This window comes from Streptomyces sp. SCSIO 30461 (assembly GCF_037023745.1).
GTDB lineage: Bacteria > Actinomycetota > Actinomycetes > Streptomycetales > Streptomycetaceae > Streptomyces.
This window is the reverse complement of the sequence record NZ_CP146101.1, coordinates 576,715-631,149: the sequence shown is the minus strand read 5'-3', so window position 1 is coordinate 631,149 and position 54,435 is coordinate 576,715. Positions and strand designations below refer to the sequence as shown.

The 54,435-nt window shown below is 69.7% G+C and carries 61 protein-coding genes and 1 tRNA gene (2 of these 62 cut by a window edge); 21 read left to right on the top strand and 41 right to left on the bottom strand.

Annotated elements, in window-relative coordinates; translation table 11 throughout:
• From V1460_RS03030 to V1460_RS03015, 4 genes are all read right to left on the bottom strand, one after another.
• On the bottom strand, window positions 1-1,368 hold the 5' portion of the coding sequence (locus V1460_RS03030) for a M1 family metallopeptidase (protein WP_338671960.1). The gene continues 18 nt to the left of window position 1, outside the view; only the first 1,368 of its 1,386 coding nucleotides appear in the window; the start codon lies at window positions 1,366-1,368; the stop codon falls past the left edge of the window.
• Window positions 1,369-1,458: 90 nt separating this feature from the next.
• A complete protein-coding gene (locus tag V1460_RS03025; protein WP_338671959.1) occupies window positions 1,459-2,598 on the bottom strand; it encodes an FAD-binding oxidoreductase in 1,140 nt (379 codons plus the stop codon).
• The gene (locus V1460_RS03020) at window positions 2,595-4,115 is read right to left on the bottom strand and encodes an NAD(P)/FAD-dependent oxidoreductase (RefSeq protein WP_338671958.1); all 1,521 of its coding nucleotides are present in this window, start codon (window positions 4,113-4,115) and stop codon (window positions 2,595-2,597) included. The genes V1460_RS03025 and V1460_RS03020 overlap by 4 nt, the downstream gene beginning before the upstream one ends.
• Entirely contained in the window at window positions 4,112-4,543 is a 432-nt protein-coding gene (locus tag V1460_RS03015) for a nuclear transport factor 2 family protein (RefSeq protein WP_338671957.1), read from the bottom strand. Before V1460_RS03015 ends, V1460_RS03020 begins: the two co-directional genes overlap by 4 nt.
• A 125-nt stretch (window positions 4,544-4,668) precedes the next feature.
• Between V1460_RS03015 and V1460_RS03010 the strand changes: the two genes are divergently transcribed.
• Complete coding sequence (locus V1460_RS03010) at window positions 4,669-5,256, top strand: PadR family transcriptional regulator (RefSeq protein WP_338671956.1); 588 nt, start codon at window positions 4,669-4,671, stop codon at window positions 5,254-5,256.
• 165 nt (window positions 5,257-5,421) lie between these two features.
• On the opposite strand, the gene V1460_RS03005 is transcribed toward V1460_RS03010, so the two are convergent.
• Window positions 5,422-6,813 carry an FAD-binding oxidoreductase gene (locus tag V1460_RS03005; protein WP_338671955.1) on the bottom strand — a complete coding sequence of 464 codons (1,392 nt, stop codon included), beginning with the start codon at window positions 6,811-6,813 and terminating at the stop codon, window positions 5,422-5,424.
• Window positions 6,814-7,030: 217 nt separating this feature from the next.
• Here V1460_RS03005 and V1460_RS03000 point away from each other — a divergent pair, with 217 nt between their 5' ends.
• Window positions 7,031-7,294 (top strand): hypothetical protein, encoded by a 264-nt coding sequence (locus V1460_RS03000; protein ID WP_338671954.1) that lies wholly within the window; start codon window positions 7,031-7,033, stop codon window positions 7,292-7,294.
• A 51-nt stretch (window positions 7,295-7,345) separates the two neighbouring features.
• Complete coding sequence (locus tag V1460_RS02995) at window positions 7,346-8,017, top strand: pentapeptide repeat-containing protein (RefSeq protein WP_338671953.1); 672 nt, start codon at window positions 7,346-7,348, stop codon at window positions 8,015-8,017.
• A gap of 3 nt (window positions 8,018-8,020) precedes the next feature.
• Here V1460_RS02995 and V1460_RS02990 read toward each other — a convergent pair whose 3' ends face one another.
• The 3 genes from V1460_RS02990 to sigK all read right to left on the bottom strand — a co-directional run bounded on the left by V1460_RS02990 (window position 8,021) and on the right by sigK (window position 10,167).
• Window positions 8,021-8,539, bottom strand: a complete 519-nt coding sequence (locus tag V1460_RS02990; RefSeq protein ID WP_338671952.1) for a hypothetical protein — start codon at window positions 8,537-8,539, stop codon at window positions 8,021-8,023.
• A 282-nt stretch (window positions 8,540-8,821) separates the two neighbouring features.
• Window positions 8,822-9,571, bottom strand: a complete 750-nt coding sequence (locus tag V1460_RS02985; RefSeq protein WP_338671951.1) for an anti-sigma factor — start codon at window positions 9,569-9,571, stop codon at window positions 8,822-8,824.
• Entirely contained in the window at window positions 9,568-10,167 is a 600-nt protein-coding gene (sigK, locus tag V1460_RS02980) for an ECF RNA polymerase sigma factor SigK (protein ID WP_338671950.1), read from the bottom strand. Before sigK ends, V1460_RS02985 begins: the two co-directional genes overlap by 4 nt.
• Window positions 10,168-10,523: 356 nt before the next feature.
• Here sigK and V1460_RS02975 point away from each other — a divergent pair, with 356 nt between their 5' ends.
• Together V1460_RS02975 and V1460_RS02970 are read left to right on the top strand one after the other, a co-directional pair.
• Window positions 10,524-12,098, top strand: a complete 1,575-nt coding sequence (locus tag V1460_RS02975) for a molybdopterin-dependent oxidoreductase (protein WP_407077390.1) — start codon at window positions 10,524-10,526, stop codon at window positions 12,096-12,098.
• A 301-nt stretch (window positions 12,099-12,399) separates the two neighbouring features.
• A complete protein-coding gene (locus V1460_RS02970; RefSeq protein WP_338671948.1) occupies window positions 12,400-13,050 on the top strand; it encodes a fasciclin domain-containing protein in 651 nt (216 codons plus the stop codon).
• Window positions 13,051-13,260: 210 nt separating this feature from the next.
• Here V1460_RS02970 and V1460_RS02965 read toward each other — a convergent pair whose 3' ends face one another.
• Together V1460_RS02965 and V1460_RS02960 are read right to left on the bottom strand one after the other, a co-directional pair.
• A complete protein-coding gene (locus V1460_RS02965; RefSeq protein ID WP_338671947.1) occupies window positions 13,261-14,127 on the bottom strand; it encodes a DUF4394 domain-containing protein in 867 nt (288 codons plus the stop codon).
• Between the two features lie 397 nt (window positions 14,128-14,524).
• Entirely contained in the window at window positions 14,525-14,827 is a 303-nt protein-coding gene (locus V1460_RS02960; RefSeq protein ID WP_338671946.1) for a hypothetical protein, read from the bottom strand.
• A gap of 327 nt (window positions 14,828-15,154) precedes the next feature.
• On the opposite strand from V1460_RS02960, the gene V1460_RS36215 reads away from it, so the two are divergent.
• Window positions 15,155-15,307, top strand: coding sequence for a hypothetical protein (locus V1460_RS36215; protein ID WP_407077389.1), 153 nt, complete (start codon window positions 15,155-15,157; stop codon window positions 15,305-15,307).
• 56 nt (window positions 15,308-15,363) lie between these two features.
• Here the strand turns inward: V1460_RS36215 and V1460_RS02950 are convergent.
• Window positions 15,364-15,437, bottom strand: a tRNA-Thr gene (locus tag V1460_RS02950).
• 346 nt (window positions 15,438-15,783) lie between these two features.
• Here V1460_RS02950 and V1460_RS02945 point away from each other — a divergent pair.
• From V1460_RS02945 to V1460_RS02935, 3 genes are all read left to right on the top strand, one after another.
• Window positions 15,784-16,923: a sn-glycerol-3-phosphate ABC transporter ATP-binding protein UgpC gene (locus V1460_RS02945; protein WP_338677870.1), complete on the top strand. Its 1,140-nt coding sequence runs from the start codon at window positions 15,784-15,786 to the stop codon at window positions 16,921-16,923.
• Window positions 16,924-17,112: 189 nt separating this feature from the next.
• A complete protein-coding gene (locus tag V1460_RS02940) occupies window positions 17,113-17,535 on the top strand; it encodes a hypothetical protein (RefSeq protein ID WP_338671945.1) in 423 nt (140 codons plus the stop codon).
• 76 nt (window positions 17,536-17,611) lie between these two features.
• The gene (locus tag V1460_RS02935) at window positions 17,612-18,328 is read left to right on the top strand and encodes a nucleotidyltransferase family protein (protein ID WP_338671944.1); all 717 of its coding nucleotides are present in this window, start codon (window positions 17,612-17,614) and stop codon (window positions 18,326-18,328) included.
• 118 nt (window positions 18,329-18,446) lie between these two features.
• Here the strand turns inward: V1460_RS02935 and V1460_RS02930 are convergent, their stop codons facing one another.
• The 7 genes from V1460_RS02930 to V1460_RS02900 form a co-directional block, all read right to left on the bottom strand.
• Window positions 18,447-20,216: a DoxX family membrane protein gene (locus tag V1460_RS02930; protein ID WP_338671943.1), complete on the bottom strand. Its 1,770-nt coding sequence runs from the start codon at window positions 20,214-20,216 to the stop codon at window positions 18,447-18,449.
• 105 nt (window positions 20,217-20,321) lie between these two features.
• Window positions 20,322-21,272, bottom strand: a complete 951-nt coding sequence (gene rlmB, locus V1460_RS02925) for a 23S rRNA (guanosine(2251)-2'-O)-methyltransferase RlmB (RefSeq protein WP_338671942.1) — start codon at window positions 21,270-21,272, stop codon at window positions 20,322-20,324.
• Window positions 21,273-21,389: 117 nt separating this feature from the next.
• Window positions 21,390-22,790 (bottom strand): cysteine--tRNA ligase, encoded by a 1,401-nt coding sequence (gene cysS / locus V1460_RS02920; protein ID WP_338671941.1) that lies wholly within the window; start codon window positions 22,788-22,790, stop codon window positions 21,390-21,392.
• A gap of 188 nt (window positions 22,791-22,978) precedes the next feature.
• Window positions 22,979-23,386, bottom strand: a complete 408-nt coding sequence (locus V1460_RS02915) for a PPOX class F420-dependent oxidoreductase (protein ID WP_338671940.1) — start codon at window positions 23,384-23,386, stop codon at window positions 22,979-22,981.
• Window positions 23,387-23,468: 82 nt separating this feature from the next.
• The gene (gene ispF / locus V1460_RS02910; protein ID WP_338671939.1) at window positions 23,469-23,990 is read right to left on the bottom strand and encodes a 2-C-methyl-D-erythritol 2,4-cyclodiphosphate synthase; all 522 of its coding nucleotides are present in this window, start codon (window positions 23,988-23,990) and stop codon (window positions 23,469-23,471) included.
• The gene (gene ispD / locus V1460_RS02905) at window positions 23,980-24,729 is read right to left on the bottom strand and encodes a 2-C-methyl-D-erythritol 4-phosphate cytidylyltransferase (protein WP_338671937.1); all 750 of its coding nucleotides are present in this window, start codon (window positions 24,727-24,729) and stop codon (window positions 23,980-23,982) included. The genes ispF and ispD overlap by 11 nt, the downstream gene beginning before the upstream one ends.
• A gap of 563 nt (window positions 24,730-25,292) precedes the next feature.
• The gene (locus V1460_RS02900; protein WP_017945956.1) at window positions 25,293-25,775 is read right to left on the bottom strand and encodes a CarD family transcriptional regulator; all 483 of its coding nucleotides are present in this window, start codon (window positions 25,773-25,775) and stop codon (window positions 25,293-25,295) included.
• Window positions 25,776-26,700: 925 nt separating this feature from the next.
• Between V1460_RS02900 and V1460_RS02895 the strand changes: the two genes are divergently transcribed.
• Window positions 26,701-27,321, top strand: a complete 621-nt coding sequence (locus V1460_RS02895; protein WP_338677869.1) for a DUF461 domain-containing protein — start codon at window positions 26,701-26,703, stop codon at window positions 27,319-27,321.
• 93 nt (window positions 27,322-27,414) lie between these two features.
• Here V1460_RS02895 and V1460_RS02890 read toward each other — a convergent pair whose 3' ends face one another.
• Together V1460_RS02890 and V1460_RS02885 are read right to left on the bottom strand one after the other, a co-directional pair.
• Window positions 27,415-28,095: a response regulator transcription factor gene (locus tag V1460_RS02890; protein ID WP_338671935.1), complete on the bottom strand. Its 681-nt coding sequence runs from the start codon at window positions 28,093-28,095 to the stop codon at window positions 27,415-27,417.
• Window positions 28,092-29,429, bottom strand: coding sequence for an ATP-binding protein (locus V1460_RS02885; protein WP_338671934.1), 1,338 nt, complete (start codon window positions 29,427-29,429; stop codon window positions 28,092-28,094). The genes V1460_RS02890 and V1460_RS02885 overlap by 4 nt, the downstream gene beginning before the upstream one ends.
• A gap of 207 nt (window positions 29,430-29,636) precedes the next feature.
• Between V1460_RS02885 and phoU the strand changes: the two genes are divergently transcribed.
• Window positions 29,637-30,317 carry a phosphate signaling complex protein PhoU gene (gene phoU / locus V1460_RS02880; protein WP_338671933.1) on the top strand — a complete coding sequence of 227 codons (681 nt, stop codon included), beginning with the start codon at window positions 29,637-29,639 and terminating at the stop codon, window positions 30,315-30,317.
• 501 nt (window positions 30,318-30,818) lie between these two features.
• On the opposite strand, the gene V1460_RS02875 is transcribed toward phoU, so the two are convergent.
• The 3 genes from V1460_RS02875 to mshA form a co-directional block, all read right to left on the bottom strand.
• Window positions 30,819-31,580 carry a phosphoglyceromutase gene (locus tag V1460_RS02875; RefSeq protein ID WP_338671932.1) on the bottom strand — a complete coding sequence of 254 codons (762 nt, stop codon included), beginning with the start codon at window positions 31,578-31,580 and terminating at the stop codon, window positions 30,819-30,821.
• A 407-nt stretch (window positions 31,581-31,987) separates the two neighbouring features.
• The gene (locus V1460_RS02870; protein WP_338671930.1) at window positions 31,988-32,503 is read right to left on the bottom strand and encodes a YbjN domain-containing protein; all 516 of its coding nucleotides are present in this window, start codon (window positions 32,501-32,503) and stop codon (window positions 31,988-31,990) included.
• The gene (mshA, locus tag V1460_RS02865; RefSeq protein ID WP_338671929.1) at window positions 32,496-33,848 is read right to left on the bottom strand and encodes a D-inositol-3-phosphate glycosyltransferase; all 1,353 of its coding nucleotides are present in this window, start codon (window positions 33,846-33,848) and stop codon (window positions 32,496-32,498) included. The genes V1460_RS02870 and mshA overlap by 8 nt, the downstream gene beginning before the upstream one ends.
• Before the next feature lie 626 nt (window positions 33,849-34,474).
• On the opposite strand from mshA, the gene V1460_RS02860 reads away from it, so the two are divergent.
• From V1460_RS02860 to V1460_RS02850, 3 genes are all read left to right on the top strand, one after another.
• Window positions 34,475-35,296, top strand: coding sequence for a class I SAM-dependent methyltransferase (locus V1460_RS02860; RefSeq protein WP_338671928.1), 822 nt, complete (start codon window positions 34,475-34,477; stop codon window positions 35,294-35,296).
• A 207-nt stretch (window positions 35,297-35,503) separates the two neighbouring features.
• Window positions 35,504-36,601, top strand: coding sequence for an NlpC/P60 family protein (locus tag V1460_RS02855; protein ID WP_338671926.1), 1,098 nt, complete (start codon window positions 35,504-35,506; stop codon window positions 36,599-36,601).
• 254 nt (window positions 36,602-36,855) lie between these two features.
• Window positions 36,856-38,205, top strand: a complete 1,350-nt coding sequence (locus V1460_RS02850) for a fused response regulator/phosphatase (protein WP_338671924.1) — start codon at window positions 36,856-36,858, stop codon at window positions 38,203-38,205.
• A gap of 139 nt (window positions 38,206-38,344) precedes the next feature.
• On the opposite strand, the gene V1460_RS02845 is transcribed toward V1460_RS02850, so the two are convergent.
• From V1460_RS02845 to V1460_RS02835, 3 genes are all read right to left on the bottom strand, one after another.
• Entirely contained in the window at window positions 38,345-38,689 is a 345-nt protein-coding gene (locus V1460_RS02845; protein ID WP_338671923.1) for a DUF2516 family protein, read from the bottom strand.
• Window positions 38,690-38,844: 155 nt separating this feature from the next.
• The gene (locus V1460_RS02840; protein WP_338671922.1) at window positions 38,845-39,492 is read right to left on the bottom strand and encodes a hypothetical protein; all 648 of its coding nucleotides are present in this window, start codon (window positions 39,490-39,492) and stop codon (window positions 38,845-38,847) included.
• A gap of 31 nt (window positions 39,493-39,523) precedes the next feature.
• Window positions 39,524-39,961, bottom strand: coding sequence for a helix-turn-helix transcriptional regulator (locus tag V1460_RS02835; RefSeq protein WP_338671921.1), 438 nt, complete (start codon window positions 39,959-39,961; stop codon window positions 39,524-39,526).
• Window positions 39,962-40,142: 181 nt separating this feature from the next.
• Between V1460_RS02835 and V1460_RS02830 the strand changes: the two genes are divergently transcribed.
• Window positions 40,143-40,400 carry a DUF5958 family protein gene (locus V1460_RS02830; protein WP_338677868.1) on the top strand — a complete coding sequence of 86 codons (258 nt, stop codon included), beginning with the start codon at window positions 40,143-40,145 and terminating at the stop codon, window positions 40,398-40,400.
• An 18-nt stretch (window positions 40,401-40,418) separates the two neighbouring features.
• Here the strand turns inward: V1460_RS02830 and V1460_RS02825 are convergent, their stop codons facing one another.
• Window positions 40,419-40,844, bottom strand: coding sequence for a DUF4240 domain-containing protein (locus V1460_RS02825; protein WP_338671919.1), 426 nt, complete (start codon window positions 40,842-40,844; stop codon window positions 40,419-40,421).
• A 348-nt stretch (window positions 40,845-41,192) separates the two neighbouring features.
• Here V1460_RS02825 and V1460_RS02820 point away from each other — a divergent pair, with 348 nt between their 5' ends.
• Window positions 41,193-42,110, top strand: coding sequence for an aminoglycoside phosphotransferase family protein (locus tag V1460_RS02820; protein WP_338671917.1), 918 nt, complete (start codon window positions 41,193-41,195; stop codon window positions 42,108-42,110).
• On the opposite strand, the gene V1460_RS02815 is transcribed toward V1460_RS02820, so the two are convergent.
• Together V1460_RS02815 and V1460_RS02810 are read right to left on the bottom strand one after the other, a co-directional pair.
• Window positions 42,101-42,439 carry a DUF6817 domain-containing protein gene (locus tag V1460_RS02815; RefSeq protein WP_338671915.1) on the bottom strand — a complete coding sequence of 113 codons (339 nt, stop codon included), beginning with the start codon at window positions 42,437-42,439 and terminating at the stop codon, window positions 42,101-42,103. The genes V1460_RS02820 and V1460_RS02815 overlap by 10 nt on opposite strands.
• A 42-nt stretch (window positions 42,440-42,481) precedes the next feature.
• Window positions 42,482-42,658 (bottom strand): hypothetical protein, encoded by a 177-nt coding sequence (locus V1460_RS02810; protein WP_338671914.1) that lies wholly within the window; start codon window positions 42,656-42,658, stop codon window positions 42,482-42,484.
• Window positions 42,659-42,773: 115 nt separating this feature from the next.
• On the opposite strand from V1460_RS02810, the gene V1460_RS02805 reads away from it, so the two are divergent.
• The 3 genes from V1460_RS02805 (at window position 42,774) to V1460_RS02795 (ending at window position 45,065) form a co-directional block, all read left to right on the top strand.
• On the top strand, window positions 42,774-43,730 hold the full coding sequence (locus tag V1460_RS02805; protein ID WP_338671913.1) for a LysR family transcriptional regulator: 957 nt from the start codon (window positions 42,774-42,776) through the stop codon (window positions 43,728-43,730).
• Window positions 43,731-43,792: 62 nt separating this feature from the next.
• Window positions 43,793-44,305, top strand: coding sequence for a YfbM family protein (locus V1460_RS02800; protein WP_338671911.1), 513 nt, complete (start codon window positions 43,793-43,795; stop codon window positions 44,303-44,305).
• Window positions 44,306-44,429: 124 nt separating this feature from the next.
• Window positions 44,430-45,065 carry a histidine phosphatase family protein gene (locus tag V1460_RS02795; RefSeq protein ID WP_338671909.1) on the top strand — a complete coding sequence of 212 codons (636 nt, stop codon included), beginning with the start codon at window positions 44,430-44,432 and terminating at the stop codon, window positions 45,063-45,065.
• Between the two features lie 141 nt (window positions 45,066-45,206).
• Here V1460_RS02795 and V1460_RS02790 read toward each other — a convergent pair whose 3' ends face one another.
• Entirely contained in the window at window positions 45,207-45,878 is a 672-nt protein-coding gene (locus tag V1460_RS02790; protein ID WP_338671907.1) for an AmfC protein, read from the bottom strand.
• 175 nt (window positions 45,879-46,053) lie between these two features.
• On the opposite strand from V1460_RS02790, the gene dtd reads away from it, so the two are divergent.
• Entirely contained in the window at window positions 46,054-46,479 is a 426-nt protein-coding gene (dtd, locus tag V1460_RS02785; protein WP_338671906.1) for a D-aminoacyl-tRNA deacylase, read from the top strand.
• Window positions 46,480-46,515: 36 nt separating this feature from the next.
• Here dtd and V1460_RS02780 read toward each other — a convergent pair whose 3' ends face one another.
• From V1460_RS02780 to V1460_RS02755, 6 genes are all read right to left on the bottom strand, one after another.
• A complete protein-coding gene (locus tag V1460_RS02780) occupies window positions 46,516-47,481 on the bottom strand; it encodes a folate-binding protein (RefSeq protein ID WP_338677867.1) in 966 nt (321 codons plus the stop codon).
• Between the two features lie 135 nt (window positions 47,482-47,616).
• A complete protein-coding gene (locus V1460_RS02775) occupies window positions 47,617-48,054 on the bottom strand; it encodes a transcriptional repressor (protein WP_338671905.1) in 438 nt (145 codons plus the stop codon).
• 49 nt (window positions 48,055-48,103) lie between these two features.
• Entirely contained in the window at window positions 48,104-48,676 is a 573-nt protein-coding gene (locus V1460_RS02770) for an FABP family protein (RefSeq protein WP_338671904.1), read from the bottom strand.
• A 298-nt stretch (window positions 48,677-48,974) separates the two neighbouring features.
• Window positions 48,975-49,895 carry a hypothetical protein gene (locus tag V1460_RS02765; protein ID WP_338671903.1) on the bottom strand — a complete coding sequence of 307 codons (921 nt, stop codon included), beginning with the start codon at window positions 49,893-49,895 and terminating at the stop codon, window positions 48,975-48,977.
• On the bottom strand, window positions 49,892-50,845 hold the full coding sequence (locus tag V1460_RS02760; RefSeq protein WP_338671902.1) for a hypothetical protein: 954 nt from the start codon (window positions 50,843-50,845) through the stop codon (window positions 49,892-49,894). Before V1460_RS02760 ends, V1460_RS02765 begins: the two co-directional genes overlap by 4 nt.
• Window positions 50,842-51,723: a hypothetical protein gene (locus V1460_RS02755; RefSeq protein ID WP_338671901.1), complete on the bottom strand. Its 882-nt coding sequence runs from the start codon at window positions 51,721-51,723 to the stop codon at window positions 50,842-50,844. Before V1460_RS02755 ends, V1460_RS02760 begins: the two co-directional genes overlap by 4 nt.
• A 126-nt stretch (window positions 51,724-51,849) precedes the next feature.
• Between V1460_RS02755 and V1460_RS02750 the strand changes: the two genes are divergently transcribed.
• Complete coding sequence (locus V1460_RS02750; RefSeq protein ID WP_338671900.1) at window positions 51,850-52,212, top strand: DsrE family protein; 363 nt, start codon at window positions 51,850-51,852, stop codon at window positions 52,210-52,212.
• A 71-nt stretch (window positions 52,213-52,283) separates the two neighbouring features.
• On the opposite strand, the gene V1460_RS02745 is transcribed toward V1460_RS02750, so the two are convergent.
• The 5 genes from V1460_RS02745 to V1460_RS02730 all read right to left on the bottom strand — a co-directional run.
• Window positions 52,284-52,592: a DUF3099 domain-containing protein gene (locus V1460_RS02745; RefSeq protein WP_407077388.1), complete on the bottom strand. Its 309-nt coding sequence runs from the start codon at window positions 52,590-52,592 to the stop codon at window positions 52,284-52,286.
• 115 nt (window positions 52,593-52,707) lie between these two features.
• Window positions 52,708-52,995: a DUF1416 domain-containing protein gene (locus tag V1460_RS02740; protein WP_338671897.1), complete on the bottom strand. Its 288-nt coding sequence runs from the start codon at window positions 52,993-52,995 to the stop codon at window positions 52,708-52,710.
• Window positions 52,996-53,064: 69 nt separating this feature from the next.
• Window positions 53,065-53,910: a sulfurtransferase gene (locus V1460_RS02735; protein ID WP_338671896.1), complete on the bottom strand. Its 846-nt coding sequence runs from the start codon at window positions 53,908-53,910 to the stop codon at window positions 53,065-53,067.
• A 148-nt stretch (window positions 53,911-54,058) separates the two neighbouring features.
• Entirely contained in the window at window positions 54,059-54,166 is a 108-nt protein-coding gene (locus V1460_RS36210) for a putative leader peptide (RefSeq protein WP_407077387.1), read from the bottom strand.
• 237 nt (window positions 54,167-54,403) lie between these two features.
• Window positions 54,404-54,435: the 3' end of a DUF2993 domain-containing protein gene (locus V1460_RS02730; RefSeq protein ID WP_338671894.1), read on the bottom strand. It continues 715 nt past the right edge of the window; 32 of the gene's 747 nt are visible here — the last part of the coding sequence; the start codon falls outside the window, past its right edge; its stop codon occupies window positions 54,404-54,406.

Genomic DNA, 54,435 nt, shown 5'->3' with positions numbered 1-54,435 from the left:
GGCGTCCCCGTACAACCAGATGTCCCACAGCTCCGTCAGGTCCTTGCCCGACTCGCCCTCCACGTAGGCGGTGAAGTCGTCCGTCGACGCGTTCCCGTGGCGGTGCTTCTCCGCCCAGCCCCGCACGATCTCGTGGAACGCGTCGTCCCCCACCGCCTCACGGACCTTGTACAGCACCATCGCGCCCCGGTCATAGACCGGGGCGCCCAGGAAGTGCTCCGCATCGGGCTGTGCTGCGGGCGGGAAGTCCCAGTTGGACTCGGTGTCGTAGGCCTCCTGGAAGCTCTCGCTCGCCGGGATGCCCTCGAAGTCCTCCAGATACAGCCATTCCGCGTATGTCGCGAAGCCTTCGCTGAGCCACACGTCCTGCCAGGTCTCAGGGGTGACGGAGTCGCCGAACCACTGGTGGGCGATCTCGTGGACGAGGGTCTCGGCGTCGAAGGACGCCTCCGGGAAGGTGGCGCGGCTCTGGGTCTCCAGGGCGTAACCGATGTCGCCTGAGCGTTCGACGATCGCACCGGTCGAAGTGAAGGGGTAGGGGCCGAAGTTGTCGACCGCCCAGTCCGTCAGCTCGGGGATACGGGCCAGCAGCTTCGCGGTGCGTGGCGCCACGGTCTTGTCGACGGCCGTGTAGACGGGTACGCCGCCGCCTTCCGGGCGGTACGACGAGGTGGTGTAAGAACCGATGCCGACGGTCGCGGCATGGCTGGCCACCGGCTCGGCGGAGCGCCAGACGAAGGTGGTGCGCTTGCCGTCGGACGTGGGCCGCTGTGAGCGCAGCTCGCCGTTGGAGACCGCGGTGAGGCCCTTGGGGACGGTGATGGCGGTCTCGTAGGTCGCCTTGTCGCGCGGGTGGTGGTTGCCGGGGAACCATGTCATCGAGCCGGTCGGCTGTCCGAGGGCCACCGCGCCGTCGGCGGTCTTCAGCCAGCCCTCCTGAGCCCCTGCCGCGTCGGTGATGGCGCTCGGGATGCCGGAATAGCGGACCACGGCGCGGAAGGTGCTGCCCTTGGGGATCTCGTCACGGGGGCGCAGCGTCAGCTCGTGGCCCGCCCGGTTGACTGCGGCGGGGTCCTTGCCGACGGTCGCGGAGTGCACGGTCATGCCGTGCAGGTCGAGGTTGAACGCGCTCAGGTCCTGGGTGGCGCGTGCGGTGACGGTGGCCGTGCCGGAGAGTTTCCGTGTCTTCGGGTCGTAGTCGAGCGTGAGCGCGTAGTGGCTCACGTCGTAGCCGCCGTTGCCGAGCTTGGGGAAGTACGGATCGTGCAGACCGGCCGCGCCCGGGGTGCCCTTGACCCCGGCGCCGAGGCTCTCGGGCACGGTGCATGCCGTACCGCCGACGGCGATCAGGGCGACCGCGGGGGCCATGGTGCGGATGGTGCGGGGGAAGGATCGCTGACGCGGGTGCACGTCAGCGATCCTATGCCCGGAATGTCATACTCCGTCGGTCGGGTCGTGTCAGACCTCGATCTCGACATCCGTGAGCGGGTACGCCACGCAGCTGTGGGTGTAGCCGAAGCGCTCGTCCGCCATGCGCAGCCGCCCTTCCTCCGCCGTGTGCGTCTCGCCGCTGACCACCCGCACCACGCACATCCCGCACTCGCCGGACCGGCACGCCGCCTCGGGCCGGATGCCTTGGTCCTCCAGCGCGTCGAGCAGCGGGCGGTTGCGGGGCGTACGGAAGCGGGTCCCGCACGCGGTGACCGTCACCTGCTCCGCGCCGTCCGCACCGGCCGGCCAGTGCGGCTGGGCCTCGGGACGGGCGGGCGCTCCGTTGGCCTCGAAGCGGATGCGGCGGCGTGGGTGGCCGAGCAGCGTGAGCTGTTCGAGCGCGTACGGGTACATCGCCTGCGGCCCGCAGATGTACACCATCCGGCCCCTCAGCGGCCCGGTCAGCTCGTTGATCGTCTCGGCCGTGAGCAGTCCGCCGATGACGTGGTCCACCCGGACACGGTCGGGGTGGGTCGCGGCGATGGCGGCGAGCTCGTCGCGGAAGATGACGTCGTCCGCGTGGCGCGAGCCGTAGACCAGGTGGATGCGGCACGCGGCGTCCCGCCCCTGCTCGGCGATCGCGCGGAGCATGCTCATGGCGGGAGCCACGCCCGAGCCTCCGGCGAGGAACACGAGGTCATCGCCGTGGAACAGCGGATTGTGGTGGAAGGTGCCCATCGGACCGGTGGTGGTGAGCCGGTCGCCTACGGCGAGGGTGTCGATGAGCAGGTTGCTGATCCGCCCCTTCGGGACGCGCCGCACGGTCAGCTCGTAGTACTCCACGTGCCAGGAGGGGCTGGAAGCGATGGCGTACGGGCGACTCGTACCGTCCGTGAAGACGTTGACGTACTGCCCGGCCAGGAAAGGCGGCAGCGGCTGCCCGTCCTCGCGCCGCAGGCGGTATGTGCGGGTGTCGGCCGTCTCGGCACGGATCTCGCCGACGACCAGCCGCAGCCGCTTGGGGTGGTGGCGCTCGACCGTCCCTGCCGGGGCGTCCGCGGCGGGCTTCCCCGGGGCGTCCGGGGCGGGCTGGGAGGCGAACCGGCGGTCGATCTCCGCCTGGATCTCGTCATGACCGTCGTAGAGCTCGGCCAGCGGGTGCTTCATACGTGCGCTCCCTCGTTCTCCGGCTTGCTGTCAAGGAGTCGGCGAGCGACCGATGCCCCGGACTGGAGGGTCGGCTGGAACCCGCACATGCCCACCCAGGCACCCGCCAGATGCAGCCCGGGTACATGGCTTTCGCGCTGGATGCCGCGGAACGGCCAGCCTTCGGCGGCGTCCTGCTCATAGCCGTAGAACGCCCCTCCGGGATGGCCCAGATAGCGTTCCATCGTCAGCGGAGTCGCGACATCCACCTCCTCGATCGCGTCCCGCGCCCCCGGGGTGATGGTCTCCAGGAGGTCCAGCAGGCCCTCGGCGTAGGCGAACTTGGCGCGGGCGTAATCGGCTGGTGCGAGGGCCTGCCAGGCATCCGCGTACTGGAGCGTCATCAGGCTGACATGGCTGGCACCGGACGGCGCGAAGCCGATCGGCTCGACGTCGTAGCAGGACGCGGCGATCCCCCGCACCGGCTCCGGGAAACCGCGGCGCATGGCGGCGAAGGTCCGGTCGTCGTCCATGTCGAGGTTCACGAAGTTGGTGCTGGCGGTGAAGCCCAGTTCGGCGGGAGTCGCGTCCAGGCCCATGTGCAGCACGAAGCCGGAGACCCCGGGGCGCCGGGTGCCGAGATCTCGGGCGGCAGCGGCAGGGAGAGGCAGGCCTTCGAGCATGGAGTAGGTCGCGGGGAGCGAGACGTTGGACACCACCTCGGCAGCGTCCACCCGCTCACCGGAGTCCAGCCGCACGCCCGCGACCCGGCCGCCACCGGTGCGGATGGCCGTGACCGCGGTGTTCAGCCTGACCTCGCCGCCCGCGCGCTGGAACGAGTCGAGCAGCGCCCGCGAAAGCATCTGCGAGCCGCCGCGTATGTGCCACGGCTTGAACTCCAGATACGCGAACAGCACCAGCGCCAGATCCTGGAACGGCAGCCGGGACGGGGGCAGTCCGAGATAGCCCCAGTACGCGCCCAGCACCGACTTGAGGCGTTCATCGGTGAAATGGGCGTCCAGCACGTCCTTGAAGGGGCGCAGGCCCTGCCTGAACAGCAGTGGGTCGACCTGCTCGGCCGGCAGCCCGTCCATCGCGGCGACCTGCCAGAAGGTGATGTCGCGTACGAGCGCGAAGAACCTGTCGATACGGGCGCGGTTGCCGGGGAAGGCGGCTTCGAGGGCGTCGGTCGCACCCGACCAGCTCGCGGGCAGCGTCACGTCGTACACACCGGGCACCACGGCCCGGTACAGGTCGCGCTCCTCGACGAAGTCCAGCCGATCGGCGACATCCAGCGAGGCGAGCAGCGCACGCAGCGAGAACGCCTGGCCTTCCGCCCCGATGCCGGACAGCTGGTGCAGGGCGACCTCGAACTCGAAGCGGCCGCGCCGGAAGGACGTCGCACAACCGCCGGGCACGTTGTGGCGCTCGACGAGCAGGGTGCGGGCGCCTGCGCGTTGGAGGGTGACGGCGGCGGCCAGGCCCGCGTTTCCGGCCCCGATGACGACGACGTCGTATGCGAGGTCGCCGTCACTCATGACCCGGCCGCCGCGGAGTCGGCAGCGGCCTCGGCGGCCATGGCGGCGGCCTCCCGGCCGATCGCGTCGAACCTGGCGCCCATCGCCTCCGAGAGCGCCTGTGCGGCGGACAGCGGCCTGACCATCACCATGAAGTCGTCGATGAGGCCGTCCTCGTTCACATGCAGGAAGTCGCAGCCGTTGATCTCGCGCCCGCCGACCTTGGCCGTGAAGACGAGCGCGTGATCACGGCCGTCGGCGCCGTTGATCTCGCGGACGTAGCGGAAGTCCTCGAAGACCTGGATCACATTGCTCAGGATCGCGGTCGTCATCGGCTTGCCCTCGTAAGGGCGGAAGGCGACCGGACTGGTGAAGACGACATCGTCGGCGAGCAGCGCGGGGAGGGCGGCGTGGTCGCCGGACTCGACTGCCTGGCGGAACGGATGCATGGCGGGTTCTCCCTGACTCTCGGGCGGCGCCACCGGACAACCGTCCCGACGCATGACGCCTCTCGCTAATCACTTTGTTGAGTAGGTGTAAACGAGAGTAATCACATCAGTGTTAGCGTGTCCAGGTGTCTCTCAAGTACGCGGTTCTCGCGGCGCTCCTGAACGGCGAGGCGTCCGGCTACGACCTGGCCAAGGTCTTCGATGTGTCCGTGGCGAACTTCTGGTCCTCGACGCCGCAGCAGCTGTACCGGGAGCTGGACCGACTGGCCACCGACGGACTTGTCCAGGCGCGCGTCGTCCAGCAGGAACGACGTCCCAACAAGCGCATGTTCAGCCTCACCGGGACCGGACGGGACGCACTCCGCGGCTTCACCCTGACCCCGCCGCGCCCCACGACCATCCGCGACGAACTGATGGTGAAGATCCAAGCCGTGGACGAGGTGGACCCGGACGCGATGCGCGCGTTGCTCGAGGAGCGCCTGGAACGGATCCGCGACAAGCTGGCCCGCTACGAGCGGCTGCGGGACCACATGCTGGACGGCAGCACCGAGGACGAGTACCTGGTCGAGACGGATCAGGTCGGCCCGTATCTGACGCTGATGCGCGGGCGCTCCTTCGAGGAGGAGAACGTCCGCTGGTGCGAACGGACCATCGAAGTCCTGGCCGCCCGCGCCGACCGGGCCGCCCGACCCGGCGGGGCGGAGGGCGACTGAGCACAGCGGCCATGGGCAACCGGCCTCGGCCCCGGAGGGGGCAGGGTGATGATCCCATGCATCCGGCGCCGCACGCTGATCCACCGAGGTGGATGGGACAGCCGTTCGGCGACTGACGTCATACGGAGGCGCACATCGCGTTGCGCGGACTTCCCCGGCCGTCTCTCAGTCGCGGCCGGCGATCTTGTTCGCGAGTGCCGCGATGCGGTCCGTGTCCGTGCTGCGGCCCGCGAGCTCGCGGCGGTCGGCGGCGCGGAAGGCCGCGTAGAGGGAGTGGACCCCGAGCCAGCGGAGGGGTTCGGGTTCCCATTTGCGGACCTTGTGGTTGACCCAGGGGAGGGCGGTCAGGTCCGTGGGGCCGGATTGGCCGGAGTCCTGCTGGATGAGGTCGCGCAGGGTGCGGGCGGCGAGGTTGGCGGCGGCGACGCCGGAACCGACGTAGCCGCCGGCCCAGCCGAGGCCGGTGGAGCGGTCGAGGGTGACGGTGGCGCACCAGTCGCGTGGAACGCCGAGGACGCCTGACCAGGCGTGGTCGATGCGGACGTGCGCGAGCTGAGGGAAGAAGCGGGTGAGGATGGCGCGGAGGGCCGCGATGGTGGCGGGTTGGGTGCGGCCGTCGTTGTCGGTGTTGGAGGCGTAGCGGTAGGGGACGCCGCGTCCGCCGATGGCGATGCGGTCGTCGGCGGTGCGCTGGGCGTACATGTAGGCGTGGGCCATGTCGCCGAGTGCTTCACGTCCTTCCCAACCGATGGTGTCCCAGAGTGCGGCGGGGAGCGGCTCGGTGGCGATCATGGAGGAGTTCATGGGGAGCCAGGTGCGGCGCTGGTGGGCGAGCGTGGCGGTGAAGCCTTCGGTGCAGCGCAGTACGTAGGGGGCTCGGACGGTGCCGTAAGGGGTGACGGCGTGCTTGGGTCTGATCTCGGTGACGGGGGTCGATTCATGGATGGTGACGCCGAGCGCTTCGACGGCTGCGGCGAGTCCGTTGGCGAGTTTGACCGGGTGGATCCGGGCCCCGTGGGGAGTCCAGCTGGATCCGACGGCTCCGGCGACGCGGATGCGCTGGGCGGTGGCGCGGGCGCCGTAGAGTTCGCGGTCCTTCTCGCCGAAGGCGATCTCGACGGTGTGGAAGTCTCTGAGCCGGGCCAGTTGGGCCGGGGTATAGGCGACTTCGAGTACGCCGCCGTGGTGGATGTCGGCGTCGATGCGCTCGGCGCGAGCGGTGTCGATGACTTCCGTGACCGTGTCGTTCATGGCCTGCTGGAGGCGTACGGCGGCTTCATGGCCGTGGAGTCTGGCGTAGCGGTCGCGTCCGGCGATGCCGTTGTAGAGCCAGCCGCCGTTTCGGCCTGAGGCGCCATAGCCGCAGAACCTGGCTTCGAGCACGGTGATGTTGAGGAAGGGGACGGCCTTCTTGAGGTAGTAGGCCGTCCAGAGGCCGGTGTACCCGCCGCCGACGATGCAGACGTCGGCTGTGGTGTCGCCGGGCAGGGGTTCCCGGGGCGCGGGGACGCCTTCTTGTGCGTACCAGAACGATATGCCGCCGTTGACGGTGTTCATTTCTTCCCTGCCGGTGGGTGGCGTGGTCCGTTGTCTGCCGGACGTTACTGCTCCGGATCGTTTTTGGCGATGAGCGATCAGCTGTCAACCGCTACAGCCTGTTGATGATCGAGATCCTGGGCGCGCAGGTCGGGCCGCTTCCGGGTGCGGAGTGGGCGGGGCTGTGTGAGTCTTGCGGCGTGGCCGGGGGGCCGGGGCGCTGACGAGGGAGATGGTCATGGACCAGCTCGGAGACAAGCCCGAACAGATCCGGAAGCACCTTGAGGAGGAGAAGCAGCGGCATGCGCGGGAGGCGGGCCGCGGCGCTTCCAGCGACGGCGGGGATCGCGGCGACGGTGGTGGCGGTGCCGGCGAGGGCCGGGCATCGCGTGAGGTGTCCGGTGAGGAAGGGCTCGACGATCCGGCGGACGGGCCACTGGGCGACCTGGGGGATGTACTCAGGAACGAGTCGTACCGGGGCGGTACGGGCCCGGAGCGGTAGCCGGCCGCCGCGCTCCCGCTCGATGTCAGTGAGGTGCGGCACCATGTGGTCATGGCGCAGAGGACGAGGAAGCTGTCGGCGGCCCAACGGCCTGAGGTGAGGCTGCCACCGCTGTGTCCGTACGAGGAGGGGCGGCGGTTGGAGCCCGACGGGGACTATGACGGGTTCGAGCTGGCCGGGCTGGATCTGTCAGGGCAGGACGGGGCAGGGGCACGCTTCTTGGACTGTGCACTGCGGGAGTGCCTGCTCGATGGGACTTCGCTGGTCAGCGCCCGATTCATCGACTCCGCGCTGACAGGCGTGCGAGGCGTGGGGACCGACCTTGCGGGGGCGTCGCTGCGGGACGCGGAGATCGTGGACGCCCGGATGGGCGGGGTGCAGCTGCACGGTGCGGTGCTGGAGCGGGTGCTGGTGAAAGGCGGGAAGTTCGACTATCTGAACCTGCGTGGAGCCCGGTTGAAGGATGTGGTCTTCGAGGGGTGCGTCCTGTCCGAGCCCGACTTCGGTGCGGCCGAGCTGACGCGGGTGGAGTTCCGGGACTGCGCGCTGCGGCGGGCGGATTTCGGCGGAGCCGGGATGCGCGACGTGGATCTGAGGCAGGCGGCGGAGCTGGATATCGCCAGAGGGGTCGAGCGGCTGGCCGGTGCGGTGATCAGCCCGGCTCAGCTGCTGGATCTGGCGCCGGTGCTGGCGGCGCAGATCGGGTTGCGGGTGGAGGACTGAGCCTCAGGTGGTGCGCGGGGCGGCTGGGGCGCGAGGGAAGCGGCTCTGGAGGTCCCAGACGACAGGGTTGTCGGCGAGGCCGTCGTGGAGATCGGTGAGGTCGGCGATCAAGTCGTGCAGGAAGTCGCGTGCCTCACGGCGCAGTTCGCTGTGGCTGAAGGTGAGGGCCGGCTCGTCGCCGGGCATCCAGTCGGCTTCGACGTCCACCCAACCGAAGCGGCGCTCGAAGAGCATGCGGTCCGTGGACTCGGTGAAGTCCAGCTCGGCGTATTGGGGCCGGGAGGCCCGGGAGCCGAGCGGGTCGCGGTCGAGTCGCTCGACGATGTCGCACAGCGCCCAGGCGAAGTCCAGTACGGGCACCCACCCCCAGGCTGTGGACACCTCGCGGTCCTCTTCGGTGTCGGCGAGATAGACGTCTCCGCAGAAGAGGTCGTGCCGCAGTGCGTGCACGTCGGCATGCCGGTAGTCGGTCTGCGGGGGGTCAGGGAAACGTCGGGAGAGGGAGTAGCCGATGTCGAGCACGCCTTGATGGTGTCACGGCCACTCGGTGAGCGTGCACACGACGCCTGCCGGTGACGCCGCCCGGACCGGCCTGGCCTCGGTCCGGAACAAGGTCGGTGGAGCATCCGGATCTCCGCACCAGAGGCCGGAGTCCGAGACCACGAGGACGCGTACGCGGATGAGTGCCGATATGTCCCTCCCGGCGTTCCGCTCGCCTCCGTTGCCGGCCGCTCCATCTGCACTTCGCCGGCGAAGGCGAAGCGGATGGGCGGCCGTCACATGGCTCAGGGCTGGTGCGTCCGGTCATGTGGGAAGCGTGAGGAGCATCAGAGGTGTGGTGGTGGGCTGGGATGATCCGCCGTCGGGTTCGATGGTGAGTCCGATGGCCGTGGCGTTGGTGAGGTTGCCGTCGATGACGACAGCCCCGTCGTGTTCGACCAGTCCGGCCGGGTGCATGGTGCCTTGTTCGGCATACCAGAGCTGGTAGGTCTTGCCTGTTTCGGGCCTGGGTAGGCCGGTCCCGACGAACACCGCCTTGCCCAGTCGCCTGGATGCGATGACCGAAGTGGTGGCTCCGTTGGTGGTGCGGCCCTGGACGGTTCGGGCGTCGGGGGCGGACATGACCGAGGTCAGGTCGTCGAGTTGACGGGTCGCCTGCGCCGCCCGTTGTCGTGACTCGTTGCTCTGCTGGTGCTGCCAGGCTGCGACGCCGGCGAACGTGACGGCCGCGACGAGGCCGGCAGCGATGAGGAGGGGGCCGGTCCTGCGCTTTCCGGCGAGGATCGATGTGACGCGCGGGTTCGTCGCGGGCACACGTGGAGGCATCTGGCGCACGGATTCGATGCCTCGCATCACGGAATCCCGCATGGCCCGCGGGGCGGGGGTGCTCACCGCTTGGGCGAGACGGCCGGCGGTGGCGGTGAACCCGGCCACCTCGCCACGGCATGGGGCACATCGCGTGAGGTGGGCCTCGACCCTTTCACGCTCGTCGCGTGGGAGCGCGTCGAGGGCGTAGGCGCCGGTGAGGGTGTGGACTTCCTCGATTGTCTTCATGCGGTCACCCCCATGCAGTCGCGCAGCCGGATGAGCCCGTCGCGCATGCGTGTCTTGATGGTCGGAAGCGGTGTGCAGAGGGTTTCCGCGACTTCGCGGTAGGTCAGCCCCTGGTAGTAGGCGAGCGTGACCGCTTGCCGCTGGATCTCGGTGAGTGTCTTCATGCAGCGGCGTACCTGCTGGCTCTGCAGCCGGGTCTCGACCCGCTCGGCGACGTCGTCGTAAGGCCGCTGCACTTCGCGTACGGCGTGGTCGTGGTCGCGGGTGGCGGTCGCTTCGGCCGAGCGGACCCGGTCCACGGCCCGGCGGTGAGCGATCATGGTGGCCCAGGCATGGACGCTGCCCTTGCTCGGATCGTAGCGCGGGGCGCGCCGCCACAAGTCGATCATGACCTCTTGCGTGACCTCTTCGGACTGGGCCCGATCGCGCACGACCTTGAGGACGATGCCGAACACGGTGTCGGCGACGGCGTCGTAAAGAGCGGCGAACGCTTCCTTGTCGCCGCACGCGACTTGTCGCATGACCTCGTCCAGCCGGAGCTCCTCCGGGTCCGGCGGTCCAGAGGAAGCGGGTTCGCTCAACGGGATGCCTCTCATCGCTGGTGGGCCGCCTCGCACAGGCGACCCTGTTGCTGAGCGCGATGCTTCCATGGCATGACAGTCCCTCGGTGATCAATGAAGACAAATCAGATAATGTACGCATCATGCGCTAGGCGCTGTAACGCCCCCTACACCACTACTTCGCCGCGCTCGAGCCAACGGATGGGTGACTCGGTTATCGGGCGCTCGACCGTGTCCGGCGTGGTGCGGACACCAAAACCGCGCGCGGTCGGCGGACCTGGTGGCCCGCATCCGCCGATGCGCCCGCAGAGGCCACGATCGGCATGCCCACCGGACGGTTGTGTTCATCGGCGGGGGGCAAGCCGGTGGATCCGACGCCGCGAAGGACGGGTGTGAGCATCAACCGAGCAACTCTCATCCGTGGAGCTCTGGCGGGCGCCGGCGGTGTGCTGGCCGCCTTCTCCGCGCTGGCTGTCGCGGAACTCGTGGCAGCGTTCGTGCGACCGGAGTCCAGTCCCGTGGTCGCGGTCGGCGGCGCGTCCATCGACATCACCCCGGCGCAGGTGAAGGACTGGGCGATCCGCAACTTCGGCACCGATGACAAATCGGTGCTGCAGGCGGGCATTCTCACGATGCTGGCGCTGTTCGCCGTGGCTCTTGGGCTGCTTGCCCTGCGTCATCGTCGCGTTGGCGCTCTCGGGGTCCTGGCCTTCGGTGTGCTCGGAGCGGCTGCCGCGCTCGGGCGCCCGGATTCGGTGTCGTGGGTCGACGCCCTGCCATCGACCCTCGGGGCACTCGCCGGTTCCGCGGTGCTCTACACCGTGGTGGGCAGTCTCACCGGCCCCGGCGAAGCGGTGACGCCGAGCGAGCCGGACGGCTGGGACCGCCGCGGCTTCCTGATCGCCGCCACCGCGGCAGCCGTCGCCTCCGCCGGAGCCGGAGCACTGGGCCGGGGACTGGCCCAGACCCGAAGTGGGGACGTTGCCGCGTCCCGCGCGTCCGTCACCCTGCCTGCCCCCGGGTCACCCGCCCCCGCCATCAGCTCTCGTGCCGAGCTGCGCATTCCCGGGATGCCTCCCTTCACCACCCCGAACAAGGACTTCTACCGGGTCGACACCGCACTCGTCGTGCCGAAGGTCGATGCCAGTGCCTGGCGCCTCAGGATCCACGGCAAGGGCGTCACCAACCCTCTCAGCCTCACCTTCCAGGACCTGCTGGAAGGGGACCTGATCGAGCGGGACATCACCCTGACCTGCGTGTCCAACGAGGTCGGCGGCCGTTACGTCGGCACCGCACGCTGGATCGGCGTACGCCTGGCGGACCTGCTCCGGCAAGCGGGAGTTCAACCACCATCGCGAGGGGGCCCGGCCGATCAGCTGGTGGCCCGGTCCGCCGACGGGATGACCCTCGGCACCCCGGTCGAGGACGTGATGGACGGCCGGGACGCCATGCTCGCCATCGGAATGAACGGCGAGCCGCTGCCCTTCGACCACGGCTTCCCCGTGCGGATGGTCGTCCCCGGTCTGTACGGATACGTCTCCGCCTGCAAGTGGATCGAGGACATCGAACTCGCCACCTTCGACACGTTCGACTCCTACTGGGTCAAGCGGAAGTGGGCCCGCGAGGCCCCCGTCAAGACCCAGTCCCGCATCGACACCCCCAAACCCTTCGCCCGCCCGGCCCCCGGCACGGTGATGATCGCCGGGGTCGCCTGGGCCCAGCACCGGGGCATCGACCGCGTCGAGGTACGGGTCGACGACGGCCCCTGGCAACACGCCGACCTCGCGACCGAACACACCACCGACACCTGGCGCCAGTGGTCCCTGCCCTGGCAGGCAACCACCGGCACCCACACCCTCACCGTCCGCGCCACCGACCGCACAGGCGAGACCCAGACAGAGCAGCGAGCTCGCACCATCCCCGACGGAGCCAGCGGCTGGCACAGCGTGGTCGTGACGGTCACCTGACGGAGATCGGCACGAACCTCCGTTCGCAGTGCGGCACTTGCGGGTGATACCTCGCCGTCCCACGCGCTCCACCAATCCGCCTGGCGCCGCACACCGAATCCCCAGTGTGACGATCAATCGGACAGTCCTCGCCCACCACCGGCACGAGGGCACCACCAACCCCGGGGTCACTTCCGAGCCCTGATCTCGACGAGCCCCCCGGGGCCAAGCGCCACCGGACAGCCCTCATCCGATGCCAAGGCCGTCCGGCGCACCCAAGTCGCCACTCGATGCAATCGATCAATTACTCAGGAGTGTTCTGATGACTGCCTTCCGCTTCCGTCGCGCCGCCGTCGCCGTCGCCGCGGTCGCCGTTCTGCCGCTCGCTCTGACCGCGTGTGGAGGTGACGACTCCGCGAAGTCCGCCGCGGACAAGGGGGCCGCGGCACCGGCCGAGGAGAACACCCCGGCCATGGACGATGCCGCCCCAGGCGGCGACGGCCCGTTCGGACCCGCCTGTGCTTCGGTCCCCAAGGACGGAGCCGGATCCTTCGACGGCATGGCCCAGGACCCGGTGGCCACCGCCGCCTCCAACAACCCTGCCCTGTCCACGCTGGTGGCCGCCGTGAAGAAGGCCGGACTGGTCGACACCCTCAACAACGCGCAGAACATCACCGTGTTCGCACCGACCAACGACGCCTTCGCCAAGATCCCGAAGGCCGACCTGGACAAGGTCCTCGCGGACAAGGAGACGCTGACCGACATCCTCACCTACCACGTGGTCGGCCAGAAGCTCACGCCACAGCAGCTCGGGAACGGCAGCTTCGAGACCCTGCAGAAGTCGACCCTCTCCACCAAGGGATCCGGCGAGGACTACACCGTCAACGACAACTCCAGGGTCGTCTGCGGCAATGTGCCCACCGCCAACGCCACGGTCTACATCGTCGACACCGTGCTCATGCCGAAGTCCTGAACAGCCAGCCGGTCCTGAAGCGCCCCCGACTGTTCACCTGGCACGACAGTAACCGTGCCAGGTGAACAGCGCAGCGGCCTGCGGGAGACAAGCGCGACCTCAAACCTGAGACGGCCATTGCTCCTTCGGTAAGGGCTGCCGTGCTCCTGCGCTCGCGAACGCGGCCGATCGAGCACATCCCGTCAGGACGCCTGCCGCCGAACGGAGGTGCTATCGCTTGTTGATGGGCAGCGCCAGCTCCTCGACCTGGTGGTTCGTCGGGAAGGCGCCCTTGCTGGTGGCCTTCCCGGTGAGGAGATCCACCCCGTACAGGCGGAACACGCCATTGGTTTCAAGGGTGGCGAAACCACGGTTGGTTCCGCTCTTGGCGTCGAAGTGGATGTCGAATCCCGCGTCAGGCCCGGCGTCGACGCCGAGGTTTCCCGTGGGCGCCAGGGTGCCCGCGTTGGCAGGGGACTGCAGGGACACACGGTCGGCCAGCGTGTCGATGTCGAACAGGGTCGTGGCCGTGGCCCCGTTCAGATCGTTGTTGGTGTAGGCCGCGGCGGTCGCACCCAAGGCGGTCGAAGGCGGCATCGTCGGGTTGGTCAGCGTGCCGTCCACGATCGTGGTCAACGGCGCGGCAGGGTCGTCGATGTTGTGCCGGAGGTTCTGCCCGGTGTCGGAGATGATCCGCAGTCGGTTGGCCGCCGGGTTGAAGTCGACTCCGAACGACGTGCCGGAGAGAGCGACAGTGAGCTGGGAGACCTTCGCGGCCACGGCGGTCCGCGTGTTCAGGGTGTAGATGCCGCCTTGGTCGCCGACGCCGTAGAGCCGGCAGTCCTGGACCCGGTAGTCGATACCGACGAGCTCCGTGTCCCCGGACAGGCCTGTGACCGAACCCAGGGAACGGGCCCGTGAGGGCCTGTCCACGTCGAACTGCACCAAGCGCTGATCGGTCGTCAACCCGACCGCTGTCGTTCCGCGCCAGCCGGAGTCACCGAAGACAGACGGGACGACAGGGTGTGCCAGAGCCGCCGGAGCGACGCATGAAGCAGCCAGAACCACGGACAGGACAAGGGACGTGCGCGTACGCATAACGTACCTTTCAGTGGGGTTGGGGTGGTCACCACAACAGAATCAAGGCGACCGGTACATGAGAATTCACCGCGAATCTCGGTGAAGTGGCAGGGATTACGGACCGAGGCATCCGCACGACTAACAAAGGACTTCATCCTGCCCCAATCGAAGTCGCACCAGTCGAGGCTGTGCGGGGCACCCACGAGGGGATCCGGAAATCCGATTCCGTCCCGCCTTCGAGGGACCAGCGAAGCCCGTTCTCCCCTGCAGGACCGACCGGAAATCACATTCCCGCAGCAGGGAATTCAGGACGTGTCGCGGGAACGGCACACCGGACAAGTCGCCCGTTGGGGGCAGCCCTGCACCGCAGGCAGTCCGGTCTGCGGTGCAGGCGAGGCGGTCCAGCCCGAGGGCGTCAGCCCAGCAGCCGGCCCAGTCCGAGCAGCCCACCGTGCACGCCGGAAGCACCCCAGGCACCACCCGCGATGCTCCGCGTGTGAGAGCTCGCGGCGCCGTCGGACCCAGCCATGACATCACCCGCGGCGTAGTACGCCCCACCGAAGGTGGTCCCGGTGGACACATACCTGGTGGAGGCACCCGCAGGGCCGACACTCGTCATGCGCTGATCGTAGGAGTCGGCGCTGGCCGCGCCTCCCGCGAGAAGCACCACGGGAGTGACCACCGCAGCGACCACCACAACATGGAGAAGATTACGCACAGGACTTACCCCTTCTCTGATTCGCCTTCTCAAGCCCAGAACCGAGCTCGCAGTCGTGATTCGAAACCGAAGCGATTCCGGATGGGAGAACTTTCCTTTTCCTTGCACGCGTTCGAACCATTTCCGCAGAACGAAGTGCGGTTTCGAAAAAATCACCGCCACTCGTCCGGCGGAACGCAAGAAGAAGAATCGATGGCCGCCACGAGACAGACGAGCTGGATCCGCGACCCCCAAGCCCGGCCCCTTCCGCGCGGTCGCGTGGGCAATCGCCGGACCGAAGTGATCGGGCCGCGCCCTCTCGGGTGGCGGTCTGCGACGATGGGCCGCATGGACGAGGAGGCCGTTCCCGGTCTTCGCGTCGAGGGCGCTGCGGCTGCGGTCGCCTGGTACCAGCGGCTGGGTTTCGCCAAGCAGCGGGAACACCGCGGCCGGAAGGGCGTCGCTCCGCCGCCTTCCGGCACGCAGGCGGCACGGCCGTGATCATGCGAAAGGGCCGGCACACGGGATTCGATCCTGTGAGCTGGCCCTTCGCCTTGAGCCCCCTGTCGGGTTCGAACCGACGACCCCCGCTTTACAAGAGCGGTGCTCTGGCCAGCTGAGCTAAGGAGGCGTTGCGGATGAGTGTAACCGCACTTGAGCGGCCCCCGTCGAGAATTCCCCGGCCCGGCAGCTACTGACAAAGCGGGCCGCCGCCGGGTACCGTCACCAGGACGTTCACCCTGGTGGACTAAGGGCTGTCCCGTAATCCGCGGTGGATCAGAGCGCGGCGTCAGGTGCGGTGCAACGCAAGGCGGAGGGTCGCCCGCATACTGGGTGTATTCGGGCGATTCGACAACGCAGCGGGGTGCCGTAGCTGTCGTCGCGCGCCCGCCGGGGATTACGGGACAGCCCTTAGACCCATCCTTCCTTTACTCGGATCGTCCGGCACGTTCCTGCCGGTGAAGGGACACATCAGCATGGCCACCGTCACCTTTGACAAGGCATCCCGGATCTATCCGGGCTCCACCAAGCCCGCCGTCGACGGGCTCGACATCGAGATCGCGGACGGGGAGTTCCTCGTTCTGGTCGGTCCGTCGGGCTGCGGTAAGTCCACCTCCCTGCGGATGCTCGCGGGACTGGAGGACGTGGACGGCGGAGCGATCCGGATCGGTGACAGGGATGTCACCCACCTCCCGCCGAAGGACCGGGACATCGCCATGGTGTTCCAGAACTACGCGCTCTATCCGCATATGACCGTCGCGGCGAACATGGGCTTCGCGCTCAAGATCGCCGGGGTGGACAAGGACACCATCAGGCGGAAGGTCGAGGAGGCGGCAAAGATCCTCGACCTGACCGAGTACCTGGACCGCAAGCCCAAGGCGCTGTCCGGCGGTCAGCGGCAGCGGGTGGCGATGGGGCGGGCCATCGTGCGGGAACCCCAGGTGTTCCTGATGGACGAGCCGCTGTCGAACCTGGACGCCAAGCTGCGTGTGTCCACCCGTACGCAGATCGCGTCGCTGCAGCGCAGGCTCGGGATCACCACGGTGTATGTGACGCATGACCAGGTCGAGGCGATGACCATGGGCGACCGGGTGGCGGTGCTGAAGGACGGGCTCCTTCAGCAGGTCGATACGCCGCGAAACATGTACGACAGGCCGGCGAACCTCTTCGTCGCCGGATTCATCGGCTCCCCGGCGATGAACCTGGTCGAGGTGCCGATCACCGACGGCGGTGTGCGGTTCGGCAACAGTGTGGTGCCCGTTTCGCGTGAGGCGTTGGCCGCAGCCGCCGATCGGGGCGATCGCACGGTGACGGTCGGCGTGCGGCCCGAGCACTTCGACGTGGTGGAGCTGAACGGAGGGGCTGCCGCGCAGTCGCTCTCGAAGAGCGCGGCCGACGCGCCTGCCGGCCTGGCGATGACGGTGAACGTGGTCGAGGAGCTCGGCGCGGACGGCTACGTGTACGGGAGCGCCGAGGTCGGCGGCCAGTTCAAGGACCTGGTGGTCCGGGTGAACGGCCGGAACGTGCCGGCGAAGGGCGCCGAGTTGCATGTCGTTCCGCAGCCAGGTGAGACACATGTCTTCTCGACGTCGACAGGCGAGCGACTGAGCGACTGACGTCGGTGGTGATGGTGAGTGGTCCCCTCACGGAAGCGAGGGGACCACTCATGTCTGCCGGTAAATACCCCGGCAGATCGGACAGTTCACCCAGCTCGTCAACACCCGATTCGAAATATCTACTCGAACGTTCCCTCGCAAGGGTGACCAAATGTCGCCAAATCACTACTGGGCGCTACGCTCGCCTGCGTGACCACCACAGCCCGCCGTATCGGCCGTTCCCTCGCCCTCGTCCTGCCCGTCGTCCTGGTGCTCTCCGGAACTCTCGCGGTCGCCAGCGTCCCCTGGGCCGGGCGTCACACCGAGTCGCGCATGATCACCGCGTCCTCGGAGAATGTATCGGTTCCCGCCAAGTCCCGTGCGCCGCAGGATGTGCTGCGCGACAGGCTGCTCGCCGAACTCCAGGAGAAGGACCCCGGTACGGCGCTCACCGAGCTTCAGCGTGAGGTCGAAGAGCGTCCTTCACTCGCGAAGCACTGCATGACGATCGCCCGCGAGCTGGGCCGGGCCGCGGTGGAGCACTACGGTCCGACACGTGCGCAGTCGTACTCCCGACCCGTGTGCGACACCTCGTTCGCCGCCGGTGTCTCGCAGCAGGCGCAGGGCAGCTGACCGCCGCCCCGTTCGCGGGCCCGGAAAGCCGGGTACCCCTCGCAGTGATCCGCCTGGCACCGCTTATCGTGCCCGTATGCATGTGTTTCCGACGCAGGCCGTGGTCCTGGCGGGCGGCCAGGGCTCGCGACTGCGCCCCTACACCGACGACCGCCCCAAGCCGATGGTCGAGATTCCCGGGACCGGGATTCCGATCATCGGCCATCAGCTTTCCTGGCTGGCCGAAGAGGGCGTGACCGACGTCGTGGTGTCCTGCGGGCATCTCGCCGAAGTGCTCCAGGAGTGGCTCGACAGCGCAGTGCTGCCGCTGCGGGTCACAACGGTGGTCGAGGAGGAGCCGCTGGGGCGGGGCGGTGGCCTCAAGTACGCGGCCCAGAGCCTGCCGCACCCTGACCAGCCGTGGTACGCGACCAACGGCGACATCTGGACGCGCTTTTCGCTGCGCGATATGGCCGCGTTCCACGCGGAGCGGGACGCCACCGCGACACTCTCCCTGGCCCGGCCCCGTATTCCGTGGGGCGCTGTGGAGACGGACGAGTTCGGCCACGTGCTGGACTTCATCGAGGCACCGCCGTCGCCGTATCTGATCAACGCGGGTGTGTATGTGTTCTCCGCGGAGTTCACCGGCCTGCTGCCCGATCGCGGTGACCACGAGCGCACGACGTTCCCGCGGCTGGCGCGGGAGCGCGCGCTGGCCGGGTTCCCGCTGCCGCAGGGGGCGTACTGGCGGGCCATCGACACCGCCAAGGACTTGACCGAGGCGGCCAAGGAGCTGGCGACGCACGCGCCCTGAAGCGCGGCTTCACTGCCCATGCGTCGAGCCCCGGCCTCCCATGGAGGCCGGGGCTCTTCGGGCCCGCGCGCTTCAGCGCGCGGCGGGGCGGCGCGCGGCGCGGCGGCGCGGCACCGGCTCAGCCGAGGAGACCGCCGATCGGGTTGGTGTTCCCTCCCCCGCTGCCGTCCCCGGCGCCGCTCGCGCCTCCACTGACGTCATTGCCGCTCCCGCCTCCCGTACCTCCGCCACTGCCCTGGCCGCCGCCCGAGGCAGAGCCACCGCCGGCCGACGGACGTGAGCTGTCGGACGGCGGCTCGTCGGGCTGCGGTCGGGTGGGGGGCTGCCAGTCGTTGCCCGTGCCCTGCGATTCACTGGGAGTGCCCGCCTGGCCGGTGCTCTCGGAGCCTTCGGTTGCGGCTTCCGACGGCTCGGTCCGCTCGGCGGCGGGGCTGCTGGACTCGCTCTTGCTGGGCTCGGGGCGCTTGGCCTCCTGGGAGGGGCCGCGCTCGCCCGGCTCCTGCGGCAGAGCGGAGCCCGGTAGGTGGTTGGTGGGGTCGACGTCCGGCCCCGGGACGGTCACCAGCTCCGATGACCGTACGGCCCCGCCCAGCATCGAACCGACCAGCAGGGTCAGTCCCACCAAGACGGCGGCCAGCATGCCGCCGCGGCGCAACACCCGGCGGCGCAGGTCCCAGAGCTCGGAGCGCGGGCCGAGGGTGCGCCAGGCTTCGCCCGCGAGACGGCTGTCGACCGAGTAGACGGGGGCACCCGCGATGATCAGCGGGGACCAGGCGGCGAGGGTCATGATGTCGGGTGCGTCGTAGACCGGCGCGGTGCGCCAGCTGACCGTCATGATCAGCGCGGCGGAGAGCAGCGCGCCGACGACGGCGGCGACCCGCTGCCAGAGTCCCAGCACGGTGAGCACGCCGACGGCGACCTGGAGGAACGCGACGGTGAGTCCGGCGCCGACCGGGTGCGAGAGCGCGAAGTCGCGCAGTGGCCCGGCGATGGCCCAGGGGTCGAGCGAGTGCAGCCACTTGATCATGGAGCCGCGTTCGCCGCCGTCGAAGTACACGGGGTCGCAGAGCTTGCCCATGCCGGCGTAGACGGAGATGAAGCCGAGGAACACTCGCAGGGGAAGCAGCACGACGCCGAGGTTCATCCGGCGGCCGGGGTAGTAGGCGTGCCGGACTCCGGCGTCGGTGGCCTGGTCCCGCTGGGGGATCACATAGGCGAAGTCGGGCTCTTCCTCGGCCTCCTGGCCATAGGGCTCGTACGCGTCGTAGGCGTCGCGGGCGGCCCGCCCGCCGTGTGGAGCGCCGCCGTGGGAATCGGCCGCCCGACGCATGTGCGGCAGCCGCGGGCCCGAGCCGCCCTGCCCGCCGGCGCCCACCGCAGGAGTGGGCCGGGTGGCGTCGGCGGCACCCCTGCGGGAGGCGAGCCCGACGCGGGGCAGGACCTGGGTGGCCCCGACGATACCGAGGTCGGTGGCGCCGAGTTCGGGATCGTGGTCGTAGCCCGTGCCGCGGAGTCCGGGCCCGGCGTCGTACGGGGCGGTTCCGTAGGTGCCTGAACCGTACGCGTCGGCGCCGTACGTGCCCGCGTACGCGGAGCCCGAGTTGCGCACGGCCTGCAGCAGGCCGGTCGCCCCCGGGTCGCCCGGGGCGGATCTCCCACTCCACACAACGGGTGTACGACGGCGCGCCGCCGCGCGCGCGCCACCTGCCGCGGGGATCCTGGTGGTGTCCGCCATTCCGCGCGCGCCGCGCACGGTCTGGCTCTGCCCGAGCTTCACCCGGAAGCTGGCGTGGTTCACGATGACCTGCGCGGGATCGCAGTTCACCTTGACCATGCTCAAGGGCGTCTCGTCGAACCCGGGCCGGGGCGTTCTGGTGTCCACACTCATCTAACCGAGTGACTTGTCGTTAGGACACTGCCTTGACGGCCTCGAAATGTCCGAGACCCGTCAAGATCGTCCCGCGAGGCCCGGGGCCGCTCCGTTCGGCCGCGCTCAGCCCCTGCGGCGCGCCGCCTCGTACAGCACGACACCCGCCGCGACACCCGCGTTCAGCGACTCCGCGCCGCCCGGCATGGGGATACGGACGAGGAAGTCGCAGGTCTCGCCGACGAGGCGGGACAGGCCCTTGCCCTCGCTGCCGATGACGATGACGACCGGTCCTTCGAGCGCCTCGAGATCGCCGACCTCGACCTCGCCGTCCGCCGCGAGGCCGACGACGGTGATCCCGGCCTTCTGGTACGCCTCGAGGGCGCGGGTCAGATTGGTGGCGCGGGCCACCGGGGTGCGGGCGGCGGTGCCGGCGGAGGTCTTCCAGGCGCCGGCGGTCATACCCGCGGCGCGGCGCTCGGGCACGACCACTCCGTGGCCGCCGAAGGCGGCGACGGAGCGGACGACCGCGCCGAGGTTGCGGGGGTCGGTGACGCCGTCGAGGGCGACGATCAGCGGGTCCTCGCCGTCATCGAAGGCGGCCGCGGCGAGGTCCTCGGGGTGGGCGTACTCGTACGGCGGGACCTGGAGGACGAGGCCCTGGTGGTTCAACCCGTTGGTCATCCGGTCCAGCTCGGCGCGCGGGGCTTCCATCAGGTGGATGTTGCCGCGCTGGCCGGCGAGGTGCAGGGCCTCGCGTACCCGCTCGTCGTTGTCGATGAACTGCTGGACGTAAAGGGTCGTCGCGGGCACGCCGTCGCGCAGTGCCTCGAAGACGGGGTTGCGGCCGACGACCATCTCGGACGCGCCCTTGCCGCCGCGGCGGGCGACGGGGCGGCGCTGGGTCTGCTTGGCCTTGGCGTTGGCGATCCGGTTCTTGACATGCCCCTTACGGGCGGACGCGGGCGGGGTCGGGCCCTTGCCTTCGAGGCCGCGGCGCCGGTTGCCACCGCTGCCGACCGTCGCGCCCTTCTTGTTGGACGTACGACGGTTCCTGCGCTGGCTGTTCCCGGCCATGACTACCTGTTCCCTGGTTCCCTGGTTCTTCACGTTCGTTGGTTCGCCCGTGCGTGTCTACCTCACGCACGTAACAAAGTGTGCCGCCCGGAGCCCCGGGCGGCACACTTTCGCCGGTCAGCGCGGTCCGAGCGTCCAGCGCGGGCCGTCTGGGCCGTCCTCGATCACGAGGCCGGACTGGTTGAGCTGGTCGCGGATCGCGTCCGCCGTGCCCCAGTCCTTGCGAGACCTGGCCGCCTGGCGCTGCTGGAGCACCAGGCCCACGAGCGAGTCCACCACGCCGTGCAGGTCGTCGCCCCGGTCGGTGTCGCCCGCCCAGCGCGGGTCGAGCGGGTCGAGCCCGAAGACCCCGAGCATGGCCCGTACCTCGGCGAGCCGCTCGACCGCGGACTCCTTGTCGTCGGCGGCGAGGGCCGAGTTGCCCTGGCGTACCGCGGTGTGGACGATCGCGAGCGCCTGCGGCACTCCGAGGTCGTCGTCCATCGCCTCGGCGAAGGCCGGGGGCACCTCGGCGGCGGGGGCGACATCCCCACCGGCCTTCTCGGTGACCCGCTGCATGAAGCCCTCGATGCGAGCGAACGCGGACTCGGCCTCGCGCAGGGCCTCCTCGCTGTACTCGATCATCGAGCGGTAGTGCGGGGTGCCCAGGTAGTAGCGCAGCACGATGGGACGCCACTTCCGGACCATGTCGGTGACGAGCACCGAGTTGCCGAGCGACTTCGACATCTTCTCGCCGGCCAGCGTCACCCAGCCGTTGTGTACCCAGAAGGAGGCGAAGTCGTCGCCGAAGGCCTTGGCCTGCGCGATCTCGTTCTCGTGGTGCGGGAAGATCAGGTCGAGGCCGCCGCCGTGGATGTCGAAGGCGGAGCCCAGGTACTTGTGGGCCATGGCCGAGCACTCCAGGTGCCAGCCGGGGCGCCCGCGTCCCCAAGGGGTCTCCCAGGAGGGCTCGCCGGGCTTGGCGGCCTTCCACAGCGCGAAGTCACGCGGGTCCCGCTTGCCGGTCTCGCCCTCGCTCGACGGCTGGCGCAGGTCGTCCAGGTCCTGGTTGGACAGCTCCAGATAGCCGGAGTAGGAGCGCACGTCGAAGTAGACGTTGCCCTCGGCGGCGTAGGCGTGGCCGCGCTCGATGAGGCCGCGCATCATCTCGATCATCTCGGGGACATGACCGGTGGCGCGGGGCTCGTATGTGACGGGCAGGCAGCCGAGCGCGTCGTAGCCCGCGTTGAAGGCGCGCTCGTTCTCGTAGCCGATGGACCACCAGGGGCGTTTCTGCTCGGCGGCCTTGGTGATGATCTTGTCGTCGATGTCCGTCACGTTCCTGATGAATGTGACGTCGTAGCCGCGGTAGTCGAACCAGCGGCGCATGATGTCGAAGTTCAGCCCCGAGCGGATGTGCCCGATGTGCGGGGCGGACTGCACGGTCGCGCCACACAGGTAGATCGAGACACAACCCGGCACGAGCGGGACGAAGTCGCGGATCTGCCGGGCGTTGGTGTCGTACAGCCGAATAGTCACCACTCAAGAGTAGTGGGCCCCGGGCAGTGCCCCGCGCCTGTTTACGGGGCGCGGGGCGGATTGTGACCAGGGGACGGCCCGGTGCGGAACGTGACCAGGGGGACGGCGCCCGACGACACCGGGGACCCCGGTCTGATCCCGGAAGGGGCGCGCGGTCATGGTCGAGGCCGTCTCCGGTCACGGCCGGCTCAGGCCAACGCGCCGACGACCTTGCGCGGGGTGATCCGGACGACCACACGCGGTGCGTCCTGGCCGGCCGCGGGGTTGAACTCGGCGTAAGGCTTGCCGGTGTACTTCATGGACAGCTCGTCGATCAGCTCCTGACCGCCCTCCGTGGTGAGCTTGGCGGTACCGCGGATCTCGGCGTACGTGTACGGCGCGTCGAACGGCTGCACGACCACGGTGGTACGGGGGTCGCGCCTGAGGTTCTTCTCCTTGCGGCGGCCGATGGTCGTCGAGACCAGGAGGTCGTTCCCGTCCCGCTTGACCCAGACGGGAGAGACCTGCGGGCTTCCGTCCGGCTGGATGGTGGCGATGTTCACGAACTGGGGGCTGTCGAGCAGTTCCTTGAGTTTGTCGCTGAGCGAGGCGGTCACGGCGCTGTTCCTCCGAAAACGGGGTGGGGAGTGTGGTGAGACGTCACCTCCGCGTCTACCCCACACACCGGCCCGCACCACGTCAGGACGCGCGGAAGACCAGCGCCGTGGCGATCGCTGCCAGTCCTTCGGCCCTGCCGGTCAGCCCAAGACCGTCGGTGGTGGTTCCGGACACGGATACCGGGGCGCCGACGGCGGCGCTCAGGGCCCGCTGGGCCTCGTCGCGGCGCTTGCCGATCTTCGGCCTCACGCCGATGACCTGGACCGCGATATTGCCGATCTCGAAGCCCTCGGCGCGCACGATCCGGGCGGCCTCGGTGAGCAGCGCCACTCCCGACGCGCCGGACCACTCGGGGCGGCCGGTGCCGAAGTGGGCACCCAGGTCGCCGACACCGGCCGCTGAGAACAGGGCGTCGCACGCGGCGTGAGCGGCGACGTCGCCGTCGGAGTGCCCGGCGAGCCCGTCCTCACCGGGCCACAGCAGGCCGGCGCACCACAGTTCGCGACCCTGCTCGAAGGCGTGGACGTCGGTGCCGATCCCGACGAGGGGCATGGGTGGCGCGGCTGGGTCGGGAGGCACGGAGGCGGTGTTGTCAGAAGCCATCGTTGGCCCTCCTGCGGGCGAGTACGGCCTCGGCGAGCACGAGGTCCAGCGGGCGGGTCACCTTGAACGCCTCCTCGTGGCCGGGTACGACCACGACGGGCGCGCCGAGTCGCTCGACCATCCCGGCGTCGTCGGTGGCTCCGTCGCCGCTCACGGCGGCGAAAGCCTCGTGGGCGCGCACGAGGGTGTCGCGGTCGAAGCCCTGCGGGGTCTGCACGGCGCGCAGCAGGGCACGCTCGGGGGTGGCCGTGACCGGCTCGGGCTCGCCCTTGGCACGGGGCTCGACCTGCTTGACCGTGTCGGCGACCGGCAGCGCGGGGACGACGGCCGGTGACCCGTCCCGCACGGCCTCGATCACCCCGTCGACGGTGTCGACGGGGACCAAGGGGCGGGCCGCGTCGTGGACAAGGACCGTGGTGACGGCGTCGGGCAGGGCGTCCAGCCCCCGGCGCACGGACTCCTGGCGGGTTTCGCCGCCCGGAACCACCAGATAGTCGGTGCGTTCGGGGAGCGCGTGCGCGTCGAGCAGGTGCTTGACCTCGGGGGCACCGTCCGGCGGGGCGACGACGACGACGAGGGAGACGGCTCTGGCGGCGGCCATGGCCCGTACGGCGTGGATCAGCATGGGGGTGCCGCTGATCGTACGGAGCGCCTTGGGCGCGCCTGGGCCGAGCCGAACGCCCCGGCCCGCCGCGGGGATCACCGCGGCGGTGCGGCCGGTGCGTGTGAGGTCTGACATCGGTTCCACTCCGGTGGTCGGGTGCTGCTCTGAGGCTTCCCGGAATTCCCGGCCGTCACGGCTGCCCCAGAGGGTCCCCGGATTGACATGGCCAAGACGTAGATGTCGCCGGCCAGGTTTGTGTCCTCGGCCGAGGTGGGTATGGCCTGGGAGGTACCCCCGGCTGGATTGCGGGGGAGAGCGCCGGGTACGACGCCTCGACCAGACCCTTCCGTGACGCTGGTCGGGCAGGTGCACCGGACGCGCCATGGACAGGGGACGACGGGGAAAGTCGGGGTATCAGGGTTGCCGAGCTAGCTGAGTTACGGGACGGGTGCGGGCATCTGCGGTCGGGCAGGGTGGGTACGAGTACGTCCGATACGGGCGAGACGAGTACGCGGGGCACCCGGCACGTCGCGTTCACGGCGTGGGTTCACGGCTTGACTGGTTCGATCTTACGAACATGCCGCAGCGCCCGGCGACACAACCTCATCAGCTGGTCAGCGGGCACCGCGGCATTCAGTTCTACGCTGTGAACGCGGACGCTGCACACACCACGTGCACGGACGTCCCGCACCGGCGCGTCAGGACGCGAGAACCTCGTCGAGCAGCGCCTCGGCCTTGTCCTCGTTGGTGTTCTCCGCGAGAGCCAGCTCGCTCACCAGGATCTGGCGGGCCTTGGCCAGCATGCGCTTCTCACCTGCGGAGAGCCCACGCTCACGCTCGCGGCGCCACAGGTCACGCACCACTTCGGCGACCTTGATGACGTCGCCGGAGGCGAGCTTCTCGAGGTTTGCCTTGTAGCGACGGGACCAGTTCGTGGGCTCCTCGGCATACGGCGCGCGCAGCACGTCGAAGACCCGGTCGAGCCCGTCCTGGCCGACCACATCGCGCACACCGACGAGGTCCGCATTGTCCGCCGGGACACGAACCGTCAGGTCGCCCTGAGCGACCTTGAGCACCAAGTAGGTCTTGTCCACGCCTTTGATCTGGCGAGTTTCGATGGCCTCGATCAGCGCGGCCCCGTGATGGGGATAGACCACGGTGTCGCCAACCTTGAACGTCATGTGACAGGTACCCCTTCCGTGGCTATCCAGAGTAACACGAGAACGGCCACTTCTGAATGGCGTTTTCGCAGGTCAGGGCATATCTCGGGGCTTGACAACAGCAACCCGAACGTGCTGAGGACGCCTTCCGCAAGCGGGTATTCGCAGGTCGGAGCCGCTGTGCAGGCGCACGGAAACGTGCACGTTACCCGCACCACAACCACCGCTTGAGTGGATAAATGTCTTGATTTGTCTGGTTCCCGGTCGCCCGCTTCGCATACTCCGTTCGAGGATCGATCACCCGAGCGGATGGATGTCGGGAAGGAATCCCGAATTGATCACCAAGGACATCCCACGACTCCCCCGGAGAGCCATCCGAGGGGCATCCCGGGTGCCCGCCGGCGTTTTTTCCGCGGGAATGTGTGATGGCCTGCGGAATTGATCACCGACCTAATGTGAACAGCGGACCAAATCCCGTCGGTGGAACGTCGGCGATCATCGGCGCCGGCCGGCGACCACCGGTGGCGACCCGATCCCCACCGTGAAGAGCGGCCGGGACAGAGCCACGGTGAAGAGGGATAGAGCCACGGTGAAGAGCGGCCGGGGATGAGCGGCGGAGCCGGCCGGGGTGGGCGGTGGCGAGAAGCCGGCCGGGGCCGGACGCGGTCAGGCGGGGCCTGGAAGGAGCCGCTCGGCAGAGCGTCCGGGGCGGCTCCGGCGGAGCGTGATCGCATCAGGGGCGGGTCGGGTGCGGGAGTCCGACCGCGGGTCGGTAACCTAAGCCCGCTGTACGACCGCCGCGCAGCAGCTCGTGCAGACCGTAAGACCTGTAAGACCTTCAGCCAGTCCGTACGTCCAAGGAGTTGCCGCCGCCGTGAGCCTCCCCCACACGTCGCCCGGGGGCGCCCGCAGCCTTCGGCGCGGCGCCATCGCCGCCGTCGCCCTGATGATCTCGGTCGCCTCGCTCTCCGCCTGCGGTGCGGGCAAAGACGCCCAGACACTGGAGATCAAGCCCGACAACGCCGCCACCACCGTCGGCGACATCAAGATCCAGAACGCGACGGTCATCACCCAGCCCGACCTCAAGGCCGAGGGTCCGGCGGTCGTGTCGGGGACGGTGTTCAACAACAGCACCAAGAACCAGACCCTCGAGTCCATCACGCTGCCGGACACCGGGCTGACCGTGAAGCTGAGCCCGGCCGACGGCAGCGGCGCGATCACCGTGCCGGCCGGCGGTTCCGTGCTCCTCGGCGGCGAGGGCAACGCGTCCGCCGTCATCGACAACGGCCGTGAGGCCGCCGCGGACGGCGAGCCGCAGAAGGTCGTCTTCCGGTTCAGCGAGACCGGCGACGTCAGCCTCGACGCCTTCGTGGTACCGGCGGCCGGCTACTTCACGTCATACGGCCCCTCGGCGCTCCCGCAGCCCCCGGCGTCCCCTTCGGCCCCCGCGTCCAGCCCGAGCGCCCCGGCGGCCGGGCACGGCGCCGAGGGTGAGGGCCTTGGCGACGAGGCGGGCGATGCGGGTACGGAAGCCGAGGCCTCCGAGTCCGCTGCCGCCGGGCACTGACGCCCCCAGGAACGCACACACGGCGGCGCCCCACCGGAAGGAAAGAACCGGTGGGGCGCCGCCGTGTGTGCGTCCGACGTGCCGCGGCGCGGCTTACGGCTCGAACTTGTAGCCCAGGCCGCGCACCGTGACCAGGTACCGAGGAGCGCCCGGATCGGGCTCGATCTTGGCCCGCAGCCGCTTGACGTGGACGTCGAGCGTCTTGGTGTCGCCCACGTAGTCCGCGCCCCAGACCCGGTCGATCAACTGCATACGGGTCAGCACCCGGCCCGCGTTACGCAGCAGCATCTCCAGCAGGTCGAATTCCTTGAGCGGCAGATCGACCTTGGCTCCCGCGACCGTGACGACATGGCGGTCCACGTCCATCCGGACCGGGCCGGCCTCGAGCGCCACCGGGGCGACCGCCTCCGGCTCGCCACGCCGCCGCAGCACGGCACGGATCCGCGCGACGAGCTCCCGCGAGGAGAAGGGCTTGGTCACATAGTCGTCCGCTCCTATCTCCAGGCCGACGACCTTGTCGATCTCGCTGTCCTTCGCGGTCACCATGATCACGGGGACATTGGAACGGCCGCGCAACTGACGGCAGACTTCGGTGCCGGGCAGCCCCGGCAGCATGAGGTCGAGAAGGACGAGGTCGGCGCCGTTGCGCTCGAACTCATCGAGTCCGTCGGGGCCCGTGGCCGCGACGGCGACCTCGAAGCCCTCCTTGCGGAGCATGTAGGAAAGGACGTCGCTGAAGGACTCCTCGTCCTCGACGACAAGCACTCGGGTCACGGAAGGGCCTCCGGGGCAGGCAGTGGTGCGCGTGTGATGGTCCTGGGAGCTGGACCGGGGTCGGTGTCGCAGTCGCGGCCGTACGCCTCGCCGCCGTCAGCATCGGCGTCGGCACCTTCATGGACGTCGGCGGCGCCGGCCGGGACGGTGGTGGTGTATCGGCGGTCCCGGTCACGGTCCCGGACGGAACCGGCTTCCGGCAGCCGCAGGGTGAAGGTGGAACCCTGGCCTTCGGTGCTCCACACCGTGACCTCCCCGCCGTGCGAGGCGGCCACGTGTTTCACGATGGCCAGGCCGAGGCCCGTACCGCCGGTCGCCCGGGATCGGGCCGGGTCCACTCGGTAGAACCGCTCGAAAATGCGCTCGCGGTCCTTCTCGGAGATACCGATGCCCTGGTCGGTGACGGCGATCTCGATCGCGTCACCGCCGGACACCGGGACACGCCGCGCGGCGATGCCGACGCGGGTGCGGGCCGGTGAGTAGTTGACGGCGTTCTCGACGAGGTTGCCGAGGGCGGCGGCCAGCTGGCCGCGGTTGCCCCAGACGTGCAGGCCGGCGGCGCCGCCCGCGGCCATGGTGATCTGCTTGGTGGACGCGGTGTGCCGTGAGCGGTCGATGGCCTCGGCGACCAGCTCGTCCACGCGTACCGGCTCGGCGTCCTCCAGCGGGTCGTCGTTCTGCACCCGTGAGAGGTCGATCAGCTCCTGTACGAGATTGGTGAGCCGCGTCGCCTCGATCTGCATGCGGCCTGCGAAGCGCGTGACCGCCTCGGGGTCGTCCGAGGCGTCCATGACAGCCTCGGAGAGCAGCGACAGCGCACCCACCGGGGTCTTGAGCTCATGGCTGACGTTGGCGACGAAATCGCGCCGCACGGCTTCTATCCGGCGGGCCTCGGTGAGGTCGTCGACCAGGAGCAGCACGAGCCGGGAACCCAGCGGTGCGACCCGGGCCGAGACCGCGAGCGCCTCGCCGCGGCCGGTGCCTCGGCGGTCCAGATCGAGCTCGACCTGGCGTATCTCACCGTCCCTGCGGGTGTCGCGGGCCATGTGCAGCATCGGCTCCACAGTCAGCTTTCCGCCCCTGACCAGGCCGAGCGCATAGGCGGCCGAGCTCGCCTTGACCACCGAGTCACTCTCGTCGAGCACGACCGCCGACGACCGGAGCACCGAAAGCACGGTGTCCACGCCCGGCGGCAGCGCGGCATCCGTGTGCAGGGAGGTGCGGGTGGGCCTTGCCTGGTCGCGCTCGCTCCAGCGGAACGCCAGCATGGCGATCACGCCGGTGCACACCCCGGCGATCGCGGCCAATGCGGCGACCGCCGCGTTCACGTCCATGCCATCCAGGTTATGCGGGCCCCCGGACACTCTCCCAGCCGTCCGGGTGGCACCTCGGGCACTCGTCGCCCAGAGTTCACTGAGGGGAAAGTGACGGTTCACTTCGGCGGGAGGGACCGTACGCGTACGGGGGCGACGGTGGCAGCGTGGGAGGCTCAACCCACTCATCCCACCCGGGGTTCGTACGTATCGAGAGAGGGACTTCCCATGCGGGACGCGTACCACGAGGAACTGGACTCGATCGGCGAGGGCCTGGTCGAGATGGCCCGGCTGGTCGGATCTGCGATCGGGCGTGCCACGACCGCGATCCTCGACGCGGATCTGAAGCTCGCCGAGAGCGTGATCGCCGCCGACCAGAAGGTGGACGATCTCCAGCACGACCTGGAGGCACGGGCGATAGCCCTGCTGGCCCGGCAGCAGCCCGTGGCGACGGATCTGCGCATCGTGGTGACCTCGCTGCGGATGAGCGCCGACCTGGAGCGCTCCGGCGACCTGGCCCAGCACGTGGCCAAGCTGGCCCGGCTGCGGTTCCCGAACACCGCCGTCCCGCGCGACCTGCACGCCACCATTCTGGAGATGGGTCAGCTCGCGCAGCGTCTCATGGCCAAGGCCGCCGAGGTGATCATCACCAAGGACGTCGACCTGGCACTCCAACTGGAGACGGACGACGACGAGATGGACCTGCTGCACCGGACGCTGTTCCAGCACCTGATCGACGACCGCTGGAAGCACGGCATCGAGACCGCGGTCGACGTGACCCTGCTGGGTCGCTACTACGAGCGCTTCGCCGACCATGCGGTGTCGGTCGCCAAGCGGGTGGTCTACCTGGTGACGGGCGAGCACGCCGACGAGATCCAGGCGGACACCGGCCCGGTCGAGGGCGCGTAAGGCAACGCCCGGTACCGCGGCGTCCCGTCGTCGCACTTCTGTGCGCCGTTGATGCGCCGGGCCGGGTGGGCATGCAATGGGGTGAGCCGACACGAGTACGTCCAGGAGGAGGGACCGACCCCCATGGCAGATTCCCCCGCGACCGACATACGTGAGCAGAACGTCTCTGTCGAAGTGCCCCCATCGCGCCACCTGCCGATCCTCGGCGCCTGCGGCTGCGGCTCCAGCTGCGGCTGCGGCTGCCAGTCCGGCGGGCCGTGCCAGTGCGGCGGCTGAGCACCTCGCGACCGACGCAGGGCCGGGAGGAGCAGCACATCATGACGAAGGGTCCGCCCCGGGCCGTGTGCCCGGGGCGGACCCTTCGTCCCACGTGGCTTCCCGCCCCGGGTCTCGCCGGGGCCCGGGTGAGCTGGGTTCACGCCGAGGCCCACAGTGGGCCCAGGCCATGAAAACGCCCCTGACCTGCGCCGTATGCGCAGCTCAGGGGCATGATCACCAAACCTAGTTCTTCTTGCCCTGGTTCCTGACCGCCTCGATGGCCGCCGCCGCAGCCTCCGGGTCGAGGTAGGTACCGCCCGGCTCGACCGGCTTGAAGTCGGCTCCGAGCTCGTACGCCAGCGGGATGCCGGTGGGGATGTTGAGGCCGGCGATGTCGGCGTCCGAGACGCCGTCCAGGTGCTTGACCAGCGCGCGCAGGCTGTTGCCGTGCGCGGCGACCAGGACGGTGCGACCGGCGAGCAGATCCGGGACGATGCCGTCGTACCAGTACGGGAGCATGCGGACGACGACGTCCTTCAGGCACTCGGTGCGCGGGCGCAGCTCCGGCGGGATCGAGGCGTAGCGCGGGTCGGCTGCCTGCGAGTACTCGTTGTCGTCGGCGAGCGGCGGGGGCGGGGTGTCGTAGGAACGGCGCCACAGCATGAACTGCTCCTCGCCGAACTCGGCGAGGGTCTGGGCCTTGTCCTTGCCCTGGAGGGCGCCGTAGTGGCGTTCGTTCAGTCGCCAGGAGCGGTGCACCGGGATCCAGTGGCGGTCGGCGGCCTCCAGCGCGAGCTGCGCGGTGCGGATGGCGCGCTTCTGGAGCGAGGTGTGGAGCACGTCCGGAAGCAGGCCGGCGTCCTTCATCAGCTCACCGCCTCGGACTGCCTCCTTCTCGCCCTTCTCGGTGAGGTTCACGTCCACCCAGCCGGTGAACAGGTTCTTCGCGTTCCATTCGCTCTCGCCGTGGCGGAGGAGGATGAGCTTGTACGTCGCGTCGGCCATGGCTCCGAGCCTAATCGACGGCCCTGACGGCCGACGATCGGCGTCCGGCCGTCATCACCGCGCTGGTCGCCCCGCTGAGGGCGGGGTACCTGATCGACGACTTCGGCGCCGAGTGGCCGTGGTGCTGCCGCGCGGCGCTCGGCACGGTGGGCACGCTCGGGTACCAGTCGCTGATACGCGAGCCGCCCGCAGAGCGCGGATCGACGGACGAGAGGCCGGCGGCAAGCGGAGGCCGGCCCCGGAGCCCGCCCTCCCCGCCGGCATGAGGTCCTTCGAGTGCGCGAGCACATGGGGCACATACGTGCGTGCCGCGCGATCCTCTTGCGCCACACGGACGACGGGCCTGCTGTGCCAGCGGTGACGTATCTCGTTCACGGCTATGGCGACCATCGCTCATCGAAGCCCTATCAGACGCCCTCCGGGCGCCCGGGCTTGGCCTGGGTCAGCCGCGTGAACGCATCCAGATTGCGCGTGGACTCGCCGCGTGCCACCCGCCAGGCGTACTCCTTGCGGATCGCGGTCGCGAAACCCAGCTCCAGCAGGGTGTTGAAGTCGCCGTCGGCCGCTTCAAGGACCGTTCCGAGCAGCCGGTCCAGCTCGTCGGGGGTGAGGACCGCGAGTGGCAGTCGTCCCGTCAGATAGACGTCACCGAGCTGGTCGACCGCGTAACCCATGCCGTACAGCTTGAGGTTGCGTTCGAGCAGCCAGCGGTGGACCCCTACCTCGTTCTCGTCAGGGTGGCGGATGACGAAGGCGTTGATGGACAGGGAGTGCCGACCGACGCGGAGCGAGCAGGTCGTGGACAGCTTGCGGGTGCCGGGGAGCGTGACGACGTACGTGCCCGGCGCAGGACTCTCCCACTGGAGTTCGGCGTCCTTCAGATACGCCTCGACGATCCCGGAGATCTCCTCAACGTCAGCCATGCTGGGAGCGTACGTGACGGCGGCGCTCCCGCATCGCTGCGATGTACACCTCCGCGGTCGCCGCAGCCGCCGTGTCCCAGCCGAAGCCCCGGGCATGCCGTGCCGCCGCGGCACCCATCCGATCCGTGAGGCCCGGGTCGTCGGCGAAGCGGCGCAGCTCGCGCGCGTAGTCGGCCGGGTCGTGGCCGGCGACGAGGAAGCCGGTCTCCCCCTCGCGCACCGCCACGGGCAGCCCCCCGACCGCCGCGGCGACGACCGGGGTGCCGGTCGCCTGGGCCTCGATGGCCACCAGGCCGAAGGACTCGCTGTACGAGGGCATGACCAGCACCGACGCCGCACGGAACCAGTCCGCCAGCTGCCCCTGTGCGACGGGCGGGCAGAACCGTACGACATCGGCGATACCGAGCCGGGCCGCCAGCTTCTGCAGGCCCTCCGGCTTGGCGAGACCGCTGCCACTGGGCCCGCCGACCACGGGGACGACCAGACGCCGACGCAGCGACGGGTCCCCGTCCAGCAGCAGCGCGACCGCGCGGAGCAGCACGTCGGGCGCCTTGAGCGGCTGTATGCGGCCGGCGAACAGCGGGATCACGGCATCCTGCGGAAGCCCGAGTCTGGCCCGGGCGGCGCGGCGGCCGTCCGCTACGCGGAAGCGGTCCAGATTCACACCCGGGTGGACGACGGCGGCCTTGGCGGGGTCCGCGTCATAGTGGTGCACCAGCTCCCCGGCCTCCTCGGCCGTGTTCGCGATCAGACGGTCGGCGGCGGCCACGATCTGGGTCTCGCCGATGACCCGGGCTGACGGCTCCGGGGTGTCGCCCTGGGCGAGTGCGGCGTTCTTGACCTTGGCCATGGTGTGCATGGCGTGCACCAGCGGGACGCCCCACCGCTCGGCGGCGAGCCAGCCGACGTGGCCGGAGAGCCAGTAGTGGGAGTGGACCAGGTCGTAGTGGCCCGGTCGGTGCCCCGCCCAGGCCCGCATCACGCCGTGGGTGAAGGCGCACAGCTGTGCCGGGAGGTCTTCCTTGGCCAGGCCCTCGTAGGGCCCGGCGTCCACATGCCGTACGAGCACACCGGGCGCCAGTTCGACGAGGGGGGCGAGGCCGCCCGCGGTCGCCCGGGTGAAGATCTCCACCTCGACGTTGATGGCGGCGAGTCGTTTGGCGAGCTCCACGATGTACACGTTCATACCGCCCGCGTCTCCCGTCCCCGGCTGGTGCAGAGGGGAGGTGTGCACGCTCAGCATGGCGATCCGGCGCGGTCTGCGGTGCTGGCCGGTGATGCCGCTGAACCGCAGCCGCGGCGGCGCCGCCAAGGCGCCGGCGAGCCGGGACACGTACTGGCTCACGTGGACGGGTCCTCTCCGGGCATGGGCTCGGGCTCTGGGGGGCTGGGCGGGGTGGCTCGGGGCTGAGCCGCGTCTGGATCCGCGCGGCTGGCGCCGGGTGGTCGGGCACTGGGCTATGGGCGGGCATGTCTCACAGGGCGCTCACGCCCTTTCAAGCGCCTCAACAGCGGCGACTCCCTCCCGCATTTCCCTTCACCGGTTCACTTTGCCTAATCATTGCCAAGCGTCGGGCGTGTCACGCGCACCGCCCCCCTGCTCCACCGCACGGTTCCCCTTGTTTTCCTGGTTAAGGGCTGTCCCGTAATCCGCGGTGGATCAGAGCGCGGCGTCAGGTGTATGGGGTCTCCCCCGGCCCTTGGGGCCGAGGGGTATGGGGTCTCCCCCGGCCCTTGGGGCCGAGGGGTATGGGGTCTCCCCCGGCCCTTGGGGCCGAGGCGTATGGGGTCTCCCCCGGCCCTTGGGGCCGAGGGGACGCAACGCAAGGCGGAGGGTCGCCCGCATACCGGGTGTATTCGGGCGATTCGACAACGTAGCGTGGGGGCACCTCCCGGCGAAGCCGGGGGGAGTGCCGTAGCTGTCGTCGCGCGCCCGCCGGGGATTACGGGACAGCCCTTACCCTCGTTCTCATGCCGCCGCGCCCCACCCCACCCTCGACCCGGCCCGTGGGCGCGGTGACCCGTGGCACGACGAATCCGAACCGGCTGCGCCGTATGGATCGCTGGATCGCGGCGACACACGGCCCGGCCCTGCGCCGTTCGACCGAGGCCCCCGTCGCGGTCGACCTCGGATACGGGGCGGCTCCCTGGACCGCCGTCGAGCTGATGCGGCGGCTGCGTGCCGCCGAGCCGCGTACCGAGGTCGTCGGTGTCGAGATCGAACCCGCGAGGGTCGAAGCCGCCCACCCCTACGCGTGCGAGGGGCTGCGCTTCGTACACGGCGGTTTCGAGGTCCCGCTGCCCCAGCGTCCGCTGCTGATCAGGGCGGCGAACGTGCTCCGGCAGTACGAGGAGGACGAGGTCGCCGCCGCCTGGGGCCGCCTGTGCGCCCGTCTCGCGCCGGGTGGGCTGCTGGTGGAGGGCACCTGCGACGAGATCGGCCGACGGCATGTGTGGGTGGCGCTGGGCCCGGAGGGCCCCCGGACGGTGACCTTCGCGACCCGGCTCGGGTCGCTGGACCGCCCGTCGGACCTGGCGGAGCGGCTGCCCAAAGCGCTGATCCACCGCAATGTTCCGGGTGAGCCGGTGCACGCGTTCCTCCGCGACTTCGACCGGGCGTGGGCAGCGGCGGCTCCATATGCCTCGCTGGGCGCGCGACAGCGCTGGATCAGGACGGTGGGAGACCTGTCCGCGGACTGGCCGCTGGCCGGTGCGGGGTCTGACGGGCTGCGGCGGTGGCGGCAGGGCGAAGTGACGGTGGACTGGAGCGCACTGGCTCCGAATTCCCGCTGAACGGCCGACGAAGGCGGCCGCGAGGGAACGCGCCGGGGTGTTGGTTCGTCTGTGACGGATGGGCGGACTGTGTGGCGGGCCGCTCGGCGCCCCTGTCGGTTTTCCACAGGGCATGGCACCATCGCGTCGTTGGAGCTAAGTTACTGACGGTCAATCATTTTCTGTGTGACACGCGTGACGTGATGGCGTTGTCCGGAGGGGGAGCCTGTGAACCGACGCCGCTGTGCCGCAGCCGCGATCACCGTGGTCTGCGCCGTGACGTTGCTGGCCGTATCAGGCACGGCCTTCGCCGCCCCGACCACCGCCGCCGCGCCTGCCGTGCCCGCCACGCCTTCGGCTCCCTCCGCTCCCGAGCCGGGCACACCGCCCAAGAAGTCCCTCGAAGCGATCCGCCTGGAGCTTGAGGGGCTCTACGCCAGAGCCACATCCGCCACCGACGCGTACAACCTCGCCGAGGAGCAGACCAAGAAGCAGTCGGCCGAGATCGTGCGGCTCGCCCAGGCGATCGTCAAGGGCCAGGACCGCATAGCCGACCTCAAGGCTCGCGCCGGCGCCACCGCCCGCGCCCAGTACCGGGGCGGCGGGCTGCCGCCCGAGGCCCAGTTGGTGCTCACCGACGACCCGCAGCTCTTCCTCGACGGCATCGGCCGCTTCCGGCAGGGTCAGAAAGCCACCAAGGACCTGATGGCCGAGCTCACTCGGGCGCAGGACGATCTGGAGGCGTACTCCCAGGCGGCCAGCGAGCAGTGGACCAAGCTGGAGGCCAACAGGGTCAAGCAGGAGAAGGCCAAGAAGGAGATCAACGAACAGATCGCCGCCGCCGAGAAGATCGAGGCGCAGCTGGAGAAGGCGGAGCGTGAGCGGCTGCTGAAACTCGAACAGCAGGCGGCCTACCGGGCGCAGTCGACCTGGCTGGCGTCCGGGGTACTCAAGGCGGCGAAGGGCGGCGCAAGCGCGAAGGGCCGGGAAGCCATCGCCTTCGCCACCGCGCAGATCGGCAAGCCGTACGGCTGGGGGGACGAGGGCCCGGACTCGTACGACTGCTCCGGGCTGACCTCGCAGGCCTGGGCGGCGGCGGGGCGGGCCATCCCGCGCACCTCGCAGGAGCAGTGGCGGCTGCTGCCGCGCATCGACATCAAGGACATGCGTCCCGGCGATCTGATCATCTACCACGGCGACGCCAGTCATGTCGGGATGTACCTGGGCGACGGGTCGATCGTGCACGCCCCGCGGCCGGGGCGGAACGTGACCATCGCGGGCGCCGGTTCGATGAAGATCCTCGGCGTCGTCCGTCCGGACAAATAGCCATGGATGCCCCCGAATCAGCACCGCTGCATCGCGCGTGAGCCGGCTCACGCGCCTTGGCGTGACCCGGCTCACCGCACACGCGTGACGTTCGTCATCACGATTGGGGCAACTGCGTCCCAATAAGCGGCATATGCCGTCGGGGCTTCGCAGAACGGCATTCCGTTGCACCGTTCCCTACCGCTATGGTCCCCGTCTGGCAGGTCGTCGTTCGTCGGCCCGCCGTGCCGGGGGGAGGGAAGGAAACCGATTCGATGCCCGCACCCGTTCCGCGCCAGCGGACCGGCTCACCCGTCGCCGTACCGTCCGCCAACGCCACCGCCACGGACTGCGCCGTCGCACACCGCACGGCTACGGACGTCACCGCGAACCCGGCCACCGAGACACAGGGTGGCGGCTACGTCACCCTGCTCGTCATCGAGGACGACCCGGCGGGCACCTTCACCGTTCCCGAGCTGCTGGGCTCAGCCGGAACCCGAGTCCGTATCCGCACCGCACGCAATCTCACCGAGGCCGAGCGGCTGCTCACCGACGATGTGCACTGCATCCTCGTCGACCTCGCACTGCCCTGCCGCGTCCCTAACGGGAACTCGGGCGACTCCGGCGGCCCGGCGGACGAGCTCGCGGTCCTGCGCCATGTGCTGCGCCTCGCCCCCCGGCACGCCGTACTGGCGCTGACCGCGGATGCGGACGCCGAACGCGCGGCCGAGGCGGTACGGGTCGGAGCCCAGGACTTCCTGCTCCGCGACGAGCTGGACGGGCGGCTGCTGAGCCGCGCGATCCGGTACGCCGTCGAGCGCAAGCGCGCCGACACGGCGCAGGTGAAGCTGGCCGAGTCTCGACTCAGGGCGCAGGAGAACGCCCGACTGGAGCGTGGGCTGCTGCCCACTCCCCTGCTCCAGGGCTCCGACCTGCGCTTCGCAGCCCGCTACCGGCCAGGCAGGTCCAGGGCGCTGCTCGGCGGTGACTTCTACGACACGGTCCGTACCGCGGACGGCACGGTGCACGCGATGATCGGCGATGTCTGCGGCCACGGCCCGGACGAGGCCGCGCTCGGTGTGGAGCTGCGGATCGCCTGGCGTGCCCTGATCTTCGCGGGGCTGTGCGGCGACGAGCTGCTGTCCACCCTCCAGCAGGTGCTGGAGCACGAGCGGGAGAGCGACGAGATCTTCGCGACGCTCTGCACGGTCGACATCGCCCCGGACGGGCGCCGGGCGGGCCTGTGCCTGGCCGGGCACCCGGCTCCGCTGATCGCCCGCCGCGGCGAGGCCGCCCGTCTGCTGCCCTACGAGAACGGCGGGCCGGCGCTCGGCCTGCTGCCGAACGCCCGCTGGCCGCGCCGCCAGGTCGAGCTCGGCGGGGCCTGGAGCCTGATGATGTACACGGACGGCCTCATCGAGGGCCGGACCTCTCCAGGTGGCGAACGCCTGGGTCAGGACGGCATGGTCGAGATGGTCAACCGCGGGCTGGCCGCGGGGCTGCACGGCGAGACGCTGCTGGACGCCACGGTGGCCGAGGTGCGGCGGCTGAACGGTGGGGACCTGACGGACGACCTGGCGGTACTGCTGCTGGACCGGGATCGCGACCGCGACCTGACGCGCTGACCCACCGGGCCTGGTTCCGCGCCGCGCCGACCATCGGAACCGGCACCTGGGCCCGCTGCCGGTTCCCCGGCACCAGCGCGTGCCGGGGGTCGGTCGGCCGCGGCCCGGCGCGCTGAGCCGCTACGCGGGGACCAGCGGATCAGCGCCCGCCGTTGTACGGACCGTACGGCCCGTCGCTGCTGGAGCCACCGCGCCGACCACCACGGCCGCCGCCCGAGACCTGTCGGAGCGCGGGCCGTACGTCGACCATGAAGACGATCGACGCGATCAACCCCGCGAGCTGCAGGAACAGCATCGGGAGGAGCAGGTCCACCGCGACCGTGGCACCCAACAGGATCAACCAGAACATCTTGGTCTGCTTGTCCGCTGCCCGGTAGGCGTCCTCACGCGCGAACGCGGCGATTCCCAGCGCGACCACGGCGAGCAGCAGCATCGCCATATCGAGGAAGAAGAAGAGCGACGCGTCGAACTGGTTCATCAACATCCCTGAGCACCGCCTAACGAGTGATGGAGAGCGCCTCGCGGCCAACGTACCCCGGCCTGCCAGGACAACGCCCCGGGCACCGGGGACGTGCCCCGGTGCCCGGATGCGCAGCGCGCCCGGGTCTGCCCGGCCGCGCTGCCACGCCTACGTCCCGGTCACTTCCCGGTGGAGCCGCTGGACGGAGAGCTCTTCTTGGCGGCGGGCTTGCGGGCCGACGCCTTGCGGGGAGCCGGAGCGGATGCCTTCGGCTGCGCCTCGGCGGCGGGCTTCGCCTCCGGCGCCGACTTCACCGAGTTGCCGTTCGCCTTGGCCGCGGACCCCGCGGACGCCTCGCTCTTCCGCGTGTCGGCGCCGGGCTCGACGGCGATGGCGATCTCGGCGATCTCCTCGGCCGCCTCACCGCGCCAGGACTTCACCGCCTGCTCGCCGTGCTCGGCGACCTTCTCGTACGTCTCCCGCGCCCGCACCGCGTACTCGGCGGCCACACCCACACTGCGCAGCGCCAGGTCCTGAGCGGACTCGCCCAGCTTCCGCAGATCGGTGTCGATGCTCCCGATCACCTCGGTGACCTTGGCCTGAACGGTGGCCTGGGCCTCCTTCGCCTGTGCGGCCACCTTGGCCTGCACGGCCTTCGGGTCGGCCTCCCGCACCGCCTCGAACTTCACGGGCGCCTCGGCCCTCAGCTGCTCGATCAGCCCGGGCACCTTCTTGACCTGCTGCACCGCGAGATCAGCGGTGCCGGCCGCGAAGTAGAGGGGGGTCGGGTCGGTGAACGTCTTACGCAGGTCATCAGCGATGGCCATGACTGGGGTCCTCCCGGATCGCAAGTCGGAGTCAGATTGCGTGCTGTCCATCGGCACCGCCCCGCACGGCCTTGTCCAGGCCGCCATCGGTGGTTTCGGCGGTGTCCTTATCCCTATCGGCGTCGAAGCCGTTCTCCTTGCGGAACGAGTCGTAGATCTGGAGCAGCACCTGCTTCTGCCGCTCGTTGATCGACGGGTCGGCGAGGACGACGGCCCGCGTCTCCAGCTCGTCCGGCTCCCGTTCCTCCAGGATTCCGGCCCGTACGTACAGCGTCTCGGCCGAGATCCGCAGCGCCTTGGCGACCTGCTGCAGCACCTCCGCACTGGGCTTGCGCAGCCCGCGCTCGATCTGGCTGAGGTACGGGTTCGACACCCCGGCGGCCTCCGCGAGCTGCCGCAGCGACAGCTGCGCGGTGCGCCGCTGCTCACGGAGGTACTCGCCGAGATTGCCGACGTTGAGTGATGCCATACCCCGATACTGCGACATCATTGCTAACTTTTGCAAGCGACCGCTTGCAAAAGTGTCTGCGCGGGGCTCTCCAGGTGAGTGTGTCAATCCCCTCGCAGCGTGGAGACGATCTATGCAGCCAGTCCCTCGGCGAGAGTGGCTCGGTAGTCACGTTCGTAGTCGATCGGGCTCTTGAACCCGCATACGCTGTGTAGCCGCCACTCGTGCCGGACTTCGCGCCACCCACACACCCGCAGTTCTGATCGCACGAGGGCGGATCGACCAGCAACTCGGGAAGATCGCCAGTCTCACCCCGCACGACGAGCGCCTCAAGTCACTCCGGCTACTGATCGCGGTGCTGGCCGTCGCCGACGAACGCCGACGAGAGCGCTTCTGCTCCGACGGTTGCGGCCACGCGTGGCATCGCCTGTCTGTCGACACCCCCGAAGCCTCGGCCTGATCCCTCGCGCTTTCGCGCCTACCGGACCAGTGGCCGGAGGGGAAACATCGCGCTCAGTCTCGGCAGTTTGCGCATCGCCTCGTCTTCGCATCGCACGTCCCACTGCTCGCCGCGCGGCCCTCGATTGCCGCCTACAGCGCCCTCCTCGGCTTCGACGGCTACATAGAATGCGTCATCGCCGCAGTCGTCATCCGCGCGGGTGAGTAGTCCATACGCCTCCATGGCGACGTAGTCGAGAGACTCCCACTCCGGCCAGTCGTCGTTCCAGAGCTCCCGAGGGCGACCCACCAGGCACTGAACCTCTGGGGTGTCGGCCAGAGAGTCGGGATCGATCACTGCCCACACGAAGGCTTCCCGACCGATCCCCACCATCCACAGGCCGAAGTAGCAGAATCCGTCGTCCGTCCAACCAGGTTGATGCGCCGGTCCTGGTCCCAGCTTCATCCTCATGAGGGGTTTCGCCCCAGATGATCTGGCGGTTTCCCAATGTTTAAGGACAGTTGCGGACATGATGTCGGGCCCGGAGGGGTTCGAGGTCAGTTGGCCGGATGTCGGGGGTGAACACCGGAGGCCGCTGACAGAGGCAACGACTGTCGAGTTCGAGACGGAGAGCTGCCTCCGCCTCTCTCCTGCCACGACACCCCGCAGGCCAGGCGAAGGCTGCCGCACCTTCAGCGGGTCGGGTGGTGCGTCATCCGGGCGCAGCACCACTCCACTCACCCCTCCGGTCGTGACGCACGGCCGCCACAAATCCGCTGGCTCTGTTTCCGTCGAACGGCGAGACTTCCGGGCGTGACGCTGCATGAGAACGAGATCCCGGTGGACGAGACCGCCATCCGGTCGCTGCTGGACGCGCAGTGTCCGGCGTGGGCCGGGCTCCCGTTGTCACGCGCGGGTGCTGGGACGGACAACACCATGTACCGACTGGGCGATGAGCTGCTGGTGCGGCTGCCGCGAACAGCCGGAAACGGGCGGTCCCTACGGAAGGAGCAGGACTGGCTCCCCCGCCTGGCGCCCCATCTCGCGTACTCGATTCCCTCGCCCGTCCATGCCGGGGCGCCGACTGACGCCTTCCCGCTCCCCTGGTCCGTCTATCGATGGATCGACGGTGCCGAACCGGGCCCTGACACCGTCCGGGACTGGGCCGCGTTCGGAGCGGATCTGGCGGCCTTCGTACGGGAACTGCACGGTGTCGACCTCATGGGGGCGGCCCGGGCCGGCGGGCTCAGCTGGTACCGCGGAGGAGGCCTGAAGCCGTGCGACGAATGGGTCGGCGGGAGTTTCGACGACTGCCGAGTCATCGTGGGTGCCGAGCTCGACATCGACGTGCTGGAACGGCTGTGGCGAGCCGCACTCTCGCTCCCCGAGCCGGGCGCCGGGCGGCAGGTGTGGCTGCACGGCGACCTGAAACCGAGCAACCTGCTGGTCAGGAGTGGCAGACTGCACGCGGTCATCGACTTCGGCGGACTCTCGGTCGGGCTTCCGGACGCCGAGCACGCCACCGTATGGGATCTGCCGCCGCAGGCGCGCCAGGCCTACTGGGACGCCATGGGCCTTGACGAGGTCGCCTGGACCCGCGCCCGCGCCTGGGCGGTCGCGGTGGGCGTCAGCGGAATCGCTTACTACGGGGGGAAGTTTCCCGCGTTCGTCGCCGAATGCCGGGCCCGGCTCCAGGCGATCCTCACCGACGCCGCTATGCATCAGCGCTGAGCACGGCCTCGCGGACCGACCAAACCGGCCTGCTCAGCAAGGGGCGGAAACGGGTGAACGGCGCGAGATGCTCGGATCCCCACTTCGCGCGGAAGGCGGGGGTCGATACGGGCCGGGTCGAGCGGGAGCAAGGCGGCGGGAAAGCCGTCGGCGCCGTAGAACGCATGACTCAGGCCGGCGAGTCGGAGTGCCGGACGGGCGCCCCGGGCGGCGAGTCGCTCCCGGACGCGGCGGAGGTGGGCGGGCAGTGTGCCGCCCGGATGCGCGATGCCATCGGCACCGTGGTCGCGTAGCAGGGTCGCGTCCCGCGAGGTGGTGCAAGCGATCACACGCTCCGCCCTCCGGTACCTGGCTCGCGACGATCTCCCCCGTCAGCGCATCACGCGAAAGTACCCGGTCAGACGCCGGGAGTGCCCCAGCCGGTCGAAGCGCCCGGCGTGACCTGCGAGTTCCGGTCCGTTGATCGGCTGCACCACCCGGCGGGACGCCATCCGTAGCAGCGCGATGACCTCACCTGCGGGAGCGAGCGGCACGGAGGAAGCGGGCACGGGACGGAATCCTTCCCGCGCCGGCGACGGAAGCCTGCACTTGATCGTCACTGCACGGTGAACCCCAGTCAATCCTAGGGTTTTTGATGCTGGTCCAAGCGGTAACTTGGAGCTCATGACTCTGGACGATCTACGCGTCTTCGTGGCCGTGTGCAGGGCCGGAAGCCTCAGCGCAGTCGCACGTGAACTCGACTGCACCCAGTCGGCGGTGAGCCAGCGCGTGAAGCGGCTGGAGCGGGAGGCCGGTATGAGCCTCCTGGAGCGTCAGCCACGCGGTGTCGTACCCACCCACGCCGGGCATGTCCTGCTCGACGCCGCGTCGAACAGCATCGACGGCCTGGACCAGGCCATGCACCGCCTCGTGGACCTGGCCAACGGCGACTGCGGCTCCGTGCGCGTCACCACGGGCGGCACGACCGTGCGGCACTTCATGTCCGATGCCATAGTCACCTTCCGGCGGCGCTACCCGAAGGTCAGCCTGGAGTTCCGGACGGAGACATCCAGCCGCAACTGCTTCGACGCACTCACCTCAGGCAACCTGGATCTGGCCTGGGTCACCATCAGGGGCGGTGCACCTCCCCGGACTTCGGCCGGGGGCACCCCCAGCATCGAGCAGCGACCCGTCGTGGACCTGCCCTGGGTGCTGGCCATCAGGGCGGACGACCCCCTCGCCGCCCGGGCGCGGATCGGCACGGCGGATCTCAGCGGCATCAGCCTGATCCGCCTGCCCCGGAACTCCACCTCGGGCGCCCACCTCGACACGGCGCTCGCCGAGCTCGGGGTGCGGAGCAGCTCCGACACCAGCGTCGCCGACTGGGACACCGCCCTCCTGCTGGCCGAACTCGGCCTCGGGCACGCCGTGGTACCGGTCATGCCCGGCTGGCGGGTTCCGGGGCAGGGCACCGGCCGGGCTCCCGGCGACGGGGCGCTCCGTCTCGTCCCCATCCCCGATCTGCCCCCACTGTCGGTCGGCTGGGCGGTACGCCGCTGGGACGCGCTCAGTCCGCTCGCCCGGGCCTTCGCCGACATCGTGGCCCGCAGTTGCGGTGGAGAGGCCTGGGCGACGCCATGACCGAGTGACCCTTTCGGGGTTCGGCGACGGCCTTGTCAGTGGCCACTCCTACGATCGAACACATGAGCATGATCGGAGAGTACGCACGAGTCAGCCCGGCCGAACTCCAGCGGGTCATCCGTGACCCCGAGTGGGCACTGGGCTTCGTCAACGACTTGGTGGAAGCGGAGCTCGACGGGGGCGATCCTGATGTGAAGACCGGCGAGGCGCGCTGCCTCGACACCGACAAGGCGTGGGACGCCCTCGGCTTTCTGCTCCGCCGGACGGGGCTCCCCGTCGATGTCGTCCACGGCGAGGACGAGATACCGGGGGCCGACGACTGGGGCTACGGTCCGCCGCGCTACCTCACACCCGAGCGGGTGAAGGTGGCGGCTGCAGGACTCATACGGATCAGCGGGAGCGAACTCGTCGCAGGTGTCGACCCGGCGGAGCTCGCGGCGGCGGACACCTACCCGGTCATCGTCTGGGAGCGGGGCGAGTCCCTGGACTGGGTGCGCGAACACTACGAGGCTCTGGTGCCGTTCTTCGAAGCGGCAGCCCGGGCGGGTGACGGCATGCTCATCTGGCTGGACTGAGCGGGCTCGTCGCGGTGTCACGGGGGCGAGGCGCCACAGGACGGCCGGGGAACCAGTCCGGGCGGCGCCGCGTCCCTCCCGACGTGCCATCAGAACGATCTTGAGCAATACCAGGAGGCCTCCCATGGCGAACACCGCCACCCGGTATCTCTACCTTGCCCGGCACGGTGAGGCGTCCGCCGACGAGAGCGAACTGACGGAGAACGGCCGGCGCCAGGCCCAACTACTCGGCGAGCGGCTCCAGGACACCCCCGTCTCGGCGATCCACCACGGGCCGCTGCCGAGGGCGGCGCAGACAGCCCGGTTGATGGCCGAGCGGCTCTCCGGGGTGCCCCTGCAGGCGTGCGAACCTGCAGGGGACTACATCCCCTACGTCCCCGGGCGCGACGAGCTCCCGGACCAGCCGTCCGCCGCGTACGCGGACAGCGTGCTCGACTTCATCGCGCGGTTCCCCGCACGGGAGCGGGAGCAGGGGCCCGCGCTGGCTCAGGCCGCGCTCGACAGGTTCACCGGGCCCGTCGAAGGGGACGAACCCCGCCATGAACTGGTGGTCACCCACAACTTCCTGATCGGCTGGCTCGTCCGGGCTGCCCTCGACGCGCCCCGCTGGCGCTGGCTGGGCCTGAATTTCGCCAACGCCGCCCTGACGGTGATCCGTTACGCACCCGACCGGCCCGCGTCCGTGGTGTTCTCCAACGACATGCGGCATCTTCCGGCGGAGCTCCGCTGGACCGGGTTCCCGCCCGCGCTCCGTATCTGAGCGGAATGCGGACGGAAACGGTCCGAGACCGGCTCGCACCGCGGCCAGGGTGTACGGAACGCCGGGGCTCGCGGGCGGCCACCCACGGGAGTCGCCGCGGCCGCCGATTCCGTCCGGCGGCGGTGAGCCTGGCCGCGGGCCTCAGAGGAGGAGGTCGTCCACCTGCGCTTCCCCTTCACGGTATCTACGGGCGATCTCGGCACTGCACTCGTCCACGGTCCGCTGGAGTTCCACCCGTTGCCGTGACACCTGCTGCTCGTACCCCGCGAGACGGTCCATCGCGGAGTGCAGTTCCTCGTCCGTACGAGCGTCCAGGTCGGACAGCTCCACCTCGGCCAGCATCGTTGCGGCGAGCTTCCCGTACGCCTCTCCGCGCGGGGCGGACATCGTCATATGCCGGGCCGAGTTGCCCCGCCGGGACGGCGGGTCGGCGAGGATCGCCGAGAGCCGGTCCACGACGGCAGCGTCCGGGCCCGCATGCCCGGGGCCCGCTTCCGGACCCGAGGGCGAACCCGCACCCGGGCCGCGGTCCGCCAGCGAGTCCGGATCGGCCGGGGCGGCCACCGGGACCTCACTGCGCCGGGCCAGTTCCGCCCGCAGGATGTCGATACGGCCGTGCAGCAGACGCCGTACGTAGCTCAGATCCGCCTCGTCGCGCTGTGAATCACGGCGCAGCGCTCTCAGCTCCGGCAGCCCGAGAGCGCCGAGCTCGGGCGCCTTCGGCTCGGGAAGTGTGTCGGCGGTGCGCTGCAAGGGCGGTCGCACCGCGCTCGTAACGGGGCCGGACGACTGCCCGGCGCCAGATGTGCTCATTGCCTGATCCCCTCGACCGGTGCATGGGGTCTCCCTGGCCCGGAGGGCGGAAGGGAAGCACCGACTCCGTGCATCGTGCCATTCCGGGCCGTTCGTACGCAGGTGGTCTGCACCCGTTCAGCCCCGGATACGCGTGGATACGCCCGGACAGGGGCCCGCCAGTAGATTGGCCCTCATGCGAGCGGTGGTACAGCGGGTCGACGGCGCGAGCGTCGTGGTGGCCGGAGAGACAGTGGGCGAGATCGTCGGCGAGGGGCTGTGTGTGCTGGTGGGGGTCACTCATGACGACACCCCCGAGAAGGCCGCGCAGCTGGCCCGCAAGCTGTGGTCGGTGCGGATCCTGGAGGGCGAGAAGTCCTGCTCGGACATTGCCGCGCCGCTTCTGGTGATCTCGCAGTTCACTCTCTACGGGGACGCACGCAAGGGCCGCCGCCCCACCTGGAACGCCGCCGCGCCCGGCGATGTCGCCGAGCCGCTCGTGGACGAGGTGGTGGCGCAACTGCGGGCGCTCGGGGCGCGGGTGGAGACCGGTAGGTTCGGAGCGAGCATGCGGGTCTCACTCACGAACCAGGGTCCGTTCACCGTTCTGCTGGAGGCCTGAGCCCGTCTGCTCGCCTCCCCGCCTCCTCGACACGGCCTATGGCTCGACGACGGTCTCCTGCGCCGCCGCCGTGTTCCCCGCCAGCAGCTCCGCGTCCACGGGTACGTTCCGCTTGACCAGCGCCAGCGCGATCGGACCCAGCTCGTGATGGCGAGCCGAAGTCGTGACGAAGCCCAGCTGCCGCCCGTCCTCACCGTCCGCTGCCAGGCGGACCGGCGCGCCGTGCCCCGGTAGGTGCACCTCGCTGCCGTCCAGGTGCAGGAACACCAGCCGCCGCGGCGGCTTCCCCAGGTTGTGGACGCGCGCCACGGTCTCCTGACCCCGGTAGCAGCCCTTCTGGAGGTGCACCGCGCTGCCGATCAGCCCGATCTCGTGCGGGATCGTCCGGTGGTCGGTCTCGAAGCCGAGCCGCGGCCGGTGGGCCTCGACGCGCAGCGCCTCGTACGCCAGCACACCCGCCGCCGGGCCGTTGGCCGCCGCGTACGCCTCCAGGTCGCCCCTCGGCAGGAACAGGTCACGGCCCTGCGGGGTCTCGCGTACGACGACCCCGTCGGCGACTTCGGCGATCGAACCGGCGGGCAGATACACGACGGCGAACTCGTCCGTACGGTCGGCCACCTCCACCCGGTAGAAGAACTTCATCGACTCCAGATACGCGATCAGCGCGTCCTGCGTGCCCGGTTCGACATGCGCCCACACCGTCTCGCCGTCGTCCACGAGGGAGAGCGCGTGCTCGATGTGTCCGTTGGCGGACAGGATCAGCGCCTCGGTCGCCTGGCCCACGGGGAGCTCGGTCATGTGCTGGGTGAGCAGCAGATGCAGCCAGCTGAGCCGGTCACTGCCGGACACGGTGACGACTCCTCGGTGCGAGAGGTCCACGAAACCGCTGCCGTCCGCGAGGGCGCGCTGCTCGCGGAAAAGATCGCCGTAGTGTGCGGCAACGCCTTCGTCGCGTCCCTCGGCGGGAACGGCACCCGGCAGGGACAGCAGAGGGCTGATCATCGATCGCTGCATGGGCCAAGCCTACGACCGGCCGGCTCCAGGCCTACGACGGGTGGCCGGACCAGCGCCCACGGCGGTTGGCCCGGCCCACGCCCACGACCGCCGGACCAGGGGCTACGACCGCCGGGCCAGAGGCTACGACCCGTCCGCCGCTGCCTTCGCGGCGCAGTCACGGCACCGCCCGAAGATCGCGAAGTGCTTCATGTCGGTGTCGAAACCGAAGGTGTCCAGCAGCTTCGCGGTGAAGTCGGCCGCGACCTCCACATCCGCCTCGATGACGTCGGTGCAGTCCCGGCAGACCAGATGCAGATGGTGATGGCGGTCGGCCAGATGGTAGGTCGGCGCACCGTGGCCCAGATGGGCGTGAGAGACCAGGCCGAGTTCCTCAAGGAGCTCCAGTGTCCGGTAGACCGTGGAGATGTTGATCCCGGACGCCGTCTTGCGCACCTCGACGAGGATGTCGTCGGGTGTCGCGTGCTCCAGGGTGTCGACAGCCTCGAGTACAAGCTGGCGCTGTGGAGTCAGCCGGTAGCCACGCTGCCGCAGGTCGCTCTTCCAGTCGGTGCTCACCACGACCCCAGTGTAGGCGCGGGGGCCGGCACGCCCATGTGAACGTGTGTGCCTACCTGAAGAAGGCGATCCCGTCGTCCGGCAGGTCCCCGAGGTCCTTCGCCCACTGCTCGACCTGCTCGGGCGTGACCACCTTCTTGAGGTGCGCGGACATGTAGGGCCGCAGCGGCACCTCCGGGGTGGCCTTCTCGCCGACCCACATCAGATCGCCCTTGACGTAGCCGTACAGCCGCTTGCCACCGCTGTACGGGCCGGAGGCGGCGGTCCGCGCCACCGCGTCGGTCGCCAGGTCGATCTGCGGCTTCTGGTCGGCGAGCTCGCCGTACCAGATCTCCACGATGCCCTGGTCGCGGACCATCACGACCTCGACCTTGCGCTCCTTGTCGATACGCCAGTAGCCGGACTCGGACTCCAGCGGCTTGACCTTCTTGCCCTCGGAGTCGAGGACCCAGGAGTGCGAGACGTACTCGATGAAGTCCCGGCCGTCATGGCTGAACGTCACCGACTGGCCGAAGTTGCACTTCTCGGCGCCCGGGAAGTCCGAGACGCCCGCGCCCTCCCACGTACCGAGCAGGAACGCGAGGGGGACGAGGTCGGGATTGAGGTCGGACGGGATCTCGATCATGGGTGTCTCTGGCGATCTCTGCGAGGCGAGTGATGCGGGTGGATACGGCTGGCGGGCGGTACGGCTGCTGCGGCCGTACGGGCTACCCGGTCTGCTTCAGCGCTGGCCCTGGTACAGCTTCTTCACGGCCAGAGCGGTGAAGGCGAGCACGCCGACGCAGACCAGCGCCAGCAGGATCTCGAAGAAAATGATCACGGGTGCTCCTCGGATGAGCGGTGCGAGCAGTACGGGCCGGGCTCCAGCTTAGTAGGCGGGAGTCCGGCCCTCACTGCGAGGTCAGCGCGTCGGCGCCGCGCGCTCAGCCGAGCAGCTGGTTCTGGAGCACGAGCGTCTGGTGGAAGGGGATCTCGGCGGCCTTCCCCTTCCGTTCGTGGATGACGAACGCCAGGGTGTCGCCCGCGAGGATGTACGCGTGGCGGACGTCCTGTGCTCCCGCCGGGGCTTTCTCCTCGAAGACGAACGAGACGGTCGGGGAATTGCCGGGCGGCACCTTCCACTGCAGGTCGAGACCGGACACCGGCGCGTTCAGCAGGGGCACCTCCGGCTCCGTCGGCAGCACCAGGAGGTCGTTGTACTCGGCGGCGGTGTCAGCGGAGTCGAACCGGAGCAGATACACGCGCGCGGACGTACCGTCCGGCATGCTCCAGGCCCGGGCCGCGATATGCCGGACACCGTGGTCCTTGAGCTCCGTCCCCAGCTCTGCCCGCTTGGCGGCGGGGTACTCGGCCAGGTAGCGCTCCGCCGGCACCCAACCGCCGGTCAGCTTCTCGTCCGCGATCGCCCCTGCCGGGGCGGGCAGGACGAGTTTCCGCAGGTCGGCGTGGTGGACCTCCAGCACGTTCCCCTCGTTGAACGGGCGGGGAGTGCCCTGCGGCAGCGCGGGCAGCGACAGTCGGGGGTAGTCCCAGCGCCCGTCACTCTCGGTGGCGAGGCCCGGTACATCCGTGCGCTCCATGGAGGCGATGCCGACCGCGCTGCCGGCGCCCAGCCCGCCGCAGACGAGCACGACGGCGGTCCAGCGAGCCACGGCACGGAGAACCCGGCGGTCGCGTGCGGGGGCAGGGGCAGCGGGCACCGCGGGCGGTGCCGCCGGCATCGGAGGCGCGTTCAGCGCGCTCGCGGACCCCTGGCCGGCCTGGCTCACCTCGGGCGCCTCGCGCACGTCGGGCACCTCCGTGACCCGGGTCGCCTCCGGCACCTCGGTTGTCGGCTCGGTCATACGTACTCCCCCGGGGACGCGATGTGGTCGAGCTGCTTCTTCACCAGCTCGGCGACGGCGGACTTGTCGAACGGCTTGGTCCCGTACGCCGCGACGCTCACATGGAGCTCGGAGTCATAGGCGGAGCACGACATTCCGGCGAGCTTGGACTTCCGCTCCTTGCCCCTGTCGGCGTCCTCGACGGACTGCTCGGGCAGGAGGAAGCAGGCCGACTTCTTGTGGCCCTTGATCGCCGGGCCCTTGTCGAACTCCAGGAAGTCGGCCAGTTCCTTCTTGAGCGCGAACAGATCGTGGATCCGCTTCTTGTCCTTCATCCGGACGATCGACACCTCGATGACGAGGTCGTTCTCCTCGGAGACGAAGGAGCGCATGGCGACACCCTGGACGCCCATCCGGTCGATCCTCTTGCCGAACTCACGGCGCTGCTTGGCGGACATGCCGGAGGCCTCGTCCTTGATGAGGGCGGCTGCTTCCTTGCCGCCGATCTCGCTGTCGTTGCCGTACGCGTCCATGTCAGGGCCGAGGCGGTACCCGCTCGGGACGGGCAGCAGCAGCTTGCTCAAGGGCGTCGAGTGCCGCCCACGGGCCACATCCCCCGCCGGGTCATCGGCGGGCTTGCCGGTGCTCTCGGCCCACAGGGTGGTCGGCACGGTCCGGTCGGCACGGTCGACGGTCAGCTTGGTGTAGACGCCGGCCGCGGCTATGGCGCAGGCGGAGAGCACGGCGGGGAGCGCGAGCATCAGACGCCGGCGGGCACGCGAGGGCGCCGCCTGGCCCGCGGGCCCCGCGAGCACGGGCACCACCGGCTCGCCCGCCACGGGTTCGGACGCCACCGGCTCCGCGGACTGCGGTTGCCGGGGGTGTGCGGGCTCCCGGTCCTTGTTCTCGGCGTTCCCGGGCGCCTTGGGCGTCACTGACGTCTTGGGTGTCTCGGGCGTCTCGGGGTTCACAGGCGCTCCAGCTGTCGCTCGGCGAGGGTGCGGATCTCGTTCTTGCTGATGCGCTTGGTGTCGAACACATAGATGTCGACCATCACATTGCCGCGCTGGAATACAGCCCGCGCCCGGTACATCTGCAGGTAGCCGGGCTCCTTCTTGAGCTTGGAGGCGGCGTAGCGTCCGTTGCCGCTGCCCTTGAGCGGATCGCCCGAGTCGCTGCTCTCATCCTCGCCGGCCACGTAGCGCAGCTGCCCGGTCGCATGCACGTTCGCATCGGCGGCCGTGCGGAACTGGACGAGTTGGATGAACGTGCTCTTGTACTCGCCCTGTTCCCAGGAGGCGCAGGCCACCCGGCGGAGGTCGGACTCCATCATGAATTCGAGCATGTAGCCCTCGTCCCGGTACATCTCCGCGTAGGACACGGGGTTCATCCAGCCGTTGTCCGGGCAACTGACGCCCTTACGGGCGCCCGACGGCTTGGACAGCAGCAGTTTGCGCAGATCGCCGTCCGTCTTGACCTGGTGGTCCTCATCGGCACTCAGCGGCACCGGCCGCGCGTCGGCCGGGAGCGGCTTGGCCGGGTAGGTCAGACCCGCCTGGATCAGCACCGGGAGCGGTGTCGGCTCGCGTTCGGCCTGGATGCCGTAGCCGACGGCCGTCCCGCCGGCGATACCGACGACGGCCGCGACGGCGATGAGCAGCGCCGTCCTGCCACGGCGTCGCGCCCGGCGCCCCGTACCGGCGTCGACGGGTTCCGGAACGATCGCCGGCTGCTCCGCCGGTGCCTGTTGCGGCTGCTGCCCCTGCTCCGGCTGGTGATCTCGCTGCCCCTGCTCCGGCGGCGCGGCCTGCGGCGGCGTGCCGGGGCTGCCGGTGTCCTGCGTGTCCAAAAGGAAGGTCCCCCCATGGTCATGGTCGATCGGTTCCGCGCGCAAAGAAAGGTCGTTGTCCGCGCTCAATCAAACGACCCATGCCCCTCGGCCAAGGTTGTAGGAGTGCGCATTACAGTTCGGCATATGGCGAAGAAGCTCGTGATCAAGGTGACCGCCGGGGCCGACGCCCCCGAGCGCTGTTCTCAGGCCTTCACAGTCGCGGCCGTCGCCGTGGCCAGCGGGGTGGAGGTCTCACTCTGGCTGACCGGTGAGTCCTCGTGGTTCGCGCTGCCCGGGGGGGCCGCCGAGTTCGAGCTGCCGCATGCCGCGCCGCTGCCGGATCTGATCGATTCGATCCTGGCGGCGGGTGGGATCACGCTGTGCACCCAGTGCGCGGCCCGGCGGGAGATCACCGAGAAGGACGTGATCGAGGGCGTACGGATCGCCGGTGCGCAGGTTTTCGTGAGCGAGGCCTTGGGGGACGGCGTCCAGGCGCTCGTCTACTGAGAGCTGTCCCGTAGGCACTCGTCTCTTGAGATACGGCCGCAAAGACCTGCCGGGGCACCGGCCGGGCCCGGCTACTGACGTGGGCCCGAACCCGGCTTGCGCTTGCCGTCCAGCTCGTCCCACCACTCGTCGGACTGCGGGTCCCCCGAAGGGGCGTCCCACCAGCGGTCATCAGGACCGCGCCGATTGGCGACCACCGCCGCGAGCGGCGGGATCACCATGGCCACCGCGCACATGCCGACGGCGACGGGCACTGACCAGAGGCGTACGAAAGCGGCGGATACGAAGAGGACGAGGCATCCGCCCATCATCAGGAAGTAGGCGTGACGGCGCCGCGCGTACATGATTCCAGCGTACGTCCGCCCCCGCGCTCCGCACATGCGGCGGACATGCCGGAGGGCCGCACCCCATCCAGTGGCGTCCAACCCTGGGGTGCGGCCCTCCGGCCCGTTCTCGCCGTGCCGTCGGATGTTCGACGGCAGGACGGGCAAGACGTCAGACCGCGATGGCCACCTCGGCGAGGCCACCGGTCTGGGCGACGACCGTACGGTCCGCCGTGCCGCCCGGGACGAGGGCACGGACGGTCCAGGTGCCCTCGGCCGCGTAGAAGCGGAACTGTCCGGTCGCCGAGGTCGGGACCTCGGCGGTGAACTCGCCGGTCGAGTCCAGCAGCCGCACATAGCCGGTGACGGGCTCGCCGTCGCGAGTCACCTGGCCCTGGATGGTGGTCTCACCGGGCTTGATCGTCGAGGCGTCGGGGCCGCCGACCTGCGCTCCACACATGCTGTTCTGTCCTTACGTCGGGGGTAAGCGGGGAAAGACGGGGGTCGGGGAGATCCCTGGGGCCAGGGCTTACTTGTTCGCGCCGAGCTCGATCGGCACGCCGACGAGGGAGCCGTACTCGGTCCACGAGCCGTCGTAGTTCTTGACGTTCTCGACGCCGAGCAGCTCGTGCAGCACGAACCAGGTCAGCGCGGAACGCTCACCGATACGGCAGTAGGCGATGGTGTCGGTGGCCAGGTCGACCTGCTCGTCGGCATAGAGGGCCTTGAGCTCGTCGTCCGACTTGAAGGTGCCGTCGTCGTTGGCGTTCTTGGACCACGGGATGTTGCGGGCGCTCGGCACATGGCCGGGACGCTGCGACTGCTCCTGCGGGAGGTGCGCCGGGGCCAGCAGCTTGCCGCTGAACTCGTCGGGCGAACGCACGTCGACCAGGTTCTGGTTGCCGATGGCGGCCACCACGTCATCGCGGAAGGCCCGGATGGACACGTCCTGGGCCTTGGCCTTGTAGTCGGTGGCGGCCCGCTGCGGAACGTCCGCTCCGTCCACCAGATCGCGGGAGTCGAGCTCCCACTTCTTGCGGCCGCCGTCGAGGAGGCGGACGTCCTGGTGGCCGTAGAGCTTGAAGTACCAGTAGGCGTAGGAGGCGAACCAGTTGTTGTTGCCGCCGTAGAGGACGACCGTGTCGTCGTTCGAGATGCCCTTCTTCGACAGCAGCTCCTCGAAGCCGGCCTGATCGACGAAGTCACGGCGGACGGGGTCCTGGAGGTCCTTCTTCCAGTCGATCCGGACGGCGTTCTTGATGTGGTTCTTGTCGTACGCCGAGGTGTCCTCGTCGACCTCGACAAGCACGACCTTCGGGTCGTCCAGGTGTGCCTCGACCCAGTCGGCGTCTACCAGGACGTCGCTGCGGCTCATGCTGTTCTCCTCCGGGGCAGTGTGCGGCGAGTGGTGCGCGGGCGATGCGCGATGTGTGCCTGCGGGTACGCCGAGAAGGCGTGCGGCACACGGATGGCCCTGACGGAATGGGCGCCACAGGGCCGGGATGCGGAAGCAGGGCTCCCGCTCAGAAGGAGCGACAGAGCATGGCGGCGACGCGACACAGGTCTACTGCCCGCCGCTTCGTGAGATCCGCCTGTCCCCGGGAAAGGAGACCGCTCGAAATTCGCTGCATGGTGTCGATCGTAGGGAGCACGAGGCGGCCATGTCACCGGCGTGTCGTATCGTGAGACACGATCGTCCACATACCGGAATGATCTTCGGCTCCGCGCCCACCTCGCGGGGGCGCCGGGCCCCCCGATCGCTTCAAGCATCTACGGATCGGACGACTCTGTCTCACAATCCGATCATCGACTCCTGGACTGCCTCCGGCCGAAGGGCACCGGCTTGAGCCGGGTGCCGTGCGGGAGGCTCAGCCGGCCAGCCGCACACCCGTGCCCACAC

Coding starts and splice junctions, on each gene's coding strand:
- V1460_RS02740 (WP_338671897.1), bottom strand. CDS start 52,995: ATGTGTGGAGCGCAGGTCGGCGGCCCCGACGCCTCGACGATCAAGCCC.
- V1460_RS02840 (WP_338671922.1), bottom strand. CDS start 39,492: ATGGCCATCGCTGATGACCTGCGTAAGACGTTCACCGACCCGACCCCC.
- phoU (WP_338671933.1), top strand. CDS start 29,637: ATGCGGGACGCGTACCACGAGGAACTGGACTCGATCGGCGAGGGCCTG.
- V1460_RS02770 (WP_338671904.1), bottom strand. CDS start 48,676: ATGATCGAGATCCCGTCCGACCTCAATCCCGACCTCGTCCCCCTCGCG.
- V1460_RS03015 (WP_338671957.1), bottom strand. CDS start 4,543: ATGCATCCGTTCCGCCAGGCAGTCGAGTCCGGCGACCACGCCGCCCTC.
- V1460_RS02800 (WP_338671911.1), top strand. CDS start 43,793: ATGAGCATGATCGGAGAGTACGCACGAGTCAGCCCGGCCGAACTCCAG.
- V1460_RS02895 (WP_338677869.1), top strand. CDS start 26,701: ATGATCTCGGTCGCCTCGCTCTCCGCCTGCGGTGCGGGCAAAGACGCC.
- V1460_RS03005 (WP_338671955.1), bottom strand. CDS start 6,813: ATGAACACCGTCAACGGCGGCATATCGTTCTGGTACGCACAAGAAGGC.
- V1460_RS02875 (WP_338671932.1), bottom strand. CDS start 31,580: ATGGCCGACGCGACGTACAAGCTCATCCTCCTCCGCCACGGCGAGAGC.
- V1460_RS02995 (WP_338671953.1), top strand. CDS start 7,346: ATGGCGCAGAGGACGAGGAAGCTGTCGGCGGCCCAACGGCCTGAGGTG.
- dtd (WP_338671906.1), top strand. CDS start 46,054: ATGCGAGCGGTGGTACAGCGGGTCGACGGCGCGAGCGTCGTGGTGGCC.
- V1460_RS03020 (WP_338671958.1), bottom strand. CDS start 4,115: ATGAGTGACGGCGACCTCGCATACGACGTCGTCGTCATCGGGGCCGGA.
- rlmB (WP_338671942.1), bottom strand. CDS start 21,272: ATGGCCGGGAACAGCCAGCGCAGGAACCGTCGTACGTCCAACAAGAAG.
- V1460_RS36210 (WP_407077387.1), bottom strand. CDS start 54,166: ATGCAGCGAATTTCGAGCGGTCTCCTTTCCCGGGGACAGGCGGATCTC.
- V1460_RS02885 (WP_338671934.1), bottom strand. CDS start 29,429: ATGGACGTGAACGCGGCGGTCGCCGCATTGGCCGCGATCGCCGGGGTG.
- V1460_RS02970 (WP_338671948.1), top strand. CDS start 12,400: ATGACTGCCTTCCGCTTCCGTCGCGCCGCCGTCGCCGTCGCCGCGGTC.
- V1460_RS02870 (WP_338671930.1), bottom strand. CDS start 32,503: ATGGCTGACGTTGAGGAGATCTCCGGGATCGTCGAGGCGTATCTGAAG.
- V1460_RS02745 (WP_407077388.1), bottom strand. CDS start 52,592: ATGTGCGGAGCGCGGGGGCGGACGTACGCTGGAATCATGTACGCGCGG.
- V1460_RS02850 (WP_338671924.1), top strand. CDS start 36,856: ATGCCCGCACCCGTTCCGCGCCAGCGGACCGGCTCACCCGTCGCCGTA.
- V1460_RS02845 (WP_338671923.1), bottom strand. CDS start 38,689: ATGTTGATGAACCAGTTCGACGCGTCGCTCTTCTTCTTCCTCGATATG.
- ispD (WP_338671937.1), bottom strand. CDS start 24,729: ATGTCAGACCTCACACGCACCGGCCGCACCGCCGCGGTGATCCCCGCG.
- V1460_RS02750 (WP_338671900.1), top strand. CDS start 51,850: ATGGCGAAGAAGCTCGTGATCAAGGTGACCGCCGGGGCCGACGCCCCC.
- V1460_RS03000 (WP_338671954.1), top strand. CDS start 7,031: ATGGACCAGCTCGGAGACAAGCCCGAACAGATCCGGAAGCACCTTGAG.
- V1460_RS02825 (WP_338671919.1), bottom strand. CDS start 40,844: ATGAAGCTGGGACCAGGACCGGCGCATCAACCTGGTTGGACGGACGAC.
- sigK (WP_338671950.1), bottom strand. CDS start 10,167: ATGAGAGGCATCCCGTTGAGCGAACCCGCTTCCTCTGGACCGCCGGAC.
- V1460_RS02935 (WP_338671944.1), top strand. CDS start 17,612: ATGCATGTGTTTCCGACGCAGGCCGTGGTCCTGGCGGGCGGCCAGGGC.
- V1460_RS03025 (WP_338671959.1), bottom strand. CDS start 2,598: ATGAAGCACCCGCTGGCCGAGCTCTACGACGGTCATGACGAGATCCAG.
- V1460_RS02835 (WP_338671921.1), bottom strand. CDS start 39,961: ATGGCATCACTCAACGTCGGCAATCTCGGCGAGTACCTCCGTGAGCAG.
- V1460_RS02945 (WP_338677870.1), top strand. CDS start 15,784: ATGGCCACCGTCACCTTTGACAAGGCATCCCGGATCTATCCGGGCTCC.
- V1460_RS02930 (WP_338671943.1), bottom strand. CDS start 20,216: ATGAGTGTGGACACCAGAACGCCCCGGCCCGGGTTCGACGAGACGCCC.
- V1460_RS02765 (WP_338671903.1), bottom strand. CDS start 49,895: ATGACCGAGCCGACAACCGAGGTGCCGGAGGCGACCCGGGTCACGGAG.
- V1460_RS02795 (WP_338671909.1), top strand. CDS start 44,430: ATGGCGAACACCGCCACCCGGTATCTCTACCTTGCCCGGCACGGTGAG.
- V1460_RS36215 (WP_407077389.1), top strand. CDS start 15,155: ATGGACGAGGAGGCCGTTCCCGGTCTTCGCGTCGAGGGCGCTGCGGCT.
- V1460_RS02900 (WP_017945956.1), bottom strand. CDS start 25,775: ATGACGTTCAAGGTTGGCGACACCGTGGTCTATCCCCATCACGGGGCC.
- V1460_RS02780 (WP_338677867.1), bottom strand. CDS start 47,481: ATGATCAGCCCTCTGCTGTCCCTGCCGGGTGCCGTTCCCGCCGAGGGA.
- V1460_RS02985 (WP_338671951.1), bottom strand. CDS start 9,571: ATGAAGACAATCGAGGAAGTCCACACCCTCACCGGCGCCTACGCCCTC.
- ispF (WP_338671939.1), bottom strand. CDS start 23,990: ATGGCTTCTGACAACACCGCCTCCGTGCCTCCCGACCCAGCCGCGCCA.
- V1460_RS02805 (WP_338671913.1), top strand. CDS start 42,774: ATGACTCTGGACGATCTACGCGTCTTCGTGGCCGTGTGCAGGGCCGGA.
- V1460_RS02735 (WP_338671896.1), bottom strand. CDS start 53,910: ATGAGCCGCAGCGACGTCCTGGTAGACGCCGACTGGGTCGAGGCACAC.
- V1460_RS02860 (WP_338671928.1), top strand. CDS start 34,475: ATGCCGCCGCGCCCCACCCCACCCTCGACCCGGCCCGTGGGCGCGGTG.
- V1460_RS02790 (WP_338671907.1), bottom strand. CDS start 45,878: ATGAGCACATCTGGCGCCGGGCAGTCGTCCGGCCCCGTTACGAGCGCG.
- V1460_RS02965 (WP_338671947.1), bottom strand. CDS start 14,127: ATGCGTACGCGCACGTCCCTTGTCCTGTCCGTGGTTCTGGCTGCTTCA.